At 71.0% G+C, this 57,671-nt stretch carries 48 protein-coding genes and 3 pseudogenes (1 of these 51 running past the window's edge); 20 read left to right on the forward strand and 31 right to left on the reverse strand.

All coding sequences use genetic code 11. From position 1 onward, the window contains the following. Window positions 1-577: pseudogene (locus QWU11_RS30025) on the forward strand (type VII secretion integral membrane protein EccD); the annotation flags it as partial. Window positions 578-582: 5 nt separating this feature from the next. On the opposite strand, the gene QWU11_RS30030 reads toward QWU11_RS30025, so the two are convergent. Next, complete coding sequence (locus tag QWU11_RS30030) at window positions 583-1,497, reverse strand: hypothetical protein (protein ID WP_290117822.1); 915 nt, start codon at window positions 1,495-1,497, stop codon at window positions 583-585. A gap of 83 nt (window positions 1,498-1,580) precedes the next feature. Between QWU11_RS30030 and eccCa the strand changes: the two genes are divergently transcribed. Genes eccCa through QWU11_RS30045 form a run of 3 tightly spaced genes read left to right on the forward strand, consistent with a single transcriptional unit; the run spans window position 1,581 to window position 6,973 of the window. Next, the gene (eccCa, locus tag QWU11_RS30035) at window positions 1,581-5,582 is read left to right on the forward strand and encodes a type VII secretion protein EccCa (protein ID WP_290117823.1); all 4,002 of its coding nucleotides are present in this window, start codon (window positions 1,581-1,583) and stop codon (window positions 5,580-5,582) included. Between the two features lie 9 nt (window positions 5,583-5,591). Next, entirely contained in the window at window positions 5,592-5,954 is a 363-nt protein-coding gene (locus QWU11_RS30040; protein WP_290117824.1) for a hypothetical protein, read from the forward strand. Next, window positions 5,951-6,973 carry a DUF6177 family protein gene (locus QWU11_RS30045; protein WP_290117825.1) on the forward strand — a complete coding sequence of 341 codons (1,023 nt, stop codon included), beginning with the start codon at window positions 5,951-5,953 and terminating at the stop codon, window positions 6,971-6,973. The genes QWU11_RS30040 and QWU11_RS30045 overlap by 4 nt, the downstream gene beginning before the upstream one ends. On the opposite strand, the gene QWU11_RS30050 is transcribed toward QWU11_RS30045, so the two are convergent. The 8 genes from QWU11_RS30050 to QWU11_RS30085 all read right to left on the reverse strand — a co-directional run bounded on the left by QWU11_RS30050 (window position 6,974) and on the right by QWU11_RS30085 (window position 11,959). After that, the gene (locus QWU11_RS30050; protein WP_290117826.1) at window positions 6,974-7,501 is read right to left on the reverse strand and encodes a YbaK/EbsC family protein; all 528 of its coding nucleotides are present in this window, start codon (window positions 7,499-7,501) and stop codon (window positions 6,974-6,976) included. Window positions 7,502-7,510: 9 nt separating this feature from the next. Further along, entirely contained in the window at window positions 7,511-7,690 is a 180-nt protein-coding gene (locus QWU11_RS30055) for a hypothetical protein (protein ID WP_290117827.1), read from the reverse strand. Further along, the gene (locus tag QWU11_RS30060; protein WP_290117828.1) at window positions 7,651-8,148 is read right to left on the reverse strand and encodes a maleylpyruvate isomerase N-terminal domain-containing protein; all 498 of its coding nucleotides are present in this window, start codon (window positions 8,146-8,148) and stop codon (window positions 7,651-7,653) included. Before QWU11_RS30060 ends, QWU11_RS30055 begins: the two co-directional genes overlap by 40 nt. 17 nt (window positions 8,149-8,165) lie before the next feature. Beyond that, on the reverse strand, window positions 8,166-9,011 hold the full coding sequence (locus QWU11_RS30065) for a M55 family metallopeptidase (RefSeq protein WP_290117829.1): 846 nt from the start codon (window positions 9,009-9,011) through the stop codon (window positions 8,166-8,168). Next, entirely contained in the window at window positions 9,008-9,397 is a 390-nt protein-coding gene (locus tag QWU11_RS30070; protein ID WP_290117830.1) for a hypothetical protein, read from the reverse strand. The genes QWU11_RS30065 and QWU11_RS30070 overlap by 4 nt, the downstream gene beginning before the upstream one ends. Window positions 9,398-9,410: 13 nt before the next feature. Beyond that, window positions 9,411-10,226, reverse strand: a complete 816-nt coding sequence (locus tag QWU11_RS30075) for a heavy metal-binding domain-containing protein (protein WP_290117831.1) — start codon at window positions 10,224-10,226, stop codon at window positions 9,411-9,413. A gap of 4 nt (window positions 10,227-10,230) precedes the next feature. After that, complete coding sequence (locus QWU11_RS30080) at window positions 10,231-11,109, reverse strand: heavy metal-binding domain-containing protein (protein WP_290117832.1); 879 nt, start codon at window positions 11,107-11,109, stop codon at window positions 10,231-10,233. A gap of 70 nt (window positions 11,110-11,179) precedes the next feature. Further along, window positions 11,180-11,959 (reverse strand): enoyl-CoA hydratase-related protein, encoded by a 780-nt coding sequence (locus QWU11_RS30085; RefSeq protein WP_290117833.1) that lies wholly within the window; start codon window positions 11,957-11,959, stop codon window positions 11,180-11,182. Window positions 11,960-12,066: 107 nt separating this feature from the next. Between QWU11_RS30085 and QWU11_RS30090 the strand changes: the two genes are divergently transcribed. Both QWU11_RS30090 and QWU11_RS30095 read left to right on the forward strand, forming a co-directional pair. After that, window positions 12,067-15,555, forward strand: a complete 3,489-nt coding sequence (locus tag QWU11_RS30090; protein WP_290117834.1) for an SNF2-related protein — start codon at window positions 12,067-12,069, stop codon at window positions 15,553-15,555. Then, on the forward strand, window positions 15,556-16,350 hold the full coding sequence (locus tag QWU11_RS30095) for an SWIM zinc finger family protein (RefSeq protein WP_290117835.1): 795 nt from the start codon (window positions 15,556-15,558) through the stop codon (window positions 16,348-16,350). It begins immediately after the preceding gene. Window positions 16,351-16,441: 91 nt separating this feature from the next. Here the strand turns inward: QWU11_RS30095 and glgP are convergent, their stop codons facing one another. Next, the gene (gene glgP / locus QWU11_RS30100; RefSeq protein ID WP_290117836.1) at window positions 16,442-19,039 is read right to left on the reverse strand and encodes an alpha-glucan family phosphorylase; all 2,598 of its coding nucleotides are present in this window, start codon (window positions 19,037-19,039) and stop codon (window positions 16,442-16,444) included. Window positions 19,040-19,567: 528 nt separating this feature from the next. On the opposite strand from glgP, the gene QWU11_RS30105 reads away from it, so the two are divergent. The 5 genes from QWU11_RS30105 to QWU11_RS30125 all read left to right on the forward strand — a co-directional run bounded on the left by QWU11_RS30105 (window position 19,568) and on the right by QWU11_RS30125 (window position 29,103). Then, on the forward strand, window positions 19,568-21,565 hold the full coding sequence (locus QWU11_RS30105) for an alpha-1,4-glucan--maltose-1-phosphate maltosyltransferase (RefSeq protein WP_290117837.1): 1,998 nt from the start codon (window positions 19,568-19,570) through the stop codon (window positions 21,563-21,565). Next, entirely contained in the window at window positions 21,562-23,295 is a 1,734-nt protein-coding gene (gene treS / locus QWU11_RS30110) for a maltose alpha-D-glucosyltransferase (RefSeq protein ID WP_290117838.1), read from the forward strand. Before QWU11_RS30105 ends, treS begins: the two co-directional genes overlap by 4 nt. 43 nt (window positions 23,296-23,338) lie before the next feature. Continuing rightward, window positions 23,339-24,724 (forward strand): phosphotransferase, encoded by a 1,386-nt coding sequence (locus tag QWU11_RS30115; protein WP_290117839.1) that lies wholly within the window; start codon window positions 23,339-23,341, stop codon window positions 24,722-24,724. Between the two features lie 145 nt (window positions 24,725-24,869). Beyond that, window positions 24,870-27,083: a 1,4-alpha-glucan branching protein GlgB gene (gene glgB, locus QWU11_RS30120; RefSeq protein ID WP_290117840.1), complete on the forward strand. Its 2,214-nt coding sequence runs from the start codon at window positions 24,870-24,872 to the stop codon at window positions 27,081-27,083. Between the two features lie 82 nt (window positions 27,084-27,165). Next, window positions 27,166-29,103: a Xaa-Pro dipeptidyl-peptidase gene (locus QWU11_RS30125; protein ID WP_290117841.1), complete on the forward strand. Its 1,938-nt coding sequence runs from the start codon at window positions 27,166-27,168 to the stop codon at window positions 29,101-29,103. 104 nt (window positions 29,104-29,207) lie between these two features. On the opposite strand, the gene QWU11_RS30130 is transcribed toward QWU11_RS30125, so the two are convergent. Continuing rightward, entirely contained in the window at window positions 29,208-29,432 is a 225-nt protein-coding gene (locus QWU11_RS30130; RefSeq protein ID WP_290117842.1) for a hypothetical protein, read from the reverse strand. A 127-nt stretch (window positions 29,433-29,559) separates the two neighbouring features. Here QWU11_RS30130 and QWU11_RS30135 point away from each other — a divergent pair, with 127 nt between their 5' ends. The 3 genes and pseudogenes from QWU11_RS30135 to QWU11_RS30145 form a co-directional block, all read left to right on the forward strand. Then, window positions 29,560-30,792 carry a helix-turn-helix transcriptional regulator gene (locus QWU11_RS30135; RefSeq protein WP_290117843.1) on the forward strand — a complete coding sequence of 411 codons (1,233 nt, stop codon included), beginning with the start codon at window positions 29,560-29,562 and terminating at the stop codon, window positions 30,790-30,792. A 53-nt stretch (window positions 30,793-30,845) separates the two neighbouring features. Next, a pseudogene (locus tag QWU11_RS30140) lies at window positions 30,846-31,328 on the forward strand (ATP-binding protein); the annotation flags it as partial. Between the two features lie 96 nt (window positions 31,329-31,424). Further along, a pseudogene (locus QWU11_RS30145) lies at window positions 31,425-31,598 on the forward strand (helix-turn-helix domain-containing protein); the annotation flags it as partial. 270 nt (window positions 31,599-31,868) lie between these two features. Here the strand turns inward: QWU11_RS30145 and QWU11_RS30150 are convergent. Beyond that, the gene (locus QWU11_RS30150; RefSeq protein WP_290117844.1) at window positions 31,869-33,389 is read right to left on the reverse strand and encodes an HNH endonuclease signature motif containing protein; all 1,521 of its coding nucleotides are present in this window, start codon (window positions 33,387-33,389) and stop codon (window positions 31,869-31,871) included. Between the two features lie 83 nt (window positions 33,390-33,472). On the opposite strand from QWU11_RS30150, the gene QWU11_RS30155 reads away from it, so the two are divergent. Both QWU11_RS30155 and QWU11_RS30160 read left to right on the forward strand, forming a co-directional pair. Beyond that, on the forward strand, window positions 33,473-34,405 hold the full coding sequence (locus QWU11_RS30155) for a ribonuclease Z (protein ID WP_290117845.1): 933 nt from the start codon (window positions 33,473-33,475) through the stop codon (window positions 34,403-34,405). Window positions 34,406-34,577: 172 nt separating this feature from the next. Continuing rightward, complete coding sequence (locus tag QWU11_RS30160) at window positions 34,578-35,636, forward strand: M48 family metallopeptidase (RefSeq protein ID WP_290117846.1); 1,059 nt, start codon at window positions 34,578-34,580, stop codon at window positions 35,634-35,636. A 1-nt stretch (window position 35,637) separates the two neighbouring features. On the opposite strand, the gene QWU11_RS30165 is transcribed toward QWU11_RS30160, so the two are convergent. Further along, window positions 35,638-36,492 (reverse strand): NUDIX domain-containing protein, encoded by an 855-nt coding sequence (locus QWU11_RS30165; RefSeq protein ID WP_290117847.1) that lies wholly within the window; start codon window positions 36,490-36,492, stop codon window positions 35,638-35,640. Between the two features lie 132 nt (window positions 36,493-36,624). Between QWU11_RS30165 and QWU11_RS30170 the strand changes: the two genes are divergently transcribed. Continuing rightward, a complete protein-coding gene (locus QWU11_RS30170) occupies window positions 36,625-38,604 on the forward strand; it encodes a glycosyl hydrolase family 18 protein (RefSeq protein WP_290117848.1) in 1,980 nt (659 codons plus the stop codon). Window positions 38,605-38,638: 34 nt separating this feature from the next. On the opposite strand, the gene QWU11_RS30175 is transcribed toward QWU11_RS30170, so the two are convergent. The 5 genes from QWU11_RS30175 to QWU11_RS30195 form a co-directional block, all read right to left on the reverse strand. Further along, window positions 38,639-39,778 carry an NlpC/P60 family protein gene (locus QWU11_RS30175; RefSeq protein ID WP_290117849.1) on the reverse strand — a complete coding sequence of 380 codons (1,140 nt, stop codon included), beginning with the start codon at window positions 39,776-39,778 and terminating at the stop codon, window positions 38,639-38,641. 118 nt (window positions 39,779-39,896) lie between these two features. Beyond that, a complete protein-coding gene (locus QWU11_RS30180; protein WP_290117850.1) occupies window positions 39,897-40,448 on the reverse strand; it encodes a hypothetical protein in 552 nt (183 codons plus the stop codon). A 21-nt stretch (window positions 40,449-40,469) separates the two neighbouring features. Continuing rightward, window positions 40,470-40,880, reverse strand: coding sequence for a hypothetical protein (locus QWU11_RS30185; protein WP_290117851.1), 411 nt, complete (start codon window positions 40,878-40,880; stop codon window positions 40,470-40,472). Then, entirely contained in the window at window positions 40,877-41,422 is a 546-nt protein-coding gene (locus QWU11_RS30190; protein ID WP_290117852.1) for a hypothetical protein, read from the reverse strand. The genes QWU11_RS30185 and QWU11_RS30190 overlap by 4 nt, the downstream gene beginning before the upstream one ends. Window positions 41,423-41,432: 10 nt before the next feature. Then, on the reverse strand, window positions 41,433-42,866 hold the full coding sequence (locus tag QWU11_RS30195; RefSeq protein WP_290117853.1) for a hypothetical protein: 1,434 nt from the start codon (window positions 42,864-42,866) through the stop codon (window positions 41,433-41,435). A gap of 142 nt (window positions 42,867-43,008) precedes the next feature. Between QWU11_RS30195 and QWU11_RS30200 the strand changes: the two genes are divergently transcribed. Beyond that, the gene (locus QWU11_RS30200) at window positions 43,009-43,425 is read left to right on the forward strand and encodes a DUF3592 domain-containing protein (RefSeq protein ID WP_290117854.1); all 417 of its coding nucleotides are present in this window, start codon (window positions 43,009-43,011) and stop codon (window positions 43,423-43,425) included. Window positions 43,426-43,451: 26 nt separating this feature from the next. Here QWU11_RS30200 and QWU11_RS30205 read toward each other — a convergent pair whose 3' ends face one another. From QWU11_RS30205 to QWU11_RS30265, 13 genes are all read right to left on the reverse strand, one after another. Beyond that, window positions 43,452-44,957 (reverse strand): OmpA family protein, encoded by a 1,506-nt coding sequence (locus tag QWU11_RS30205; RefSeq protein WP_290117855.1) that lies wholly within the window; start codon window positions 44,955-44,957, stop codon window positions 43,452-43,454. Between the two features lie 188 nt (window positions 44,958-45,145). After that, window positions 45,146-45,349 (reverse strand): hypothetical protein, encoded by a 204-nt coding sequence (locus QWU11_RS30210; protein WP_290117856.1) that lies wholly within the window; start codon window positions 45,347-45,349, stop codon window positions 45,146-45,148. 174 nt (window positions 45,350-45,523) lie between these two features. Continuing rightward, window positions 45,524-46,180, reverse strand: coding sequence for a response regulator transcription factor (locus tag QWU11_RS30215; protein ID WP_290117857.1), 657 nt, complete (start codon window positions 46,178-46,180; stop codon window positions 45,524-45,526). Further along, complete coding sequence (locus tag QWU11_RS30220; protein WP_290117858.1) at window positions 46,181-47,302, reverse strand: histidine kinase; 1,122 nt, start codon at window positions 47,300-47,302, stop codon at window positions 46,181-46,183. It lies immediately after the preceding gene. A 61-nt stretch (window positions 47,303-47,363) separates the two neighbouring features. Beyond that, window positions 47,364-48,251 (reverse strand): type II secretion system F family protein, encoded by an 888-nt coding sequence (locus QWU11_RS30225; RefSeq protein ID WP_290117859.1) that lies wholly within the window; start codon window positions 48,249-48,251, stop codon window positions 47,364-47,366. 7 nt (window positions 48,252-48,258) lie between these two features. After that, the gene (locus QWU11_RS30230; RefSeq protein WP_290117860.1) at window positions 48,259-49,191 is read right to left on the reverse strand and encodes a type II secretion system F family protein; all 933 of its coding nucleotides are present in this window, start codon (window positions 49,189-49,191) and stop codon (window positions 48,259-48,261) included. Beyond that, window positions 49,188-50,516 (reverse strand): CpaF family protein, encoded by a 1,329-nt coding sequence (locus tag QWU11_RS30235; RefSeq protein ID WP_290117861.1) that lies wholly within the window; start codon window positions 50,514-50,516, stop codon window positions 49,188-49,190. The genes QWU11_RS30230 and QWU11_RS30235 overlap by 4 nt, the downstream gene beginning before the upstream one ends. Window positions 50,517-50,519: 3 nt before the next feature. After that, window positions 50,520-50,912: a TadE family protein gene (locus QWU11_RS30240; protein ID WP_290117862.1), complete on the reverse strand. Its 393-nt coding sequence runs from the start codon at window positions 50,910-50,912 to the stop codon at window positions 50,520-50,522. Beyond that, a complete protein-coding gene (locus QWU11_RS30245) occupies window positions 50,909-52,450 on the reverse strand; it encodes an AAA family ATPase (RefSeq protein WP_290117863.1) in 1,542 nt (513 codons plus the stop codon). The genes QWU11_RS30240 and QWU11_RS30245 overlap by 4 nt, the downstream gene beginning before the upstream one ends. A 7-nt stretch (window positions 52,451-52,457) precedes the next feature. Then, window positions 52,458-53,162, reverse strand: a complete 705-nt coding sequence (gene cpaB, locus QWU11_RS30250) for a Flp pilus assembly protein CpaB (RefSeq protein ID WP_290117864.1) — start codon at window positions 53,160-53,162, stop codon at window positions 52,458-52,460. A gap of 497 nt (window positions 53,163-53,659) precedes the next feature. Next, entirely contained in the window at window positions 53,660-54,301 is a 642-nt protein-coding gene (locus tag QWU11_RS30255) for a hypothetical protein (protein WP_290117865.1), read from the reverse strand. Between the two features lie 261 nt (window positions 54,302-54,562). Next, on the reverse strand, window positions 54,563-55,186 hold the full coding sequence (locus tag QWU11_RS30260) for an A24 family peptidase (protein ID WP_290117866.1): 624 nt from the start codon (window positions 55,184-55,186) through the stop codon (window positions 54,563-54,565). Between the two features lie 47 nt (window positions 55,187-55,233). After that, complete coding sequence (locus tag QWU11_RS30265) at window positions 55,234-55,587, reverse strand: hypothetical protein (protein WP_290117867.1); 354 nt, start codon at window positions 55,585-55,587, stop codon at window positions 55,234-55,236. Window positions 55,588-55,689: 102 nt separating this feature from the next. Between QWU11_RS30265 and sppA the strand changes: the two genes are divergently transcribed. Together sppA and QWU11_RS30275 are read left to right on the forward strand one after the other, a co-directional pair. Further along, the gene (gene sppA, locus QWU11_RS30270) at window positions 55,690-57,393 is read left to right on the forward strand and encodes a signal peptide peptidase SppA (protein ID WP_290117868.1); all 1,704 of its coding nucleotides are present in this window, start codon (window positions 55,690-55,692) and stop codon (window positions 57,391-57,393) included. A gap of 44 nt (window positions 57,394-57,437) precedes the next feature. After that, window positions 57,438-57,671, forward strand: partial view of a flavin reductase family protein gene (locus QWU11_RS30275; RefSeq protein WP_290117869.1) — the 5' portion only. It continues 252 nt past the right edge of the window; the window shows 234 of its 486 coding nt (coding positions 1-234); it begins with the start codon at window positions 57,438-57,440; its stop codon lies beyond the right edge, outside the window.

The raw sequence follows: 57,671 nt of genomic DNA on the forward strand, positions 1-57,671 counted from the left end.
GGCATGCTCGGTCCTCTCCTTGCGTACGGGGCGCGTATTTGCCCGGATCGCGCTGACACTGTCCGGGCTCACCGCGCTGGACGACCGGCGCGGCGCGGGCGGCGAGGTGGCGCGTACGGACGTGACGACCGCGCTGGTGAACGCGCACCGCAGCATGGTCGTGGCGACCGTCGCGGTGGCGGTCGCGGTGGGCGTCGCCGGGTACGGCCCGGTCGCCTCCTTCGACGGCTGGACGGCCGCGCTGTCGCTGCTGCTGGCCACGGTGGTCGCCGGGCGGGCGCGCACGTTCCCCCTGACCGCCGAGAAGGTCGCGCTGTTCGGCGCGGCCCTGTGGACCCTCGTGTGCCTCGCGTGGGCCTGGGCGGCGCACGACTCGTGGGCCGTCGCGCCGGCGGCCGGCGTCCTGTTACTGGCGCTGGTGCCGCCCGTCGTGGTGCTGTCGGCCGAGCCGCCCGAGCACGTACGGGCCCGGCTGCGGCGCATCGTGAACCGCGTCGAGTCGATCGCCGTCGTCGCGCTGCTGCCCGTGGCGATCGGCGCCTTCGGCACCTTCGAGCGTCTGCTGAGCACGTTTTGACCGGCCTACGGCGTGCGCCTCACCGCGGCGCGGAGCGCGGCCGCGGCCCTGCGCCACAGACCCGCCGGCCGCACGGTCTCCTCCGGCAGCCGGCCCACGATCCCGCCGAGCTCGGCCGGTGGGACGCCCCGCTCGCGTACGGGCAGCAGGTGGCCGTCGGCCCACCAGAAGATCTCGCGCGAACACCGGTCGGCGCTCCCGTCGTGCATCTCGGCGACCACGTCGGCGAACACCGGCAGCACGCCGTACACCGCCGCCGAGGTGACGGGGTAGAGCAGCACCTTGTTGTGGTCGGGCACTCCGACCAGCGCGCCGTACGGACACCGCCGCGGGAGGTACTCCGCCAGGCCGGTCAGGGCCACGGAGACATAACGGCTGCCGGGCTTGGTGACGAGGCGTACGGACTCGGTCATGGTGAGCGGGCGCTCGGTGACGTTGAGGCCGATCAGCTCGTACTTCTGCGTGTTGTCGATCGCCCGCGTGCCGAGCCGGCTCAGGTGGAGCCGCGCGGCGCGTTCCCTGGTCAGCGGGCCGCCGTACTCCGGATGCTCGATCACCACCATGGCGTCGAAGAACGGCCCGAACTCCGTCACCACGAAACCCTCACGCGTCGCCTCGGAGGTCCGGGGCACGATCCGCAGCCGCAGCAGCCGGTTGACGTTGCCCAGGAGCTCGATCTCGCCGATGGCGAGCGCCGCGCGGTCGCCGACGTCGCGCAGCCACTCCTCGACCAGCCCCGGCCACTCGTGGCGCGGGGCCCGCGCGCACCGGCCGACGATCGTCGTCGTGACCGCGCGGGGCTCGGCCCGGCCGACCGGCAGGACGACCTCGGCCGCGACGTCGTCGAACCGCGCGCCGGGCACGAGGACGGGCAGCAGGTCCTGGATGAGAGCGTGGACGTCGGCCGCGACGTCGCTCATCGGCCCTCGCCTGACCGGATCCGGCCCACGGTTCCTCCCTCCCGGGACGTCCACCGTACGCCGGGCGCGGACGAGGAGGAGCGGTGACGACGCGGATCGTCCACCGGCCGGCGCGCACCGTCTTTCCGCCGGCCGGGCCCGGCACGCGCCAGGTGGAGGCGCCGCCCACCCTCCCCGACGGGCAGGGCGGCGGCAGCCAGCTCCTGAGCGTCCTGCCGATGGTCGGCATGATGGGCTCGCTGACGATGATGACCGTGCTGCGCAACCCGGCCTTCATGGGGCTGGGCGCGGTGATGCTCGTCGTCGCGGTGCTGGCCGGCGGCGGCATGCTGCTGTCCCGCCGCGGCCAGGTCGGACGGCAGCGCCGCGCACAGCGCGAGCGGTACCTCGACTACCTCGAGGAGCTCCGTGAGGAGCTCGCCCGGACCGAGCGGGAGACCCGGGTGCGCGCGCGGGTGCTCGACCCGCCCCCCGAGGCCCTGTACGACGTGGTGCGCGACCCGACCCGGCTGTGGGAGCGCCGGCGCCGGCACGACGACTTCCTCAAGGTGCGGATCGGCACCGGCTCGGTGCCCGGTGACCCGCTGACGCTCGGCGAGCACGGCAGCGCCCTCACGCCAACCGACCTCTTCATGGCCTCGGAGGCGCGGGCGGCCATCCGCCGGTACGAGACCATGCCCGACATGCCGCTCACGGTGCCGCTGGACATCGCCGGCAACGTGAGCGTCATCGGCGCGCGCGAGGACGTCCTGCGGCTGGTGCGGTCGCTGCTGGTGCAGCTCTCGGCGTTCCACTCGCCGACGGACGTGGCGGTCGCCGTGGCGTACGGCGGCGCGCGGTCCCCCGACTGGGAGTGGCTCAAGTGGCTGCCGCACGTCCTCGACCCGCTCCGGCACGACGGCGGCGTGAACGCCCGGCTGATCGCGCCGACGCCCCTGCGGCTCGGCGCGCTGCTGGCCGACGAGCTGCGCCGCCGCGGCGACTTCGCCACCGAGATCCGCCGCGGCATCGGGCAGCGTGAGTCCCTGCGGCTCGTACGCCGGCTGGTGGTCGTGCACGACACCCACGGCGAGGTGGCCGACGAGCTCGTCCGCCCCGACGAGACGCTGTCGCCGCAGGACCTGGCCGCGACCGTCATCCACCTGGTGGCCGACCAGGTCGCCGAGCCGGGCGAGGTCGCCGTACGCCTGAAGGTCACCGGCGACCGCGTCGAGGTGGAGGACCTGCGCGGGGAGACACCGGTCCGGCTGTCCGGAACGGTCGACGACGTGAGCGCCCCGATGATGGGCGGGCTGGCGCGGATGCTCGCCCCGGTCCGGCTGTCCCGCGAGTCGCTGAAGGAGGAGATCGACGCCGGTCCCGTCGACTTCACCGCGCTGATGAACGTCGAGGACCCGGGCGACCTGAACGTCGGGCGGCTGTGGGCGCCGCGCACCGAGCGCGCCTTCCTGCGCGTGCCGATCGGCGTCGATGACACCGGCGAGCCGGTCATCCTCGACCTGAAGGAGTCGGCCCAGCTCGGCATGGGGCCGCACGGCCTGTGCGTCGGGGCGACCGGCTCCGGCAAGAGCGAGATGCTCCGTACGCTGGTGCTCGCCCTCGCCGCCTCGCATCCGCCGGACCGGGTCAGCATGATGCTGGTCGACTACAAGGGCGGGGCCACCTTCGCGCCATTCGAGCGCCTGCCGCACGTCGCGGGCGTCATCACCAACCTGGAGGACGACGCCGGGCTGATCGAGCGGGTCTACTCCAGCCTCGCCGGCGAGGTCCAGCGGCGTCAGCAGGTGCTCAAGGACGCCGGCAACATCGCCAACATCGGCGACTACACCTACCGGCGCCGCCACGACCCGGACCTGCCGCCGCTGCCGCACCTCCTGGTGATCATCGACGAGTTCGGCGAGCTGCTCACCGCGCGGCCGGACTTCATCGAGCTGTTCCTGTCGATCGGCCGGATCGGGCGCAGCATCGGGGTGCACCTGCTGCTGTCGAGTCAGCGGATCGAGAGCGGCAAGCTGCGCGGCCTCGACAGCTACCTGTCCTACCGGGTCGGCCTGCGCACCTTCTCCGAGGAGGAGAGCCGGACCATTCTCGACACACCGGACGCCTTCCACCTCCCCACGCTGCCCGGGTTCGGCTACCTGAAGGTCGACACGACGATCTACCAGCGGTTCAAGGCCGGGTACGTCTCGGGGCCCTACCGCGGTCCGGTGGCGGTCGCGCCGGAGACCGAGGCGACGGCGCCGGTGCTGCCCTACCCCGCGTACAACACGGGCGGCGCCCGGCGCGAGGCCGACGCGGTGGAGGACGAGGGGTCCGTGCTGCCCGAGCGCGCCGTCGGGCCGACCCTGCTGGACGTGATGGTGGACCAGCTGCGCCGGCACGGCGACCGGGTCCGCCACATCTGGCTACCGCCGCTGCCCGTGGCGACCACGCTCGACGCGCTGACCGGCCCGGTCCGTGTCACCGGCGGCGGGATGTGGCTGCCGACGCGGGTGCCGTGGCTGAACGTCCCGGTCGGCGTGCTCGACGACCCGAGGCGGCAGTGGCAGGGGCTGTGGAGCCTCGACCTGACCGCGGCCGGCGGCCACCTCGCGCTGATCGGCGGCCCGCAGACCGGCAAGACGACGCTGCTGCGCACGCTCGTGCTCTCGCTGGCGCTCACCCACACGCCCGCCCAGGCGTCCGTCTACGCGGTCGACCTGATCGGCGGCGGGCTGCACGTGCTCGCCGGGCTGCCCAACGTCGGCGGCGTCGCCGGCCGCGCCGACCACGAGCGCGTCCGCCGTACGGTCGAGGAGGTCTCCGGGATGCTCGACCTCCGGCAGGAGGTCTTCCAGGTCCGCGGCATCGACTCGATCCAGCGGCTGCGCACCCTGCACGCCACCGGCGAGCTGCCCGAGCTGCCCTCCGCCGACGTCGTGCTGATCGTCGACGGTTTCGGCGCGATCCGGAACGACTTCGAGGAGATCGACGACATGATCAGCGATCTCCTGCAGCGCGGCGGCGGCTACGGCATCCACGTCGTGGCGGGCATGCTCCGCTGGAACGACGTACGGATGGCCATGCAGTCCAACTTCGGCCAGCGGGTCGAGCTGCGCCTCAACGACCCGTCCGACTCCTCCGTCGACCGCAAGCTCGCCGAGACCATCAGCGCGAAGGAACCGGGCCGGGCGCTCACCGACGGCAAGCTGTTCGCGCACGTGGCCCTGCCGCGGATCGACCGGCGGCCGGACGCGAACGACCTGGGCACGGTGGTCGAGACGACCGCCCGCGCCATCCGCGGCGCGTGGCAGGGCCCGGCCGCCGCGCCCGTACGCGTGCTGCCCTACGAACTGGCCACCCGTACGCTCCCGGCGACCGCCGACGAGCCCCTCCACGTCCCGATCGGCATCGACGAGCGGGACTTCGCGCCCGTGCTGCTGGACCTGTTCGACCAGGACCAGAACCTCCTCGTGCTCGGCGACGGCGAGTGCGGCAAGACCAACCTCCTGCGGCTCATCGCCCGGGGCCTGGTCGACCGCCGCTCTCCGGAGGAGGTCGTGTTCGCCGTCATGGACCCGCGGCGCAGGCTGCGCGACCTCGTGCCCGAGCCCTACCTCGGCGGTTACGCCAGCAACGCCCGCGTGTGCGCGGGGCTGGCCGCCGGAGTCGCCAAGGAGCTGGAGGGGCGCATGCCCGACGAGGGCGACCAGGCCGGGCTCGCCGAGGAGAACCACTTCGACGGGCCGCACGTGGTCGTGCTCGTGGACGACTACCACCTGCTCACCGCGGCCGGGCAGCAGCCGCTGGCCGCCTTCGTGCCGTTCGTGCCGGCCGGGCGCGACATCGGGCTGCACTTCGTGGTCACCCTTCCGGTGGCCGGCGCGAGCCGGGGCCTGTACGACCCCCTGCTCCAGGCGGTGCGCGAGATCGGCACGAGCGCGCTGCTGATGTCCGGCGACCGGTCCGAGGGGCAGCTCTTCCCACGGATCTACGCCGCCCGGCAGCCCGCCGGCCGCGGCAAGTGGATCCGCCGCGGCGAGCCGGCCCACCTGATCCAGACCGCGCTGCTCACGGCCCCGGCCGGGGCGGCGCACGCCAAGTGAGAGGTACGCGTGACACACGACGTCGTCGCCCTCGTACGCAACGCGCCCGAGGTGCGGACCCTGGTCGACAGCATGGCCGAGACCGACGAGGGCCTCCTCGTCCGCGGCGCCGGAGACGGCGCCGTCATCCAGCTCTGCGATGACGAGGGCCGGGCACTGGTGAGCATCGAGGCGCCCCAGTACGTCCGGGTGGACGGCGAGGTCGAACGGCTGCTCGGCGCCGAGGCCGCGGCGAAGGCGCCCGTACCGGTCTGGTGGGTGGAGGCGCGGGCGGCCTCCGCGGACCCGCGCTCCGCCGCGCTCGCCGGGAGGTTCGCCGAGGACCTGGTCCGCCGGCTCGGCGGCACGGTATGGGCCGGAGGCGCGCGGTGAGCGAACCGGCCTTCCTCCATCCGGCGGTCGACCTCGTCACCGACAAGGTCGCCGTGGTCATCCAGGAGCGCGCCGTCGTGCCGCTGAGCGCGTGGCTGGTGGACGCGGCCTCCGCGTGCGCCAAGGCCGGGCAGGGCCTGCAGATCCTCACCTCGGCGGACGCGCGGATCACACCGGCGCTGCGCGCCACCCTGGCCGGGCCGGGCTCGCGGTGGGTCGTACGGGAGCCGGACGACTCGGGCTTCTTCGACGGCCTGTCCGGCGTGCCGCTGGCCTGGGACGGCTCGGCGTTCGCGGTCGTGCCCGAGCGGGCCAAGGCCGGGCCGTCGCCGGCCTTCGCCCGCCCGGTGGACGGGCTGGGCGACCACCTGCTGCTCGACGTCAAGGTCCTGCACGAGGCGGCCCTCGACCTGACGCTCGGCGAGACCGTCGAGACGCTGGCCCGGGTCCTGTGCGGCGGCGCGCCGGCCGGGTGGGGCGTCGCCGAGCCGGCCGTGAACCCCTGGGAGCGCCCCGCGCTGACCGAGCTGTGCCACCGGCGGTCCCCCAAGTCGACCTGGCTGATGTTCACCGGCTCCGGCGAGCGGCGATTCATCGGCGGCGCGCTGGTGTCCCGGGTGACCTCAGGCGTCAAGGAGGAGATCACGTTCCTGGCCGGTTTCGGGCCGGGCGAGGAGCCGCCGCTCGACCGCCTCGCCGGGCTGGCGTCCGGGTTCGCGGACGCGGGCGTCCTGCTGTCGATGACCGCCCAGCGCACGCGCGGGCGCATGGACCTGACCCATCCGGCCCGCTGGTGCGGCGCGCCGGTCCCGGTCGGCCTCGCGATCGGCGCCGAGGGCGTACGGGAGATCGGCCTGGAGCACGCCCTGGCCGCCCCCGCCGAGGGCCGTCCCATCGGGCCGGAGGGCGCGCCGGCCGTGTGGTACGGGCTCGGCGACGGGCGGGACTCCGGGGCGTGGTCGTGCTTCAGCGACCTGCTGAAACACCTGAGGCCCGAGGGCGTGGCCCCGACCGCGTGATCAGCGGGCGAGGCCCGCCAGGACCTCGGCCGTCTCGATCGCGGCGAGCGCCGTGCCGGGGACCACCAGCTTGGAGCGGCGCAGGCCGCTGCCGACCACGACGTAGGACTGCTCGGTCACGGCCGCGTCGACGAGGACGGGCCAGGAGGCCGGGACGCCGAACGGGGTGATCCCGCCGTACTCCATCGCGGTCTCGGCGACGGCCTGGTCCTGCGGGGCGAACGAGGCCTTGCGCGCGTCGAGGTGCTTGCGGACCACGCCGTTCACGTCGGCCCGGGTGGTGGCCAGCACCACACAGGCCGCGACCCGTACGTCACCGCCCCGCCTGCCCGCGACGATCACGCAGTTGGCGGAGGCCTCCAGCGGCACCGCGTAGTGCGCGCAGAACGCGGCGGTGTCGGCCAGGCCCGGATCGATCTCCGCCACCTGGAAGGAGTCCTCGCCCTTCCAGCCGCGCACCGCCTCGGCGACGGGCCCGGCGAGCAGGTCGGTACGGTCGAGAGCGGCTTCGAGTGTCAGTCCCCACATACCCGCAGCCTAGAACGCGGAGATCGATGCGGGGGCACGCTCGGCGCGGCTGAGGGCACGGAGGACGTTCGTGGCGCCGTGGCGGCGCAGGGCGACGCGGGACAGCAGGTCGACCACGGTCTCGACCGCCTCGGCGGGCAGCTCCGGCGTCAGTACGCCCACGCTGTGCGCCAGGTCGTCGCTGTGCACCGCGATCTCCAGCAGCCGGGTGGTGAGGAAGCCGTCCAGGGTGAGCGCGTAGGCCCCCAGCTCGAACGGCGTACCGGCCGTGACGGCGCGGACGGCAGCGCCGAGCGCAGCTCCTCCACGGTGGCGGCGACCCGCGCCGCCAGCGCCTCCGGGCCCTGCGCCGCGTCCTTCTCGCCCAGGGCGCGCATCCCGGTGTTGAACTCGTCGTCGAGGTCGGAGCCGATCCAGGCCGCCCGCGCGTAGTAGTCGTGGACCGAGATGACCTCCTCGGTGGCCTCCGGGCCGTCGAGCATGGGCGGCACGAAGAGGACCTGCCCGGCCAGGTGCCCGGCGAGCCCCCGCACACTGAGCTTGGCCAGCGCGCTCGGCTCGTGCCACGCGGCGGCGACCTCCGGCGCGGCGAGAAGGTCCGCCGCGGCCGTGGCCGCCGCGAGGAAGAGGCCCCTGATCTCAGTCATTCCCGTGCCCTTCACGCTCAGCCGTACTGCGCGCCCGTGCAGCCGACGCTGCCGCCGATCGTGGCGAGGATGCCCAGCACCGACATGATCTCGGTGTAGTCGTCGCTCGTGAACTCCACCGAGCGGGCGCCGGCGCGCTCGACCCCGGGGATCATCGCACACGACTCGGCCATCGACGTGGACGCCCAGTCGATGCCCAGGGTGTACGGGGCCGGCACCTCGTACGGCCGCAGGCGGTCCAGTCCGCGCAGCGCGCGGGCGGCGGCCTCGCCGATCAGGCTCTGCGCGCGGGCCGGCGGCAGGACCTCGGCGGAGTAGCGGTCGATGCCCTTCTTGACCGCGACCGTCTCCAGCCCGTCGCCGAGCAGCTCACGGGCCTCGGCGCAGGCGGCCTCGTCGCCGGTGACGAGCGCGACCGGCACTCCCATCGAGCCGGCCAGGCCGGCGATCAGCCGGATCTCGCCGCAGATCTCCCCGTTGAGGTAGAGGTTCTGGATCTCGTACCCCATCCACGTGTGGTTGAGCACGCCGTGCGGCACGCCCGCGCGGGCGTGGTAGCCGACGAACATCGCGGCGTCGTGCGAGGGGCCGATGCCCTGACCCATGCGCAGCGGGCGGTACGGCCCGCGGATCAGGGAGCAGCGCTCGTCGATGAGGTCGGCCCGGAGGTTCTTGGTGCTGCCGTGCGCGTCGGTGACCACGACCTCGCTCGCGCCGGCCGTGAACGCCCCGTGCACCGCCGCGTTGGCATCGCTGGTCATCAGCTCGCAGCCGCGGTCGTACCCGCGGCCGCCCGCGCGCATCTCCTCCGGGTCGGTGAGCCCGGAGACGCCCTCCATGTCGACGGAGACGAACACTCTCATGAGGTACCCGCGACCAGACGGCGCAGGGCCTCGGCGGCGCGGGCGCTGGCGTCGGCCTGCGCGACGAGCTCACGGGCCAGGGCCTGCACCCACACGTCGAGGCTGACCTGGTCGCGGGAGAGCACCACCCCGCGTACCTCGTGGTGGATCTCGGCGACCGGCCGGCCGCCGCCGGCCAGCGACAGCGTGCGCTCGCCCAGCCGGACCACGATCCGGGTGGGATGCCCCTGGCGGCCCTTGAGCCGGTCCGACAGGCTGCGCTCGTACTCGACGTCCACGCTGCCCGGCGGCAGCACGTCGGCCAGCGTCACCGTGAGCACCCGTGCGTAGGTGGCGACGTCGGCCGCGTCCTGCCGGAGCGCGGCGGCCACCATGTCGAAGTCCATGGTCACAAGTCAATCAGCGGTCGAGGCCGAGCACCATCTGCGGCTTGGCGATCACATGGTCGGCGCGCAGGGGGCGTACGGCGGTGCCGATGGCGAAGAACTCCATCGTGTGACCGCCCCACTGGTGGTGGAACTGGTCCAGGAAGACCCCGACGATGCCCTCGGCGTGCAGCTGCTGGCCCTCGGCCTGCATGCGGCTCATCGCCAGCTCGCGCGCGTCGTACAGGGCCTGGGTGAACTCCGGGATCTCGACGTTCTGCCCCATGTTGCCGAGCACGGACCCGAGCCGCCGGTGGGCGATGTGGTAGACGCAGGTGCCCATGACCATGCCGACCGGCGCGTAGCCGGCCTGGATGAGCGTCCAGAAGTCCTGGCCGTTGAGGTCGGAGGTGAACGGCTGGTTCTTGTTGTTGCGCCAGTTCTGGGACGTGTCGTCGGCCTTGACCGCGGTGCCGATCGCGATGAACTCGGCGATGTCGCTGCCGAACTCGCGGAACTCCACGCGCAGCCGTACGCCCACGATGCCGTCGGCGCCGAGCTGGTCGGCCTCGGCCTCCATGCGGGTCATCGCCAGCTCACGGGCGTGGTACATCGCCGCGGACATCTGGTCGAGCTCCATGTTCTTGCTCCACCGGCCGACCTGGATGCCGAGGTGGTAGATCGAGCTGCCGAGGACCAGCCCGAGCGGCCGGAAGCCGGCCTCGCGGACGAGCAGGAACTCGTTGACGGACAGGTCGCTGGTGAACAGGGACCCGGGAGCGCCCGGCCGGAGTTCGGCGAGGCGTGCCATCGCGTCGGCGGGGACTCCCTGGGCAACGGGATCGGTCATCTGTCTACAACCTCATGATCGTCAGCGAGCCGGTCGGTTTGTGTGTCGTGCGGAACTCGGCGACCGCGGTGCCGATGAGCGTCGTCTCGACGACGTGGTCGTGCTGTTCGTCGTTGTAGGAGCACTCGCGCTCGCGTACGCGCAGGTCGACGTCTGAGACGACGACGCCGTCGGCGCCGGTCCGCGCGGTGTCGGCGAAGAAGTGCGCGCGCGCCTCGTGCCGGGTGACCGAGACCAGTTCGGTCCAGCCCGCCACCTCCTGCGCGGGCGCGAACGCGCCGATGGACCAGGACGTGCGCCAGTCGTCGTGGCGTACACCGATCGAGGCGCCCATCACGAGGTCGACCGGGACCCAGCCGCTCTCGATCAGCTTGGAGAAGTCCTGGCCGCTCAGGTGGGACAGGAAGACGCGGCCGGGCCGGACGTTCCCGACGGCGCGTACGGCGGTGCCGATCGCCTGGAACTCCAGGTGGTTCGAGGCGCCCTGGAACGGGGCGATCGTGAGCTCGACCGCGACGACGCCGTCTCCGCCGAGCGCCGCGCATTCCGCGGCCATCCGGCCCATCGCGGTGTGCCGCGCGCGGTAGAGCGTGTCGATGTACGTGCCGTAGCCGCCCCACGCGCCCTGCATGCCGGACGTGATGGTGATCGCGTTGCCGGAGCCGAACAGGCCGCCGCGGTAGCCGCAGTCGATCGACGCGCCGTACCACCAGCCGAGGTTGTGGACCGTGCTGCCCATCACCTGGCCGACCGGCTCGAACCCGCATGAGCGCAGCCCGGCGAACTCACCGACGCTCAGGCTCGAGGTCCAGGTGCCCCCCTGCCGGGCCTGGCCCAGCCTGGCCAGTGCGCCGGGCGGCAGTTGTGGCTGGCCCACGCTCATCCCCCGATCTCCGGTCACTCTTGCACCGGATTCACTCTTGTGACGCGCGAGACGTCAGGGAGGTTCCCGCCTAACGCCCGATGAACTTGGCTTTTCCAGGACCTTCCTCTACAAAACTCCGCATCCCGATCTTCTGGTCCTCGGTGGCGAACAGGCCGGCGAAGTGCAGCCGCTCGATCTCCAGGCCCGTGTCGAGGTCGACCTCCAGACCGGCGTCGACCGCCTCCTTGGCCGCTCGCAGCGCGACGGCCGGGCCCTCGGCGTACTGGGCGGCCATCTCCCTGGCGGCATCGTAGACCTGGTCGTCCGGTACGACCTTGTCGACGAGCCCGATGGCGAGGGCCTCGTCCGCCTTGACGTGCCGTCCGGTGAAGATCAGGTCCTTGGCGCGAGACGGGCCGATCAGCCTCGGCAGCCGCTGGGTGCCCCCGGCACCGGGGATGATGCCGAGCTGGATCTCCGGCTGCCCGACCTTGGCCGACTCGCCCGCGACCCGGAAGTCGGCGCACAGCGCGAGTTCGAGGCCGCCGCCGAGTGCGTACCCGGTGATCGCGGCCACGACGGGCGCGCCGATGTGCGCGACGGTGGTCAGGGAGTCCTGCAGCGCCCGGCAGTGCTCGGTCATGTCGGCGTACGACATGTCGGCCATTTCCTTGATGTCGGCGCCAGCCGCGAAGACCCGCTCACCGCCGTAGAGCACGACGGCGCGTACGGCCGGGTCGGCGTCGGCGGCGCGGGCGGCCTCCGCGAGTTCGTCGCGCAGCTGGGCGTTGACGGCGTTCATCTTCGGCCGGTCCAGGCGGATCGTCGCCACCGCGTCCGCGACCTCGAGACGCACGAACTCTCCCACTGCCCCTCCAGAATGATCGACTGCACTGCGTCCCGCGAGCCTAACCCGACGGACTGTCGGCAGAGGCTGGTAGCTTCGCCTGGTCCGAGGGTCGTGGGGGGATGGGCATGCTGGTCGCACACGCCATCTGGCACGGCGGTGCGCTGTGCCTGTGGGCGGAGGACCCGGCGCTGCCCGCCACCACGCGTGTCCGCACAACACCCAGGCCCCACCCGTTCGCCGCGCCCGACCTCACCGGCACCTCCTACGCGGCGCCGACCGCCGGGGCCATGCGCGTCCAGCTCACCCTGCTCCTGCCCGGCACGGCCGGCGGGCCCTTCCCCTCGCCCGAGCTCGCCCGCGAGCCCTCATCCCGGCAGCCGGAGGCCTGCCCCTGGCTGGTGCCCGCTCTGGCGCTCGACCCGTTCGCGGCGATGGCGCTGCTGGCCTCGGCCGACGACACCGACGACGTCGTACGCGGCGCGGACCTGCGGTTCTTCGCGCTCGTGGCCGACGAGGCGATGCACCTCGCCGGGCGCGGCCGCGTCCTGCCCGCGCTGGTGCGCGAGGACGGCGACCTGACCGCCCGCTGGCGGCCCGTGATCACCGGCGCCGACACGGACAGATTCGGCGACCTGGCCCGCGCCATGCCGCCCGCCTGCCGCGCGGCGGACGGGGGCCGGCCCGCCGCCGAGGTGCTGCTGGAGGCGCTCACCGGCCTGACCGACGCCGCCGTACGCGGCATCGTCCCGCACCCCCTGCTCGCCGAGCGGACCGGCCGGGTGCCGGAACGCCTGCCGCTCGCCGAGCGCTGGGCCGCCGCGCTGACCGGCCCCGACCCGGCCGTCGCACGCGAGCCCGGCGACGACCCGGACACCCTCGCCGCCGCGCTCGACGACTGGGCCGCGGCCGCGCGGCGCCCGTCGGGCCCGCTGCGCGTCTGCTTCCGGCTCGCCGAGCCGCCCGAGAACGACCCGGGCGGGCCCTGGACGGTGCAGTTCGCGCTACAGGGCACCGACGACCCGAGCCTCTACGTCCCGGCCGCCGCGATCTGGACCGGCGAGGTCACCTCGGTCGCCGACGCGGAGGAGACGCTCCTCGCCGGCCTCGGCCGGGCACTGCGGCTCTATCCGGAGATCGCCGAGGCGCTGCGCGTCGCGACGCCGACCAGCGTCACCACCGACTCGGCGGGCGCGTTCCGCTTCCTGCGGGAGGCCGCGCCGCTGCTGTCCGCCGCCGGGTTCGGCGTCCAGCTCCCGCAGTGGGCTGGCCGGGCCAAGCTGGGCATGAAGCTGACGACCCGCACCGCCACGGCCGAGTCCGGCGCCACGGTCTCCTCCGGCTTCGGCCTGGACGACCTCGTCGACTTCCGCTGGGACCTGGCGGTCGAGGGCGAGGACATCACCGAGGAGGAGCTGGCCGAGCTGGCCCGGCTCAAGGCGCCGCTGGTCCGGCTGCGCGGCATGTGGGTCGAGCTGGACGACGCCCAGCTGCGGGCGGCGCTGGAGTTCCTGAGCCGGGGCCGTACGGGCGAGATGACCGCCGCCCAGGCCGTACGCGCGGCGATCCACGCGGGCGACGACACCCTGCCGCTCCTTCAGATCGACGCCGACGGGGCGCTGGGCGACCTGCTGTCCGGTGAGGCCGACCGGCGTCTGGAGCCGATCCCGACCCCCGAGGGGTTCGAGGGCACCCTGCGGCCCTACCAGGAGCGCGGCCTCGCCTGGCTGTCCTTCCTCGACGGCCTCGGCCTGGGCGCGGTGCTGGCCGACGACATGGGGCTCGGCAAGTGCGTCGCCCCGGAGACACCCGTTCTGGTCAACGGCGCGCACGCGGCGGCCGAGGACGTCTGGGCGCGCTACGCGGGAGCGCCCGAGTCCGACGGGGAGGGCGAGTGGGCGAGCCCGGCCGCGACGCTGACCACCGACTCCCTCGACGCGACCGGCCGCGTCGTGCCGGCGCGGATCTCACGGCTCTACCGCCAGCACGTGAGCGAGCCGCTGCGCAGGATCACCCTGTCCGACGGCGCATCCGTCACGGTGAGCCGGCGACACCGGCTGCTGGGGCCGGACGGCTGGACGAACCGCGTCCTGCCCGGCGACCGCGTCCGCGTTCCCGGGCGCGCCGGCGTCGGCCAACCGGCGAAACACATGCGGTTGGACACTCCGGCCGACGACCGGCAGGAGCCCTACGCCACGGTCGTGTCGGTCGAGGACGTCGGCCACACGGGCTGGATCTATGACTTCGAGGTCCCCGAGCACCACAACTACGTCGCGGCGGGGATGTTCTGCCACAACACGGCGCAGACGCTCGCGCTGCTGGCGACGCGGCGCGAGGGCGGGCCGACGCTGCTGATCGGGCCGATGTCACTCGTCGGCAACTGGCAGCGGGAGGCGGCGCGGTTCACGCCGAAGCTGCGGGTGTACGTCCACCACGGCGGGGGCCGGCACCGGGGCGAGGAGCTCGAACGCGCCGTACGCGCCGCCGACCTGGTCCTCACGACCTACGGCACGGCCTCCCGCGACGTCGAGGCGCTGTCGGCCATCGCCTGGGACCGCGTGGTCTGCGACGAGGCGCAGGCGCTGAAGAACAGCGGCACCCGGCAGGCCCAGGCGGTGCGGAGCATCCCGGCGCGCGGCCGGATCGCGCTCACCGGCACCCCGGTGGAGAACCACCTGACCGAGCTGTGGTCGATCATGGAGTTCGCCAACCCGGGCCTGCTCGGACCCCGGCAGGCGTTCCGCGAGCGGTTCGCCACGCCCATCGAGGCGCACGGCGACGAGGAGGCCGCGGCGACGCTCGGCCGGGCCACCGGCCCGTTCATCCTGCGGCGGCTGAAGACCGACAAGACGATCATCACGGACCTGCCGGAGAAGCAGGAGATCAAGGTCTGGTGCAACCTCACCCCGGAGCAGGCCTCGCTCTACCAGGCGACCGTCGAGGACATGCTCGACCGCATCTCCGCCAGCTCGGGCATGGAGCGGCGCGGCCTGGTCCTGGCCACCATGGCCAAGCTCAAGCAGGTCTGCAACCACCCCGCCCACCTGCTCAAGGACGGCTCGCGGCTGCCAGGCCGCTCGGGCAAGCTGGAACGCCTGGAGGAGATCTGCGCCGAGGTGGTCGAGCAGGGCGAGAAGGCCCTCGTCTTCACCCAGTACTCCGAGTTCGGCACGATGCTGCAGCCCCACCTGGAGGCGCGGCTCGCCCGGCCGGTGCTGTGGCTGCACGGCGGCACCACCAAGCGGCGCCGCGACGAGCTGGTCCGCCGCTTCCAGGAGGATTCCGAGCCGGCCGTCTTCCTGCTGTCGCTGAAGGCCGCCGGCACCGGCCTGACGCTCACCGCCGCCAACCACGTCGTCCACGTCGACCGCTGGTGGAACCCCGCGGTCGAGGACCAGGCCACCGACCGGGCGTTCCGCATCGGCCAGACCAAGAACGTCCAGGTCCGTAAGTTCATCTGTGTGGGCACGATGGAGGAGCGCGTCGACGAGATGATCGAACGCAAGAAGTCCCTGGCCGAGCGCGTCGTCGGCACCGGGGAGGGCTGGCTCACCGAGCTGTCCGTCGCCGAGCTGCGCGACGTCGTCCGGCTGGGCTCGGAGGCGGTGAGCGCGTAGATGTACGGTCCCCCGCGCGCGGTCGAGGGCGGCCTGCGGGCACGCAGCGAACGCGGCACGATCGGCGAGGAGTGGTGGTCCCGCCGCTTCATCGACGTCCTGGAGTCCTTCGCCGACGAGGGCCGCCTGAGCCGCGGCCGCTCGTACGCCCGCAAGGGCCAGGTGATCGGCCTGAAGGTCGAGGCGTACGAGGTGACCGCGCGGGTGCAGGGCTCGGCGGCCGAGCCGTACGACGTGGCGATCGGCATCGACGCGATCGACGAGCCGACCTGGACGGCGATCGAGGAGGCCCTGGCCTCCCAGGCGGTCTTCCGCGCCCGCCTGCTGGCCGGGGAGATGCCACCGGAGATCGAGGACGTCTTCGGAGCGTTCGGCATCCCGCTGTTCCCTGGTGCCTCCGGCGACATGCACGTGATGTGCAGCTGCCCCGACTGGGGCGAGCCGTGCAAGCACTCGGCCGCCGTGCTCTACCTCCTGGCCGAGGCGTTCGACGACGACCCGTTCTTGATTCTCGCCTGGAACGGCCGCACGAAGGAGCGGTTGCTGGCCGGTCTGCGCCGCCTGGACTCGGCCGAGGCGGCGGCGTCCGCCGACCCGCTGGAGATCGAGGAGACGCCGCTGACGGAGCGCTTGGAGGACTTCTGGACCCCGGCGGCGCTCCGCGACCGCCCGACCGCTCCCCCGATGCCACCGGGTCTCCTGCTGCGCCTGCTCGACCCGCCGAAGGTGAAGGTCCGCCGCAGAGACCTCACCGAGGTCCTCCGGCCCGCCTACGAGGCCCTCGGCGACCTCTGACGCTTGTCCGGCAGGCGGCCGTCCAGCGGTGAGCGGTCAGACAGTGGCCCCGGCCCGGTAAGGGGTCGGAGCCACTCTCAGGCGAAGAGCGTCAGCGCAGGTCGCCGTTGGTCATTCCGGTCGGGGCCGGGGGAAGCGCCACCAGGCCCATCTCCGCGCGCGACGCGAACAGCTCGTGCTTGGGCACGACCCGGACGCTGTAGCCGAACGCGCCCGGCCGGTCCAGCGGCACCTCGCCCGCGTAGCGGAGCTTGCCGCCGTCGATGTTCTCGACCTGCGTGAGCTCGAGGTAGGACGGGTCGACCAGCGTGTCGGTCTCGCCCACCCGGCCGTACACGACCTCGACCGCGACATCGGAGGGCTCCAGGCCGCCGAGCGCCACCGTCGCGCGTACCGCCAGCCGGGCGCCCAGCTGCGGGCTCTGGCCCACGCCGCTGGACTCCACGTGCTCGACCGTCACGCCCTCCCACAGCTTGGCGACCCGCAGCTTCCACGCCGCGAGGGACTTCGCCGTCGTGTGCTCGTCGGCCGCCAGCCGCCGCCCGGACAGAGCCGCGGGGGCGTACAGGTCACGGACGTAGTCGCGCAGCATGCGGCCGGCCAGCACCTTCGGGCCGAGGGAGCCCAGCGTGTGCTTGACCATCTCCAGCCAGCGGCGCGGCAGGCCGTCGGCGGCGCGGTCGTAGAACAGCGCCGCGACGTGGTCCTCGATCAGCTCGTACAGGGCGTTCGCCTCGACGTCGTCGCGGCGGTCCGGGTCGGCGGCGCGGTCGGCGGAGGGGATCGACCAGCCGTTGTTGCCGTCGAACCACTCGTCCCACCAGCCGTCGCGGATGGAGAGGTTCAGGCCGCCGTTCAGCGCGGCCTTCATGCCGGACGTGCCGCAGGCCTCGAGCGGGCGCAGCGGGTTGTTCATCCACACGTCGCAGCCCTGGACCAGCGACTGGCCGAGCGCCATGTCGTAGTCGGGCAGGAAGACGATGCGGTGGCGGACCTCCGGGTCGTCGGTGAACCGGACGATGTCCTGGATCAGCCGCTTGCCGCCCTCGTCGGCCGGGTGCGCCTTGCCGGCGATGATGATCTGTACCGGGCGCTCGGGGTCGAGCAGGATCGACTTGAGCCGCTCGACGTCGCGCAGCATCAGCGTGAGCCGCTTGTACGACGGCACGCGGCGGGCGAAGCCGAAGGTCAGCACGTCGGGGTCGAGGACGTCGTCGATCCAGGTCAGCTCGGCGTCGCTCGCGCCGCGCTGCTGCCAGGACTCGCGCAGGCGCCGGCGGGCGTCGAGCACGAGCCGCTCGCGCAGCGTACGGCGGATGCGCCAGATCTCCGGCTCGGCGACCTTGGCGACCGCGTCCCAGCCCTTGCCGTCCTCGATGACGGTGGGCAGCTCGCGGCGGGCGAGCTCGATGACCTCGGGGGCCACCCAGGTCTCGGCGTGCACGCCGTTGGTGATCGAGCCGATCGGCACCTCTTCGGTGTCGAAGCCCGGCCACAGGCCGCCGAACATCTCCCGGCTGACCGCGCCGTGCAGGACCGAGACGCCGTTCACGCGCTGTGCGAGGCGCATGCCCATGACGGCCATGTTGAAGACGTCGGGGTCGCCCTCATCGTAGGTCTCGGCACCGAGCGCCAGGATCCGGTCGGTCGAGACGCTGGCGGCCTCGTTGTCCGTGCCGAAGTACTTCTTGATCAGTTCGCGGGGGAACCGGTCGATGCCGGCGGGGACGGGCGTGTGGGTGGTGAACACCGTGCCGCCGCGGGCCGCCTCGACCGCCTCGTCGAAGGTCAGGCCCTGGCCGTCGATGTACTCCCGGATCCGCTCCAGGCCCAGGAAGCCGGCGTGACCCTCGTTGGTGTGGAACACCTCGGGCGCGGCGTGCCCGGTGACGCGGCAGAACTCACGGATCGCACGCACCCCGCCGATGCCGAGCAGCATCTCCTGCAGCAGCCGGTGGTCCGTTCCGCCGCCGTACAGGCGGTCGGTGACGTCGCGCTGGGTCGGGGCGTTCTCCTCCACGTTGGAGTCCAGGAGCAGCAGCGGCACCCGGCCGACGCTCGCCACCCAGACCTGCGCGTGCAGGCGGTCGCCGTCCGGCAGCCCGACCGCGACGCGTACGGCCGAGCCGTCCTCCTCGCGCAGCAGGCTCAGCGGCAGGCCGTCGGGGTCGACCGGCGGGTAGTGCTCCTGCTGCCAGCCCTCTGGCGACAGCGACTGGGAAAAGTATCCGTGGCGATACAGCAGGCCGACGCCGATGATCGGCACGCCCAGGTCGCTCGCGGTCTTCAAGTGGTCGCCGGCCAGGATGCCGAGCCCACCGGAGTACTGCGGAAGCGCCGACGCGATGCCGTACTCCGGGGAGAAGTAGGCGATGGCCGCCGGGACGTCGGACAGACCCTGGTACCAGCGCGGGGCGGTGACGTAGTCCCGAAGCTCGTCGACCGCGTCGCCCAGGGCGCGCAGGAAACGGCGGTCGCCGGTCAGCGCGCTCAGGCGCTCGGCCGAGACCTCGCCGAGGAGCCGCATCGGATCATGTCGAGTCGCTTCCCACAGCTCCGGATCGACCGACTCGAAAAGGTCGAGCGTCTCAGGGTGCCACGACCAGCGCAGGTTGAGGACGAGCTCCTCGAGCGGCTGGAGCGGCTCGGGCAGTACCGTGCGAACGGTGAATCTCCGGATGGCCTTCACGTGGCGCGACACTAATCGGTAGCAGGCCATGCTCGCGACCCAAACCCGCACAGCGACCCACATCCTTGACCGGTGTTTGCCGCCACAGGGTGACCGTTCGCTCCCTGAAACGCCAGGGAGTGCGAAGTTCGCCCATGAGTGCGAGCATGGGGCGAGTGCCGCCGGGCCGATCCTCGGCGGCCCATGACGCGCTCACGGCCCACCGGCCCGCGCGTCCGGACCAGAAGTTGCGGGGTACTCACGCTCCGGCCCTACCATCGTCGCAGGCGACGATCCGGCGACCGGCCCCCGCGTACGGCACTCCGGAATCCGTCGGGATCCCCGGCACCCCCGACCTGCCGAGATCCCCACCGATCATGGAAAGCGACAATTCTCCCGTTTCGTACGCGGGAGATTGGCAACGGAGACCATATGCGCGAGCCCTCGCCGAGCACCCCCGCTCCCCCCACCGCCACCCGCGGTCAAGAAAGATCATTTATTTCGGAAGACGAGGTTGATCCCTCTCCGGCATCGGTACGCTCGCCTGCGATGATCGGACGTATTCCCATTCTCGACGTGCAGCCGGTGGTCGACTGTGGCCGCTGGCCTGCCAAGGCCGTCCCCGACGAGACGTTCGAGGTCGGCGCCACCGTGTTCCGCGAGGGGCACGAGATGCTCGGCGCGGGCGTCGTGCTCCGGGACCCCGAGGGCCGTAGCGGCCCGCTCGCGCGCATGCGCGACGTGGTCCCCGGCACCGACCGCTACCTCGCCGAGGTCACCCCCACCTCCACCGGCATGTGGCACTTCCGGGTCGAGGCCTGGGGCGACCCGCTGGCGCACTGGCGTCACGACGCGGCGATCAAGATCCCCCGCGGGCAGGACACCGAGCTGATGCTCGAGGAGGGCGCACTGCTGTTCGAGCGCGCCGCCAAGGGCGTGCCCGCGTCCGCCCGCTCGGTGATCAAGGGCGTCGTCCGAGCGCTGCGTGAGAAGGCGATCCCGCCGATCATGCGGTTCGAGGCGGCGGACACCCCCGAGATCCAGGAGCTGCTCGACCGCCACCCGCTCCGCGAGCACGTGACGGTGACCGAGTGGCAGCCGCTGCTCGTCCAGCGCGAACGTGCGCTGTACGGCTCCTGGTACGAGCTGTTCCCCCGTTCGGAGGGCGCGGCCTACGACCCGATGGGCCGGCGCGCACCCCAGTCGGGAACGTTCCGAAGTGCGATGAAGCGTCTCCCGGCCATCGCCGAGATGGGCTTCGACGTCGTCTACCTGCCCCCGATCCATCCCATCGGCAGCCAGTTCCGCAAGGGCCCGAACAACACGCTGCACGCCGAGGCGCACGACCCCGGCTCGCCGTGGGCGATCGGCTCGGAGGACGGCGGCCACGACGCGATCCACAAGGCGCTCGGCGGGTTCGCCGACTTCGACGCCTTCGTGGACTACGCCAAGAACCTCGGCATGGAAGTGGCGCTCGACCTGGCGCTGCAGTGCTCGCCGGACCACCCGTGGGTCAAGGAGCACCCCGAGTGGTTCACCACGCGGGCCGACGGGTCGATCGCCTACGCCGAGAACCCGCCCAAGAAGTACCAGGACATCTATCCGCTCAACTTCGACAACGACCCCGAGGGCATCTACCACGAGGTCGAGCGGGTCGTACGGCTGTGGATGGACCACGGCGTACGGATCTTCCGGGTGGACAACCCGCACACCAAGCCGGTGGCGTTCTGGGAGCGCCTCCTGAAGAGTGTCGCCGAGACCGACCCGGACGTGCTGTTCCTCGCCGAGGCGTTCACCAAGCCGGCGATGATGCACACCCTGGGCAAGATCGGCTTCCACCAGTCCTACACGTACTTCACCTGGCGCAACAGCAAGGACGAGCTGGAGGAATACCTCCGCGAGCTGTCCGGGCCGGCCTCGCCGTACATGCGCCCGAACTTCTTCGTCAACACGCCCGACATCCTGCATGAGTACCTCCAGCACGGCGGCCCACCCGCGTTCGCGGTCCGCGCCGTGCTCGCGTCGATGCTCTCGCCCTCCTGGGGCGTCTACTCCGGCTACGAGCTGTTCGAGAACACCGCGGTGCGCCCGGGCAGCGAGGAGTACCGCGACTCGGAGAAGTACCAGTACCGGCCGCGCGACTGGGAGGCGGCCGAGCGCGAGGGCCGCAGCCTCACTCCGCTCATCTCCGCCCTCAACTCTTTGCGAAGAGCACACCCCGCATTGCGCAGGCTGCGTAACCTTGCCTTTCACAACGTCGACCAGCCTGAGCTGATCTGTTTCTCCAAACGCGTGGCCCCCAATGGCGGGGACGCCACGGACGTCGGGGACGTCGTGCTGGTTGTCGTCAATCTGAATCCACATCAGGTTCGCGAGGCGACCGTCCATCTCGACATGCCGGCGCTCGGTCTCGACTGGGCGGACGAGCTCGTCGTCACCGACGAGCTGTCCGGTGAGTCGTACACCTGGCGGCAGGCGAATTACGTGCGCCTCGACCCGCACACCCAGTCTGCACACATCTTCACGGTTTCGAGAGGCGAGAGTTGACCCAGATCGATCCCCTGCTCGGAGGCGGCGCCATAGAGCCGGTTCCGGACACCTTCACGCGCGACACGCCGAACGCGCCTCACTGGTACAAGAACGCGGTCTTCTACGAGGTGCTCATCCGCGGCTTCTATGATTCCACCGGCGATGGCACCGGGGACATCAAGGGCCTCACCGAGAAGCTGGACTATCTGGTCTGGCTCGGCATCGACTGCATCTGGCTTCTGCCGATCTACGAGTCGCCGCTGCGCGACGGCGGCTATGACATCAGCGACTTCATGAAGGTCCTGCCGGAGTTCGGCGACCTCGGTGACTTCGTCGAACTGGTGGACGAGGCGCACAAGCGCGGCCTTCGCGTCATCGCCGACCTGGTGATGAACCACACCAGCGACCAGCACCCGTGGTTCAAGGCCTCCCAGGAGGACCCGGACGGCCCGTTCGGCGACTTCTACGTCTGGTCCGACGAGAACACCGGGTACCCCGAGGCCCGGATCATCTTCGTCGACACCGAGACCTCCAACTGGACCTGGGACCCGGTGCGCGGCCAGTACTACTGGCACCGGTTCTTCAGCCACCAGCCGGACCTCAACTTCGACAACCCGGCCGTGCAGGAGGCCATGCTGGAGGTCCTGCGGTTCTGGCTGGACCTCGGCATCGACGGGTTCCGCCTCGACGCGGTGCCCTACCTCTTCGAGCGCGAGGGCACCAACTGCGAGAACCTGAAAGAGACCCACGACTACCTCAAGTCGGTCCGCAAGGAGATCGACCGGCTCTACCCCGACCGGGTGATGCTGGCCGAGGCCAACCAGTGGCCGGCGGACGTCGTGGAGTACTTCGGGGACCCCGCGACCGGCGGTGACGAGTGCCACATGGCGTTCCACTTCCCGGTCATGCCGCGCATCTTCATGGCCGTACGCCGGGAGCAGCGGTACCCGATCTCGGAGATCATGTCCCAGACTCCGAAGATCCCCGAGAACGCGCAATGGGGCATCTTCCTCCGCAACCACGACGAGCTGACGCTCGAGATGGTCACGGACGAGGAGCGCGACTACATGTACTCCGAATACGCCAAGGACCCGAGGATGAAGGCCAACATCGGCATCCGCCGGCGGCTGGCCCCGCTCCTCGACAACGATCGCAACCAGCTGGAGCTGTTCACCGCTCTCCTACTGTCGCTGCCGGGGTCTCCGGTGCTGTACTACGGCGATGAGATCGGGATGGGCGACAACATCTGGCTCGGAGACCGCGACGGGGTCCGTACGCCGATGCAGTGGACCCCGGACCGCAACGCCGGGTTCTCCAACTGCGACCCCGGCCGGCTCTACCTGCCGACGATCATGGACCCGATCTACGGCTACCAGGCGATCAACGTCGAGTCGCAGCAGAACAACCCCGGTTCGCTGCTGCACTGGACGCGCAAGATGATCGAGATCCGCAAGCGTCATCCGGTGTTCGGGGTGGGCGACTACACGGAACTGTCCGCCTCCAACCCGAGCGTGCTGGCCTTCGTTAGGGAGTTCGGCGCGGATCGCGTACTTTGTGTGAACAACTTGTCACGTTTTCCGCAACCCGTGGAGCTTGACCTGCGCCGCTTCGAAGGGGTGAACCCGGTCGAGTGCATGGGTGGTGTTCAATTCCCTCCAATCGGGGAATTGCCTTATCTCCTGACACTTCCAGGACACGGTTTCTACTGGTTCCTACTGCCCACGAACCACGGAGGTGGTGGCGAGTAGCCATGTGGACCAGGCAGGTGGAACAGGCGAGGTGACGTAGCCAGTGCGGCTGTCCGAACGACTCGACGATCTGATCGCGGATTGGCTTCCGCGCCAGCGGTGGTTCGCGGGCAAGGACCGGGACATCGACGGAGTCTCGGTACTGATCGACACGAAGCTGGTCGAGGGCGATCCGGCGCTGCATCATGTCGTCCTCGAGGTTCGCCAGGGCGAGCAGGCCGACCGCTATCAGGTGCCGGTCGGCCTCCGCCGTGAGCTCCCCGGGCGGCTGGAGTACGCCGAGATCGGCCAGATCGACGGCGTCCACGTCTATGACGCGGTGCACGACCCCGACCTGACCCGCGTGCTGCTGGAGCACATGGCCGACGGCGCCGACATCGGGCCGCTGGCGTTCCGATCCATCGCGGGGCTGGAGACCGACCTCGACAGTCTCGCCAGCCCCGCCGAGCAGAGCAACACCTCCCTCATCTACGGCGACGTCTACATCTGCAAGCTGTTCCGGCGCCTGACCCCGGGCATCAACCCCGACCTCGAGCTGAGCCGCGGGCTCGTGGGCGCCGGCAGCAAGCACGTGCCGTCCCTGTACGGCTGGATCTCGTGTGAGCTCGACGGCACGGTGTCCACGCTGGCCATGCTGACGGAGTTCCTGCGGTCCGGCACCGACGGCTGGCAGCTCGCCGGCACGAGCGTGCGCGACCTGTACGCCGAGGCCGACCTGCACGCCGACGAGGTCGGCGGTGACTTCGCGAGCGAGTCCGAACGCCTGGGGGCCGCCACCGCCGAGGTGCACCGCGACCTCGCCACGGCGTTCGGCACCGGCGTGATGTCACCGGCGGACGTACGCGGGCTGGCCCGGCAGATGAAGGCCCGGTTGACCGAGGCGTGCTCCAGCGTGCCGCAGCTCGTGCCGTACGCGGGGCAGCTGAACGACGCGTTCGAGGCGTTCGCCGAGCTCGACGAGCCCCTGATGGTCCAGCGCGTGCACGGCGACTACCACCTCGGCCAGGTGATGCGGACCGAGACCGGCTGGATGCTGCTGGACTTCGAGGGTGAGCCGGCCAAGTCGCTGGAGGAGCGCCGCCAGCCGGCGCACCCGCTGCGCGACGTCGCCGGCATGCTGCGCTCCTTCGACTACGCGGCCCGGCACCTGCTGGTCAACGGCAAGGCCGTGTCCGGTAACCCGGACCAGCTGGAGTTTCGCGCGCACGAGTGGGCCGACCGCAACCGCACGGCGTTCTGCCGGGGCTACGCGGACGCGGGCGGCGTCGACCCCGCGGCGCACCCGCAGATCATCCGCGCCTTCGAGTTCGACAAGGCCGTCTACGAGGTCATGTACGAGGCGCGCAACCGCCCGTCGTGGCTGCACATCCCGCTCAGCTCGATCGCCGCGCTCAGCGCCTCTCCGGCGCCGGGATCGGCCGCCCGCTGAGCGTCAGCCGCCCGGCCGGCCGGTTCTCTCGGCCGGCTCGGCGCGGTCGGCCCGAGTGTGACCCATGGCCTGACCGGGGAACGGTTACGCGCCCCTGATCGGGTACGCAGGTAGTTGAGAAACCCCCGAGCATGCGAGGAGCCCCATGGCGCGGGTCACCCAAGACGAGATCGACCGGTTGATCAGCGGAGACCACCACGATCCCCACAGCATTCTCGGCGCGCACCCGGAACGCGACGGAGTCAGCATCCGCGCGCTGCGGCCGCTCGCCGGCACCGTGGAGGTCGTGCTCGCCGACGGTGAGCGGCGGCCGATGCGCCACCTGCACGAGGGCGTCTTCGCGACCACCCTGACCCCTGAGAGCCCGCTGTCGGGCGACGAGCCGATGGCGGTCCCCGACTACCGGCTCGCCGTGACGTACGCCCCTGCCGGTTCGGAGGGTCCCGAGGTGGTGCAGGACGACCCGTACCGACACGCCCCGACGCTGGGCGAGCTGGACCTGCACCTGATCGGCGAGGGGCGCCATGAGGAGCTCTGGAAGGTCCTCGGCGCGCACACCCGCGCCTACACCTCGGTCTTCGGCCCGGTCGACGGCACGGCGTTCGCGGTGTGGGCGCCGAGCGCCAAGGGCGTACGGGTCATCGGCGACTTCAACCACTGGGACGGCCGGGCGTACCCCATGCGCTCGCTCGGGTCGTCCGGCGTGTGGGAGCTGTTCGTGCCCGGCGTCGGCGACGGCACCAACTACAAGTTCGAGATCCTCGGCGCCGACCAGGTCTGGCGGCGCAAGGCCGACCCGATGGCGCAGTACGCCGAGCGGCCGCCGGCCACCGCCTCGAAGGTGTTCACCTCGGACTACACGTGGGAGGACTCCGACTGGCTGACGCGGCGCAAGTCCTACGACGCGCTGCGCTCGCCGATGAGCGTGTACGAGGTGCACCTCGGCTCGTGGCGCTCCCACCTGGGCTATCGCGAGCTCGCCGAGGAGCTGGTCGGCTACGTCGCCGACATGGGCTTCACGCACGTGGAGTTCCTGCCGGTCGCCGAGCACCCCTTCGGGGGCTCGTGGGGCTACCAGGTCACGTCCTACTACGCGCCGACGGCGCGGTTCGGCGACCCCGATGAGTTCCGCCACCTCGTGGACCGGCTGCACCAGGCCGGCATCGGCGTGATCGTCGACTGGGTGCCGGGCCACTTCCCCAAGGACGAGTGGGCGCTGGCCCGCTTCGACGGCACGGCGCTGTACGAGCACGGCGACCCCCGGCGCGGCGAGCAGAAGGACTGGGGCACGTTCATCTTCGACTTCGGCCGCTCGGAGGTGCGCAACTTCCTGGTGGCCAACGCCACGTACTGGCTGGAGGAGTTCCACATCGACGGCCTGCGGGTCGACGCCGTCGCCTCGATGATCTACCTGGACTACTCCCGCGAAGAGGGCGAGTGGACGCCGAACATCTACGGCGGGCGCGAGAACCTCGAGGCGATCGACTTCCTCAAGGAGATGAACGCCACCTGCTACAAGCGCTCCCCCGGCATCGTGACGATCGCCGAGGAGTCGACCGCGTGGCCGGGCGTGTCCCGGCCGACGCACCTGGGCGGGCTGGGCTTCGGCTTCAAGTGGAACATGGGCTGGATGCACGACACGCTCAACTACCTGAAGCACGAGCCGATCTTCCGTGGCTACCACCACCACGAGATCACGTTCTCGATGGTGTACGCGTACTCGGAGAACTACGTGCTGCCGCTGTCCCACGACGAGGTCGTGCACGGCAAGGGCTCACTGCTGGGCAAGATGCCGGGCGACGAGTGGCAGCGGTTCGCCGGGCTGCGGGCGCTGCTCGCGTACATGTGGGCGCACCCGGGCAAGCAGCTGCTGTTCATGGGCCAGGAGTTCGGCCAGGGCGCGGAGTGGGCCGAGCAGCGTTCGCTCGACTGGTGGCTGCTGGACGAGGCCGAGGACAACTACCACGTCGGCCTGCAGCGGCTGGTCCGCGACCTCAACCGGTCCTACTCCTCGCTCGACGCCCTGTGGACGCGGGACGCCGAGCCGGAGGGGTTCGGTTGGATCGACGCGGACGACGTGGCGGGCAACGTGGTCTCCTTCCTCCGGTACGCCGCGGACGGCACGCCGATGGCCTGTGTGGTCAACTTCTCCGGCGTCCCGCACGAGGACTACCGGCTGGGCCTGCCCCGTACGGGCCGCTGGCGGGAGGTCGTGAACACCGACGCGTACGACTACGGCGGCAGCGGTGTCGGCAACATGGGGCACGTCGAGGCCTCTGGGGAGCCGTGCCACGGCCAGCCGGCCTCCGCGCTGCTGCGGGTCCCGCCTCTCGGCGCGGTCTGGCTCGCCCCTGAGTGAGCTTGGGCCAGATGTGGCTAGGGATCTTGTGTCGGAGTGTTCCCTTGTGTGAGATTTCGCGCGCAACCCCTGGAGGTATCGCGTGCCGATCTCATCACGGCGGGGCATCCTCGCCTCCGCGATCGCCGTCGCGGCCGCACTCGCGGTCGCGGGGGCGCCTGCCGCCCAAGCGGCTCACAGACCCGCGATCGAGGTGTCCGGTGGGGTGACCCAGCCGGTCTTCTCCTACGCCGACGCGATCCGGGAGTACGTCCGAGTCGAGTCCTCGGTGGACGCGGACAACGACGGCAAGAAGGACCTGATCCGGGTGGACATCATCCGCCCGAAGGAGAGCGGCACGGGGTTCAAGGTCCCCGTGATCATGGATGAGAGCCCGTACTACGACAACCTCGGGCGCGGGAACGAGTCGGAGCGCAAGACCTACGACGCGGCCGGGAACCCGGTGAAGTTCCCGCTCTTCTATGACAACTACTTCGTGCCGCGCGGGTACGCGGTGCTCGACGTCGACATGGACGGCACCACCAAGTCCGACGGCTGCCCCACCTCGGGCGGACGGTCCGACGTGCTCGGCGGCAAGGCCGTCGTGGACTGGCTGAACGGCCGCGCGACCGCGTACGACGCCGCGGGCAAGAAGGTCAAGGCGACGTGGAGCAACGGCCGTACAGGGATGATCGGCAAGTCCTACGACGGCACGCTGGCCAACGGCGTGGCGGCGACCGGCGTCGAGGGCCTCGACACGATCGTGCCGATCTCGGCGATCAGCTCCTGGTACGACTACAGCCGGATGAACGGCACGGTCTGGTGGAAGGGCGAGGAGGACGGGCTGGCCGACACGGTCGACACCGACCCGCCCGCCAAGTGCGCCGCCGTGAACGCCGCTCTCGGCGTCGGCCAGGATGACGTCACCGGGAACTACAACTCCTTCTGGGACTCGCGGAACTACCGTTCCGCGCCGGCGCCGTCGGTGTCGCGCGTGCACGCGTCGGTGTTCGCGGTCCACGGCACGAACGACCTGAACGTGAAGCCGAACCAGTTCTCGTCGTGGTGGGCGGGGCTTTCCGCGCGCGGCGTGCCGCGCAAGGTGTGGCTGTCGCAGTACGGCCACGTGGACCCGTTCGACTTCCGCCGCGACGCGTGGGTCTCCACGCTGCACCAGTGGTTCGACTACTGGCTGTGGCACGTGCCGAACGGCGTGATGAAGCAGCCGCGCGCGTCGATCGAGACGGCGCCGGACGTGTGGTCCTCCCAGTCGGACTGGCCCGCTCCGTCGGCCCGGCCGCTCGCCTTGTCTCCGCAGGCGGACGGGTCGCTGGGCATCGCGCGTTCGTCGGGTTCCGCGTCGTTCACCGACGCTCGGGTCGACGAGGGCACGCTGGTCTCGGACCCGACGGTCCCTCAGCCGTACCGGCTGGCGTACACGACTCCACCGTTGAAGCAGAACGTACGGCTGTCGGGCACGCCGACGGTGTCGCTTCGTCTCAAGTCCGACCGGCCCGCCGCCGACCTGGGCGCCCTGCTGGTCGACTACGGCACGGACACCCGGGTGAATTATGAGGGCTCCGGGTCGGGCGTACGGACGCTGACGACGGAGGACTGCCACGGTTCGAGCACGGCCACGGACGACGCGTGCTACCGGCAGGTGGTGACGGACACGGTGACCTCGGATGTGAACGTGGTGACGCGCGGCTTCCTGGACGCCCAGAACCGTACGTCGCCGAGCCACTCGTCGCCGCTCGTACCGGGCCGTACGTACTCGGTGAAGTGGCAGACGTTGCCGCAGGATTATTCGTTCAAGGCGGGCCACCGGCTGGGCCTGATCCTGTTCGGCGTGGACTCGGACGTGCAGTACGAGGAGGACGCGACAGGCGCCGGAGTGACGGTCGACCTGGCGGGCAGTGCCGTGACGCTGCCGGCCGTGGTCAGCGGCGTGTCGCCGACGGCGAAGCCGTTCTCCGCCGACCAGCCCTGGCGAGGCCCGGCGAACGTGGTCCTGCCCAGGCAGCCGTTGCTGTTCAAGTGATCCGCTGACGTCCAACGGGCCCCGGGACAACGATCCCGGGGCCCGTTCGACGTTGAAGCAAGTGCTTACCCCGGATGGAAGTGTTCCTGCCCTGGGCAAGTCCGCTACACCGCACCGATCACGTCCTCGATCGAGTCCGCAGTGGCGGCTCGACGGACCCAGGACTCCAGCTCTCTGAGGTCACCGCAGCCGGCGATACGCGTGTCCGCCCGATCCGGCAACTCGATCTCCCGCGCGATGAGCACTGCCAGGAGCATCCTCCTCGTGCCGTTGATCTCGCCGTCCGCCTCGCCCTGGCGGTAGCACCGAGCCGTGCGGCCCTGCTCCATGCATCCACGCCGACATGCCCATCAGCTCCGGCACGCCGGGGCTACGGCCGGGCAGGACGCGCCTTGCGGCGAACATCTGCGCCGTACGCTGGTGGTGTCGACACCTCAGAAGATCGGTGCAGGGATAATGCCTGGATCTCGCGCAGATTCGTCCGGCCCGGAGCTGACAACCGGACAGCGGATCAAATCGCTGCGGAAACGCCGCGGCATGACCCGTGAGGTCCTCGGCGCCCTTGTCGGTAAATCCGGAAGCTGGGTGAAAGCAGTCGAGACCGGTCGGCTACAGCAGCCGAAGTTACCGATGCTTCTGCGCGTGGCCGAAGCTCTGCGTGTCAAGGACCTCGCCGAGCTGACCGGCGATCAGTCCTTGCCGGTTCACCTGTTCGCCGGCCCAGGCCATCCGGCACTCCCCGCCGTACGGGACGCGGTCAATGATCTCGTCCTGCCCGACGGGCCGCCGCCGCCCCTGGATCACCTGCGGGCACGGATCAGCGCGGCGTGGAGAGCACGTCACGCGGCCCCGGACCACCGCACCGTCCTCGGCGGCCTGCTGCCGGGGCTGATCCGCGACGCTCAGAAGGCCGTCCGCGTCTACCAGGGCGACGACCAGCGCAGCGCCCAGGCGATGCTGACGAGCGTCTACAACCTCGCCCAGTTCTTTCTCGCCTACCAGCCTGCCGCCGACCTGCTGTGGCGCGTCGCCGAACGCGCGATGACCGCCGCACTGGAGGCCGACGACCCCCAGGCGGTCGGAGGAGCGGTGTGGCTGTTGGCCCAGGCACACCGCGACGCGGGCGACTTCGACGCCGCCGAGGTCGTCAATCGCCAGGGCCTCGACCTCCTCAGGCCTCACATGCACGAGGCCGGCACCGGCCTGCGCGCGATGTGGGGAGCGCTGCTCTTCGAGGCCGCGTACACCGCCGCACGCGCCGGGGAGAGCGGCACCGCCTGGCGGCTGTGGGACCGCGCGAACGACGTCGCGGAGCGCCTGCCTCACGACTACTACGACCCGATGACGTCGTTCAGCGGTGTCATCATGGGCGCGCACGCCGTCACCACGGCCGTTGAGCTCCGGCAGGGAGCCGAGAGCGAGCGCCAGGCCCGGCGGACCGCGTCGCTCGCCATCCCCTCGCAGCCACGACGCGGTCGCCATCTCATCGAGGTGGCCCGAGCGCATCATCTGAACAACGAGGTCCAGGCGACGCTCGGCACGTTGGACGCCGCGTACACCGCCGCGCCCGAGACGATTCGCTACAACGGGTACGCCCGCGGCATCCTCACCGAGCTCACCGGAAAAGGTCCGGCGCAGCAGCGCCGCCGAGCGCAAGACCTCGCCGACAGAGCCGGTCTCATGGTGTGAGCAAGCGGGCACAAACTGTGCCCGTTCCGATCCGGCGGCGGCCTTACGGTCCCATGCACACATCCATACATGGGAGGAACGTCAAGGTGCATGCAGCCGCCGATGGACAGACGCGCGACAGTTGCCAGGCTCCCGGTACCGGGCCGTTCACCGCCGCCTCGGCCCAGGGCGTGCCCGGTCCACGGTGGCTGTCGCTGCGAGCCACGCCCGAGTCCGTACGCCAGGCCCGGGGATTCGCTCTGGACGTGCTCGAAGAAGTGGCGGAGGCGGATCCGGATCATGTCGATGACGTGGTCCTGGTGGTCTCCGAACTCACCACCAACGCCATCCGCGAGGTCGCTCGCATAGGCGGAGAGTCAGTCCGGCTGGGGGTCACGGCAGGTCCTCGGTGGACCCACCTGTACGCGGTCGACAGTGCCCCCACCCTGCCCGAACACGCCGATCTCGGGCTGCTGGCGGGCTCCGGACGCGGCGTTCCCATCATCAACGCCCTCGCCGCGATGACCTGGATCGACCAAGGCGAACACGGCAAGACGATCCACGTCGTGCTGACCCGCACCGGCGTGACGCTGACATCCCAGGAGCGTCAGAGCCTCAACTCCCAAGTCACCTCCGGCGAGAACGGCCTCGTGGTGTCCTCCCGGCCCGAGCACGACGACGCACTGCTACGGCCCCGTGAGGTCGCCGAGATGTTCGGCGTCCGTACGACCACGATCGCCCGCTGGGCACGTGAAGGGAGACTCGCTCCCATGCTCACCCCCGGCGGTCATCGTCGCTACCGCGTCGCCGACATCCGCACCCTGCTCGCCACCGCCGAAACCGGGGTGGACCCGGTCATGGTCGCCGACGCCGTACGCCTCTACGAACAAGGCTTGACCGTCCGCCAGGTCGCCGCCCGATTCGAACGCGGCTACGGCACCATGCGCCGCCTCCTGCAGGGCCACACCACCCTCCGCCACCGAGGTGGCCGGGAACCGGTCCTCGACCAATCGCGGTCAACGACGCCGCAGCACACCCCGTGATCTGCGGCATACCCCGTGATCTGGAGAGTGGCTACGAGCCATTCGCCGGCAACGCTATTCGCGGTCGGCGGGGGCGGTTATTCGCCAGTGCCCGGTGGGGCCGGTCCACAGGAGTACGCCGGGCCATAACTGCTGGAGTCGCCAGCCGGGTGTTTGTTTCAGTGAATGGTGGTGGCGGCACAGCATCGCGATGTTGCACGGACAGGTCGGGCCGTCTCGGTGATAGGGAATCGTGTGGTCGGCGTCGCAGTGCCGAACCGGCCGCCGGCAACCTGGGAACCCACACCGCCGGTCGCGTTTCTCGATCAGGCGGCGCATCCCGGCGGGCACACGATAACCCCGGTGGCCATGCGCCAGGCCATCCGCAAGGTCTGCCGCCAGGCCACGCGCCCGGTATGGTGCCGGGTCTGCCGCCTGGCCTGGCACCGAGCTGAGCGCGAGGTCTGCCGCCGGGTCTGGCGCCTGGCCTGGCACCGGGCCGTGCGCGAGGTCTGCCGCCAGGTCTGGCGCCGGGCCTAGCACCGAGCCCGCCGCTGGGTCTGGCGCCGGGGCCGGTACGCACCAGCGGGTCTTCAGCCCGGTGAGGGACCCCGCGATGCACTCGCCCGCCTGCGTGATGAGTCGGGCGAGCCGCTGATGCCGTTCCGGCACCGCATGCTCAGAGAGAGCGCCGAGTTGCGTACGGGCCGCGCGGGCGATGGCGTCGGCGACCGCGTCATCCACCCCCGTCCAGCCCTCCTCACCACCAGAAGGTGTCACGGCGGCCGGGCGGCGGGTGCCGTCCGAGGAGGGTTCGCCCGTATGCAGCGTGCCGGACAGCAGGCCGAGGAACACATCGGCGCGCAACTGCCCGATAGCGCGCCGATCACCATCACTCCTGAGCCCGGCGGCGATCGCGTTCACCCGATTGCGAGCCGCGGTGGCGGCATCGGCGGGCAGATCCAGGCCGGTCAGGTGCGCGGTGCCATCATCGGTGGCCACCAGCTGCACATCACGCCGAAGCTCCGCGTGTTCGCGCCGCCGCGCCAGCGCACCGGGATCCAAACGCCTGACAAGCCGGCGGACCTTCGCACGGATCTCGCCGGTGGTCTGCCCCGCCACCCGCGCCAGCACCCGCGCCTCGATCTCCGCCGCGACCTCATCACCGACCTGCGCCAAGCCCTGCCACAGAGCACGAGCCCTGGCATAGTCCAAATCCCCGACCGCCAAAGCGGTGAAGGTGGCGGGCAGACGGCCGGTCAGCCCGGCGGCGAACCGGATCAGCTCATCGGCCGAGGTCGCGGTCAAGGTCAACGCCGCGGCGACCTCGTCATTGACGTACTCGCCCGCGGAGATCACCCCGGCACCGGAGACCTGTTCCTCGGCGTCCCGGCGGCGCGCCAGCTCCGCCACCGCCGCCAGCTCCACCGCCTGCAACCGCGAGACCGCCCGCCGCGCCTCCACCATCATCTCGATAAGGCCGCCATCACTCGCATCAACCCCGACAAACCCATCGAGAGGAATCAGAGAATCGACGGACGAACCATTCACGACGAATCCCTCCCCCCGGAAAAACCACCCCAACTCTTCGAACATACTAGCTAATGCAATCGCCATTCGACATAGACATAACGGGCATCAAAATAATCGCCTGTCGTTCGGCAGGCATAATTGGGGACATGTCGACGTGGGAGCTCGTCGTGCTCGGAACGGCCAGCGCGGTACCGACCAAGGCACGGAACCACAACGGCTACCTACTGCGGTGGGACGGGCGCGGCGTCCTGTTCGACCCCGGAGAGGGCACGCAGCGGCAGATGGCCCACGCCGGGCTGAGCGCGCACGACATCGACTGGATCTGCCTCACCCACTTCCACGGCGACCACTGCCTCGGCGTGCCCGGCATCGTGCAGCGAATCGCGCGGGACGAGGTCGGGCATCCCGTCACGGCGGTCTTTCCCGCGAGCGGCATCACCTACTGGCAAAGGCTGCGGCACGCGGCGGTGTTCGGGGACACCGAGGTCATCACCGAGCGGCCGATCGACGGCGACGCGGTCACGGTCGAGACCGTGCCCTTCCGGCTGACCGCGCGTCGGCTCTCCCACCGCGTCGAGGCCTACGGCTACCGAATCGAAGAGCCCGACGGGCTGACGATGTTGCCCGAGCGACTCGCCGCGTACGGCATCGGCGGCCCGCTCGTCGGCACGCTCCAGCGCGATGGACAGGTCAAAGCCCCCGACGGGCGTACGGTCACGCTGGCCGAGTGCAGCGTACGGCGGAAGGGGCAGAAGGCCGCCTTCGTCATGGACACCCGCCTCTGCGACGCGATCGCCCCGCTCGCCGAAGGCGTCGAGCTGCTCGTCATCGAGTCGACGTTCCTGGAGGCGGACGCGCGGCTGGCCGAGGAGTACGGTCACCTCACCGCCGCTCAGGCCGGGCGCATCGCGGCCGAGGCGGGCGTACGGCGCCTGGTGCTCACCCACTTCTCCGAGCGGTACCCCGCCGAGGACGAGAGACGGTTCACCGACGAGGCGGCGAGGGCGTACGACGGCGACATCGTCCTCGCGCACGACCTCGACCGCGTTCCACTGCCGTCACGGCGAAGACGAATCTAAGATCATCCGCTATGAGCGCCGAAAGACTTCAGAATTGCCCGGATTGCACGGGCGGCCTCGAAGCCGTCGACGGGTACCCCTCTGGTGTCCCGACTGCGAGTGGGGACTCGGCGACACCGAGGCACGGCGCGGCGGGTTCCTCCAGACCAGGCTCGACCGGCGATCGGCGCGCATGGTCGACGCCCTCTACGAGGAGGTCTCCGGATCAGAGGTCACCCGCCCCGGCTGGGACCTGGCCCGGGTGACCTCCTACGCCCTCGCCCTGCTCATGCACGCCGGCACTCTGGCACTCGTCGTCGCCGCCGGGCTCCTGCTGTGGACGGACGTGAACGTCGTCACGGTCATCGCCGCGGCGGTCCTCCTGACCACGGCCTTCCTCGTCGCGCCCCGCTTCGGGCGGCTTCGCGGGCAGGTCCGGCTTCGTACGGACGCCCCGGCGCTGTTCAGGCTGATCGACCGGATCGGGGCGGAGATCGGCGCCCGGCCGGTCCACGCCGTCGTGGTCACCGGCGCCTTCAACGCCGCGTACGGCACGGTCGGACTCCGGCGTCGGCGCGTCCTGGAGCTGGGCCTGCCCCTGTGGGACACGCTCACCGAGCAGCAGCGCGTCGCGGTCCTCGGTCACGAACTCGCCCACGGTGTGAACGGCGACTCCCGCCACGGGCTGGTCGCCGGCACCTCGCTGTCGACGCTCGCCCGGCTCCACCACGCCCTCCGGCCGGGCGGCCGGGACCGCCGGATGAACTATCTCGTCGACCTGTCGGCCCGGCTCCTCCAGGCGGTGGCCGGCTCGGTGGTCTCCCTGGTCTACCGGATCCAGCGGGCGACCACCCTGCGGGCCGGGCAGCGAGCCGAATACCTCGCGGCCCGGGTCGCCTCGCCGGTCGCCGCCGTGGACGCGCTGGACGCCGTGGTCACCACCGCGGACTCCCACGCCACGGCCGTACGTCGCCACGCGCTCACCCAGCGGAAGACCGACTTCTGGGCGGACCGACGGCAGGCCCTGACCGATCTCCCCGAACACGAGCGGGAGCGCCGGCGGCTGCGGGTGGACGAGAGCCACCCGCCCACACACCTGCGGATCGCCGTCCTGCGGAGCCGTCCCGACGCCGAGGCGCGAGTCCGGCTGGAGGCCGGCGAGTCAGGCAGGATCCAGGCCGAGCTCACGCCCGACTACGCACGCGTCGCCGGAGAGCTGCGCGAGTGCGCCCGCGCCGCGCTCTACCGCTGACTCACGCGGGGCGGGCCTGCCTGAGCGTGTCGAGGAGCCAGCGGGGGCCGATGACCGTCGCGCCGGCGGCCTCGCAGCGGGCGCGTAGCTCGCGGTCGGCGGTGACGACGAGGCGGCGTTCGTCCACGGCCTGAGAGGCGGCCAGTTCGACGATCGTGTCGTCGCCGCTGCCCGGGGCCGCGACGACCTCCACGCCGTCCGCCGAGGACACGCCGCGCGCGGCGCCCTCGGTGACCATGACGATCGACGGATAGCAGACGTCGGCGATCGCGTCCGGCAACCCCGTAAAGCCGGAAACGGCGGCGATCTCGTCACGCAGGCGCTCGGCCGCGCCGTGGCGGTCGCGCCACCAGCCGTCCGCGCGTGAGCCCATGGCGTTCGCCGTGTCGACCACGAGCACCACGCGGTACAGCGACTCCCGAAGGCGCTTCCACGACTCGGCGAACGGCGGGAACAGCTTCTTGCGGTCGACCTCACGAGCCGAAACCCAGGCGACCGCGGCGCTCTCGAACGACTGCGGCCGTACGCCGACCCGCGAAGGCACCGAGCCGATCACCGTCTCGTACGACCAGCCGCCGTGGTCCTCGGCCGAGCGCCAGTGGACGCGGACCGTGGACGGGTCGAGCGTGCTCTCCTCCGACGCCTCGCGCAGCGCCCCCTCGATGGGGCCCTCGTGGCTGTGCCGCGCGCCGCCGAGCACGCCCCACGTGCCACCGCCGATCGACAGGCGTGAACGTTTCTGCAGCAGGACGTACGGCTCGGAGTCCATGCAATAGAGCAGGACGCCCGCCGCGCCGTACCGGCCCCAGTGCCGATGTCCCGCGTCGCAGTCCGCCCAGCCGTCACCGTCACCCATGACAAGGGAGCCTAGCCAACCGGGCATTGACGCCGGGCACGCCGGAGGTTACCGTCCAAACTTACAGGAAAGTTTCCTTTTTGTAAGTGCGGCGCCGCGCTCCTCCTTCCCGCCAGACCGAGGAGCACCACCTTGAGACGACCGATCCTCCGACTCGCCGTCGCGTTCGCCGCGGCGGCCTCCCTCACGCTGCCACAGCTCACCGCCCACGCGGCCGGCGCTCCCACCGCCACGTTCAACAAGGACTCCGGCTGGGGCACCGGCTACCAGGGCAAGTACACGATCACCAACGGCGGCTCGACCACGATGACCAGTTGGAAGGTCGAGGTCGACGTGCCCGCGGGCGGGTCCATCGGCTCCGCCTGGGACACCGCGATGACGCACAGCGGCCAGCACTACACCTTCACCAACCAGTCCTACAACGGCACGATCGCACCAGGTGCCTCGACGAGCTTCGGATTCAACGGCGCCCCCGAGTCGGCCACGCCTGCCAACTGCACACTCAACGGTCAGCCCTGCGCGGGCGGAGGCGGCGGGGGCACCGACACCACCCCGCCGTCCGTACCCGGCGGCCTCCACGTCACCGGCACCACGTCCTCCTCGATCACGCTCGCCTGGACCGCCTCCACCGACAACGTGGGCGTCACCGGCTACCGCGTGTACGAGGGCGGCACGGCCGTCGCGGACGTGGCCGGGACCAGCGCCACCGTCGGCGGGCTGGCCGCGAGCAGCAGCCACACCTACACGGTCGCCGCCCGCGACGCGGCGGGCAACGAGTCGGCCAAGAGCGCCGCCGCCACCGGTACGACCCAGGCCGGCGGAGGAGGCGGCGGGACGTACCAGAAGGTCGGCTACTACCCGCAGTGGGGCATCTATGGCCGCAACTTCTGGATGAAGGACCTGGACACGAACGGCGCGGCCGGCAAGCTGACCGTGCTCAACTACTCCTTCGAGAACATCGACCCGAACAACCTGACCTGCTTCGAGACGACGAAGGCGACCACGACGAACCCGTCGGACCCGGACCAGGGCACCGGCGCCGGTGACCAGTACGCCGACTACGGCGCCTCGGTGGGCGCCGACCACAGCGTCGACGGCGTCGCCGACACCTGGGATCAAAAGCTCAAGGGTAACTTCAACCAGATCAAGAAGCTGAAGGCCAAGCACCCGAACCTCAAGGTGCTCGTCTCCCTCGGCGGCTGGACGTATTCGAAGTTCTTCTCCGACGTGGCCAAGACGGACGCGTCGCGCAAGAAGTTCGTCGGCTCCTGCATCGACATGTTCATCAGGGGAAACCTCCCGGTCTCTTCTGACGGTACGGGCGGCGCGGGCACCGGTGCGGGCGTCTTCGACGGCTTCGACATCGACTGGGAGTGGCCCGGCAGCCCCGACGGCCACCCGGGCAACCACTACGCGGCGGCGGACAAGGCCAACCTGACCGCGCTGCTCGCGGAGTTCCGTACCGAGCTGGACGCCCTGGGCCCGGGCCACCTGCTCACCGCGTTCACCCCGGCCGACCAGGCCAAGATCAGCGCCGGCTGGGACTTCTCCAAGATCTTCAGCTCCCTCGACTACGCCAACGTCCAGGGCTATGACTTCCACGGCTCCGGCAGCGACAACTCGTGGGAGCCGAACCGTACGGGCGACCAGGCCAACCTCTACACCGACCCGAACGACCCGTACCCCACCAAGTTCAGCGTCGACTCCACCGTCAAGCTCTACACCGGCGCCGGGGTGAACCCGAAGAAGGTGCTCGTCGGCATCCCGTTCTACGGCCGCGGCTGGCAGCAGGTCGCCGACGGCGGCAAGAGCGGCGAGTGGCAGACGGCGAACGGCGCGGCGCCGGGCGACTTCCCCGAGGAGGCCGGTACGCGCGGCTACAAGAACCTCGCCGCCAACGTGCCGGGCTGCACCGTCCACCACAACGAGCAGACCGTCGCGACGTACTGCTACACGGGCGCGAACGGCCAGTGGTGGACCTTCGACGACCCGTGGTCCATCGGCAAGAAGACCGACTACATCAAGGCGAACGGCCTGGGCGGCGCGATGATCTGGGAGATGTCCGGTGACACCGGCACCCTGATGTCCGCCCTGGACGGCGGCCTGAGGTAAGGGCGAGAGGGGCGGCCGTCCCGGCCGCCCCTCGCTACGCCTGACGGCCCGCCGCCGGACGGGTGAACCCCACAGGGGGATAACCGGGGCCATAGTGCGCGAACTTCACCACATCGCCGGTATGCGGCGCCTCAATGAAGATCTTCTTCTCGGGGTCGACGACGATGCCGACGTGGCCGGGACCGCTCATGCCCGGGTGGTAGTCGAAGAACACGAGGTCGCCGGGCTGTTCCTGGCCGGGCACGACCCGCGGGCCGTGCCAGTACTGCGTGTCGGCCGTCCTCGGCAGCGGGATCCCGGCGTGCAGGTACGCCTGCTGGGCCAGGCTCGAGCAGTCACAGTTCGTCGGCGCGGGGTACATCTTCGGCGCGGTGCACGAGCCGCCGTAGACATAGGGCGTGCCGAGCTGCGCGTACGCGTAGGCGAGAACCTTCTTGATCAGGTCCGGTGTGTTGGGCGGCAGGTTCGAGATCGGCCCGTCATAGCCCGGGGAGTAGATCCCTCCGCTGTACGGCGTCGGGTCCTCCTTGTCGACGAGCCGGACGTGCACCAGCCGGCTCACCCTGCCGCGGTCGCCTCCGGGCCATACCTGGACGCCGTCGCAGCGGAGCCGCATGAGTGCCGGGGACCCCGCCGGATCGCCGGTCCCGGGCAGGAAGTCGTAGGCGCACAGGGGCAGGTCGAGCCGCGCGATCGCGGTGGCCCGGCCCCGGGCGCCCTTGCCCTTCACCTTCGTCCCGGTACGGCCGGTGCACTCAGGCGCCTTCGGGTCGTCGCTCTTCTCGACGAACTGGCATTCCCTCGTGGCGACGTCCGCCTTGGCGGTGTGACCGAGCAAGCCGGTCAGGTGCACCTTCGCGGTGAGCTCGCCGTCGTTGAGGCCGGCGTACTTCCTGGCCTCCCGCGTCGGTGTGTCCTCGGTGCCCCCGAGGATCCAGTAGCCGACCCCGCCCGGGTCGATGCCGCTGAGCATGAAGTCGACGGCCTGCCTGCGCAACGGCGTCTCCGCGCTGAGCGCGGCCGAGTCGGCCGCGGTCTGAGCCTTCGTCCGCAGGTCATTGGCGTGGGCGAGCCGGTTCACGATGAACGTGGCGGCGACGAGCACCAGCGCCATGCCGATGACGAGAATCGTCGTGGCGGCCCCCCGGTCATCGCCACGGCTGCTCGGTTGCATGAACGCGACCTCATATCCGTACGAGTGCGACTGCCGTCCTCAGAGAACGACCGTAGGGAGATCAGCGGGCGGGTGACAGGGTCCGGGGACCCAATTGGGGGCCCGGTAAGCGCTTCGCTCAGCGCACCGACAGCGAGCGGGCGATCGCGGCGACGAGCGAGGCGTCGTAACGCTCGCGTGCGAACCCGATGCGTACGTCGATGACGGTTCCGTCCTTGAGCTGCGCGAACCAGTCCACGGTGCGGAGCCGTCTCGGCGCGGCGCCGTACTCCTCGCGCACCTGGTAACCCGTGTGGCCGTTCGTCTCGATGCGCTCCTGACCGATGAGCTCGAAGCCGCGCTGCGACCGGCTGACGCGCATGAAGTCCGACACCACGCTGTCGAGCAGCCCGGTACCGCCCCAGTGCGTCAAGATGTCGAACGTGCCGGCCGGCTCGCCCGCCGCGGCCGTGGTCACCTCGAACAACGATCCCGGGACGACGCGCCGGTCCGCGGCCGGCCTCGACCACGCCTTCGGATATCCGACCGTGAATCCCTTTCCGGTGTACCTCCGGAGCCCGGAGGCCAACGGGGGCTCGTCCGTGAGCCCGAGGCAGCCGGACGCCATGAGGACGGCCGGCGCGAGCGCGGCGGCAGCGAGCGCGCGGCGCCCCCCTGTGATCCTGCGCATGAGACGGCCGATCGGTCCCGGTCAGCCCGGGTAGGGATACGCCAGCGCCTCCTCGCGCCGGGCGAACAGGCCGATGACCAGCAGGCCGGCCGCGATCCCGAGCACGCCGTCGCCGAGGTAGAGCAGCGCGGGGAGCGCCGAGGTGGCGCCGGCCACGCCGATCAGCGTGCCCGTGAGGACCGCCAGACCGGGTACGGGCAGCGTGGCCAGAAGGCTCCGTCGCGCCGGCGACGACCGCCCGCGCAGCGCGCCCGCGGCCACGACCATGACCGCGCTGGTGACGAACCACGGAAGATGGATGCGGAGCGCCTGGTCGGTCATTGGCATCGACGCGCCGGCCACGACGCGGGGCGTCAGCCGGATCATCACCGCGATCCCGGCGAGAAGCACGAGAAGGGCGCCGCCCCAGGCACGCAGCAGACCCGGCATCATCCGTTCACCTCGATCGAACCGACGATGTGGTCGACCGTCCTCTTGTCCAGACCTCCGCGCCGCCAGATCACCCGTACGGCGTGGATCTGCGCGTCCGGCGCGAGGATGGCGACGTCGACGGCCTGGCACGGCCCCTTCTTCACATCGGTGAAGGTGTAGTCGACGCGGGTGGCCGCCTTCGCGCCCTTGACGTCGACCGGCCCGGTGTGGGTCCGGTGGTAGCCGGTGGTGTTCATCTGAGGCCCGGCCTCGACCGTGTCGACCAGGATGTCCTTGCTTCCCTTGCTGGCCCCGGCGAGGAGGTTCTCCAGGACGTCCACCTCGGCGCCCTGGTCCGGCGACGACGCCGTCGCGGTCATGGTCTTCGACGGCGCGGAACCGGCCGTCCAGTTCGCCGGGCGGGCGACCGAGACGTTCGTGCCCTTCGCCCTGGCGAAGCCCGGCGGCGTGCCGCCCGTCGGGTCTGCCGACGAGCACGAGGAGCACGCCGCCGCGAGCAGCGTTCCGGCGAGGAAAGCCTGGCACAGTTCGATCCGGCGCATGATGCCTCCTTCAGCTCGCACCGGCGCATTCCGGCCACTGGACGAAATTGCGCTGACCGTTCTGGGGCCCCTCGAGATATTCGGAGGCCACCAAGTGCGTCCTGTCGTGCTCGTACCCGGCATCGATCCCGAAGGTGAAACCCTCGCCGGCCTCCAGGCCGATCCCGTACTCGTCGACGTCGCCCGCATAGGTGTTGCGGGTGACCACACCCTGCTCGTAGATCAGTTTGTCGAAGGGGCTCGCCCCCGGCCCGGGATCCCGGGTGGAGTAGCCTCCGCTCGGATCGAACGCGTTCCGCACCGTCTGCAGGGGCATCAGGAAGGCGTTGTCGAGAATCCACTGGTCGCCGATGGCCCGAGTGGAATCGTCGAAGCCGACCGTCGTGGTCGTGGTGGTCACCTTCTTTTCCGAGTTCTTTTCCGAGCCCTTCTTCTTACCCGGCACCTTGTAGCCCTCGCTGCCGGACTCCTCGTGCGTCGTGACCCAGGTGATGCTCACCAGCTTGCCGTCCTTGTCGCGGGTCACCTTCGTCTGACCGACATAGGACACGGAGCCGGACGGGCCGTACCCGAGCGCCTTCCCGCCTCCCTTCACGCTCCCCTGGACGGTGAAGACGACCGATGTACGGGGATAGGACGGGTCCGACGGATTGGTGGGATTGTGATCATCCTTGATGATCGAAACCCCGTCTCCGATCTTGCCTTCCACCTCGACGCCGGTCCCGATGTCCGTGACGGACTTCTCGCCGTTCTCACCCGTCTGGAACTTGCCGAACTTGGCCCCGAAGCTGGCGAGGCCCTCGACGTTCACGTCCCACTGCCGGCTGTCCGGATCACGTGTGCTCGGCTTCCATCCGGTGATCTTGTCAACGCCCCACACGAGCGGGCTCAGACGCTCGGCCTCGCGCCGTCCCCAGTCCAGCTTCATCTTGCCGACGAAGTCGTCGGCGTCCTTCGCATTCGCGAACGACCAGGTGTCGCCGTACTTGAGCCCGACCGCGCCTTCGACGTTGCCACCCGCGTGCAGGCCGTAGTCCTTTCCCCCGACGTTGAACTTCAGGCCCTCCTTGCCCACCACACCGAGCCGGTAGTCGACCGGAACGACCATGACCTTCACGCGGCCGTCCGCGGTCGTGATGCGCAGCAGCTGGAAGTTCTCCCCGACCTTGACACTGAAGACGGTGACGGACCCGCCGATCTTGCTGGAGTCCTGTCCGGTCACGCAGGCGGCCGTCGGGGGTTTGTAGGTGAACGGCTTACGCTCACAATCTCCGGTGCCGCCGCTGACCGCGTTGAAGATCTTGCAGAGGGCGACCTTCGCCTCGTCTCCCACCGGATTGGGGATGACCAGGGTGGCCGCGGCGACGATCAATGCCACGATCAGCAGCAGCGCCACGTACTCGATCGTCGAGGCGCCGCGGTCCGTCCTCCGCCGCTCACACATGACAGGCGACGCTACGAAAACACGAGCCGGGCTCCCAGGGCCCCGGGACCCATTGTCGGGCCCATGTTCACCGGGCCTGGGACCGGTGCTTGCAAATGCGGGCCACCGGTGGTGAATATGAAGGCCGGCGGAGGTGATCAGGATGGTGCTGCCCTTAATCCTCTTGGGCGCTCTCGGCGCGCTCTCCCTCTTCGGCGGGGCGCGAACCCTGCGGGAGGCCCGCGGTTTCCGTTCCCGGGCCCGGCGCACATCCGGAATAATCCTTGGAATCCACACGGACCGGCACAATGATCAGCAGACGACCTATCCGGTCCTTCGCTTTCACACGATCGAGGGCGCCGAAGTCGAGACGACCTCCAACGTCAACGAGGGACCGTTCTACCTGACGCGAATGCGCGGGCGTCAGGTGCCGGTGTTGTACGACCCGGCCGATCCGCGAAAGGCGTGCATCGACGGCCGCTCGGGACGGGGTCAGGTACGCAGCGGATACGGCATCATCGGGCTGGGGGTCGTCTTCCTGCTGGCCGCGACCGGTTATGTCGTGTTCACGTTCTTGTGATCCGGCGCACCGGCGGACACGGCGGCCTATCCGACGGTGACGTTCCCGGCGGGAAGGGTCAGCGTGTCCCAGGAGAACTGGACGTCGACCGCGCGCACGCTCGCCGGCACCTTGTAGACGTCGACGAAGGTCGCGCCGGCGCCCGGCGCGACGGCCTGGGTGCCGTGCAGGTCCTGCCGCAGTGAACTGCACACGCACGCGCCCGCGCCGTCGCGTGAGGGCCAGTAACGCGTCCTGCCGGCCCGGTCGAGCAAGCTGACCCCGGAGGTGTTGATGCCGTCGGTGTACTCCAGGGAGGCCCACTTGTCGAGCCGCGACTGGATGGGCTGTTCGGCGCCGCCGACGCCCGTGGCGGTCCAGACGAGCGTCACCAGGCCGCTCGGATCGCGGTGCAGTTCGTTGATGTCGAAGCGGATGTTGCCGGCCTCCTCCTCGACGTCGATGCCGGTGTGGACGCGCGGTCGCAGTGTCGCGAGGACGGGGAGTCTCGCGCCGGGTGTCCAGGGCGCCGGCGGGCCGGCGGTCGCCGCGGGCGGCCGGGCCTGCGGCACGGGCTTGGCGAAGGTGATGGTGACGCGCCGGTTCCGCTTGCGGCCGGCCTCGTCGTCGTTCTTGGCGATGGGGTGCTGTGAGCCGTGCCCGGCCGACCGGTAGGTGATCCCCCTACGGGTGACCATGGCGGTGAACGCGGTCTGGACGGCCTGGGCCCGCCGTTCCGACAGCGGCTGGTTGACCGCGTCGTCACCGCTGTCGTCGGTGTAGCCGTCGATCCTGACCAGGTCGCCCTTTGACGCGTCGATCTGGCGGGCGACATTCCCCAGCACCGCCCGGGCCTTGGACGTCAGGTCGGCCTTGTCGTAGGCGAACAGCACGTCGGCCGACAGGCGTACGGTCCGGTTGTCGCCGTCCTCGTCGACGGCCTCGTCCGCGGACTCACTCGAGTCGATGAGCGGGCGGATCGTCGGCCGCCCTAACGCCGCCTTGGCGGGGTCGAGGCTCTGGTCCGGCGCCGGTGGCGCCTGTCCCTTCCTGATCTCCGCGTCCGCGAACGGGAGGGCCCGGGGCACCCACACGGTGACGCGGTTCGTCTGGGGAGGCGGCGCCGGGAACACCGCGTAGACGTCCAGGGCCTGGCCGGCGGCCAGGTCGCCGGTGCTGTCGCTGCACAGGCAGACGCCGGTGCCGGTCGTGAGCGGGTAGTAGGCCTTGTCGGCCGCGCCGTCCAGCAGGGCGATACCGCCGGCTCCGCGCTCCTCCGCGCCCTTCTTCGGAGCCGAATCACTCAGCACCCCGGCCATCCCGATCGACTCCCGGCCGTCGTTGACGACCCGCAGCCGTGCCGTGACGGTGTTGTTCGCGGTGCGTCTCAGCGCGATCAGGTCGACGTGCGCCGGCCCCTCGTCCAGCGCCATGGGCTCGGCCGCGATCGCCTTCTCGTTCGCGGCCTTCCCGCCGCCTGCCGTAGTGCTCTTTCCGCCGTCCGGCTTCTTGCCGCCGCTGCAACCGGCCAGCGCCAGCACAGACGCCAGCATGGCCGCGCAGAGGCGCGTGAGAGGTGTGTCGGCCGAGAACCGCACCCTGCCGGGGACGGGTCCTTCTGCATGCGTCTGCATCATTGCCTTTCGTCACTGGCCCACCGGCGGACAGCGGACAGAAAAGCGCGATGGTGGAGACAGCCGGACTCGGCTCTCTCCACCATCGCGCCGGTGGTCTCTTGCCTTTACTTCCCGAAGATCTTGTTGAGGGCGTCTCCCGCCTTGTTCTTGACGCGCTCGTCGATTTTCGCCGCGTGGATGGCGGCGACGATCAGGGCGACAACGAACAGCAGCGCGACGTACTCGATGATGCTGGCACCGCGGTCCTCGCCGGCGTAACGCCTGCGCACGCTCTCGGCCTTGCCCTGGACGAAGGTGGCGAGTGTCACATAAAGCGGAATCATGCGGTTCATTTCCTTGGCCTTCCGTCCCCGTTTTCCGTACCGCCTTTTCAATAAGGAAGGTACGGATCGGCCGACGTCGTTCCCAGGGCCCGGTGACCCACTTTCCACCAGGGCGGGGGCCCATCCCCGGCTGGGCCCTGAGTCCCAGGAGGCTCCCGGTCACTGCCAATCCTCCTGCCGTGTTCCCGAGCCGAGCCACAGCGCGATCGCGGCCGCGCGAGTGGTCACTCCGAGCTTGGCGTAGATGTGATTGACGTGATTCTTGATCGTCTTTTCGGCGAGGAAAAGGCGTGCGGCGATGGTGCCGTTCGAACACCCCCGCGCGACGAGTTCCATGACCTCCGTCTCCCGGGCCGAGAGGCCGAAGCGGGCGCCCGACGGCTGTGGCGGCGCGGTCGCCTGGTCCCGTACCGCGCCGACGAGCACGGCCGCCGCGGCCGGGGAGAGCGGGTTGGCTCCGCGCGCGACCTCGTGCACGGCCTCGAGCAGTTCTTCGGGGGTGAAGGTGCCGTGCACCAGATAGCCGGCGGCGCCGTTCCCGATGGCGGCGCGGATGGTCTCCGGCGTGTCCGTGTAGGTCAGCATGAGCACCCGTGTCGTCCTCGCGATCTCCCGCGCCGCCGTCACACCGTCCATCAACGGCATCCGCACGTCAAGCAGCACGAGGTGGGGGCGCAGCCGTTCGGCGAGTACGACGGCCCTCTCCCCGTCGCGCGCCTCTCCGACCACCTCGACTCCCCCGGCCTCCAGCAACGAGACCAGGCCGGAGCGTACGACCGCGTTGTCGTCGGCGACCACCACCCGGAGGGTCTCCACTCACGCCACCCCCGCCGCGGTGAGGTCGTCCGGTGCCACCCGGCCGGCCGGCAGCCGGACGGTCACCGTGGTGCCCTCTCCGGGCCTGGAGACCACCGAGACCACTCCGCCGGCGCGCTCGCCACGCTCCTTGAGGCCGAGGAGCCCGTAGTGCCCTTCTCTCGCCAGGTCCTCCAGGCTCTTCAGCCGGAAGCCCCGGCCGTCGTCGCTGATGGTGAGCACGATCGCGTCGCGCTCGCCGCCGAGCCGGACCAGGACCGACATCGCCTCCGCGTGCCGGGCCACGTTCGCCAGTGCCTCCGAGCAGATGGCCACCACCTCGTAGCACTCACGCGGCGGGAGGGCGACCGCGGGATCGATGTCACAGCGAAGGCCGACGCCGTGTTCCTCGCGCCAGCGGTTCGCGACCGCGCGGACGGCCAGCGGCAGGGGCAGCGTGGCGCTGTCGTCCCGCAGCCCGGTGATGAGGTCGCGCATCTCGCGTGAGGCGATCTCGACGCCCGCCGCGATCCGGCACGCCTCGGCGGCGGCCCGGTCGGGGTCGCGCCTGGTCCACATCGGAAGCGCCCCTGCGGCCAGGGCGATGCCGCGCAGCGTCTTGGCGAGCGAGTCGTGCATCTCGCGGGCCAGCCGCGCGCGCTCCTCGGCGGTGGCCGCCGCCGCCTGCGCCTCGGCCTGGTCGTCGATGAGCTTGCGGAGCGCCGTGCCGGCGAAGCCGATCAGCGGATAGAAGAGGGGCTGGCCGATGACCGCCTGGAACGTCATGTCCGCCGCCGGCATCGAGACCGCGGCGAGCGTCAGGTAGTACCAGAGCACCTGCACCACCGAGATGGCCACCATGCCCGGCCAGCGGAAGAGCAGCCCGGCGACGGCGGCGGTGATCACCGTGGACAGGAAGTACGGCCCGGTGACCCCGCCGACCTCCAGCACCGTGAACGAGGCGGCGACGTCCACCGCGACCAGGACCGGGTGCGCCAGCAGGTCCGACACGATCCGCTGCCAGTACCGCGCGGCGATCCAGGAGAGCGCGGCGAGGCAGACCAGCAGCACGAGCGACGCGACCTCATGTGTGGGCAGGAGCGCCAGCAACGCCACCGCTGCCGTGAGGGTTCGCAGTTGCATGAGCATCCGGAACGCCGCCCCGACGCGGGCGGGCACGGCCGGTGCCGCCCGGCCGCGGTGTTCAGCCGAAGAAACCACCGAGATCAGCCCCCGAGGAGTAGAACATTCCGCCCACGACGATCGCCATGATCGACGGAAGGGTGAGAGCCGCCGAGACGGCCGTGATGCGGGGCGTGGTGCGCTGCGCCTTGCGTTTGGCCCACTGAGCCGACTCCCGTCGCATGTCGACGCCGATGTCGATGAGCGCCGTCGACAGCGGGGCACCGAGCTCCTCCGCCTGCAGGATGGCGGTGACGAACTGGCTGAGCGCCTCCGCGCTGTTGCGCCGGCGTAGATCCTCGAACGCCTCACGGCGCGGTGTGCCGAGCTCCATCTGCCGCAGCGCGACGGTGAACTCGTCCGCGAGGGAGCCGGGCATGCTCTCGGCGACCCGGGCCAGCGCGTGCCGGAAGCCGAGTCCGGCCGACACCGTCACCGCGAGGACGTCGAGGAAGTCCGGGAGGGTGCGCTGGATCGCGTCCTGGCGCTGCCGCATGCGCACCGCGAGCAGCAGTTCGTTCTGACCCGCGCCACAGACCACGACGAGTCCGAGGAAGCGCTGGCCGCCGAGGATGAACAGGACGCCCGGTACGAGGAACATGACGAGCAGGCCGGCGGTCTGCCGGGCATAGGACTCGACCGTCATGTTGCCCGGCCGGCCCGCCGCGTCGATCCGCCGCCGGATCTTCAGCCGCCACGGTCCTAGCAGTTCCAGCATCGGCCGGGTGAACGGCCGGCCGGCCACGTCGGCGACCCGGTTCAAGATCGTGCCCTCGGGCCGCCGCCTGCTCTTCTTCGCGGCCGGCAGGAGGTCCGGCGCGATGCGCTCCCCCGAGCGCATCAACGCGAACCCCTGGACCGCCAGGACGACGCAGAGAGCCGCGCCCCCGGCCATCAACAGCACCGCCATGACAACCTCACACGTCCACTCGGGTGATGCGCCGGATGATGATCAGACTGACGGTGAAGAGCGCGGCGCCGACCCCGAGAATGATCTGGCCGGGGAGGTGTTCGCTCATGGTGCGCAGCACGCCCGGCGAGACGAGGTTCACCAGGAACAGGATCCCGACGCCCATCGCGCCGATCGCCCAGTTGGTCACGACCGCCTCGCCCATGATCGTCTTGACCTCGCGCCGGATCTCCTTCCGGTCCTCCAGCGTGCCGGCGATGCTGCGCAGCGCGGTGACCAGCGAACCACCGGAGCGCGAGGACACGATCAGCGTGCTGACCAGCACGGCCAGCTCACGCGACGGCAGCCGGTCGCCGAGGTCGCGCAGCGCCTGGTCCATGGGCTGGCCCAGCCGCAGGGCGTCGGCCGTACGCCCCAGCTCCGCGCCGGCCGGATCGTCGAGCTCATCGGCCGCCATCTCGATCGCCGTACGCAGCACCAGGCCCGCCGAGGAGGCGTTCGACAGCACGCGGGCCAGCTCCGGCAGCTGGCCGATGAACTCCTCCCGCCGCCGGGTCTCCTGGCGGCGCAGGTACGCGAAGAACAGGAAAACGGTGCCCACGCCCGCCGCGACGCCGAACACCGGGGCCAGGTACGTACCGATGAGGTACAGCGCGACGACGAAACCCATCGCCATCAGCAGCAGGAAGGTGGAGACACGGGTGCGCATGCCGGCCGCGGTGAGACGCCGGCCGACGAGGCGGCCGAAGTCGGTGCGGCGCAGCCAGGTGTCGAGCCGGCCGAGGAGGCTGTCGGCACGCCGTTCGACCTCGTCGAGCGACGTCCGCCCGCGGAGCCTGCGCCGCTGCTGCCAGCCCATCGCCATGTCGAGCACCCCCCACGCCGCGGCGACGAGGGTCACGGCCAGGACCACCAGGATGGCCGGATAGGGCAGTGTCATGTGATCTCCCGCAGCAGTGACTCGTCGTCGCCCACGCCGAACGCCGGAGGGATGCTCTCGCCCGCCTCGAAGAGCCGGGCGGCGAGGACTCTCGGGACCGGGTGATGGTGGTAGGCGCCGCGCAGCACGCGGTCCGGTCCGATCGGCTCGGGGACGAACCGCATCACGCTCTGGAGCCGGAAGGTCTCCCGGCGGCGCGACGCCACCGCGGCGATCTCCCAGACCCGCCGCGACCCGTCGGAGCCGCGACCGAGGTGGACCACGACGTCGACCGCGCTGTTGATCTGGTCTCGTACGGTCTCGAAGGGCAGCCGTACGTCGCTCATGCTGGCCATCGTCTGCAGGCGGTAGATCGCGTCATCGGCCGAGTTGGAGTGCACGGTCACCATCGAGCCTTCGTGCCCGGTGTTCATGGCCTGGAGCATGTCCAGCGTCTCCGGGCCGCGGACCTCTCCGACGATGATGCGGTCGGGCCGCATGCGCAGGGAGTTGCGGACCAGGTCGCGGACGGTCACCTGGCCCTTGCCCTCGATGTTCGGCGGACGGCTCTCCAGCCGGATGATGTGCTCCTGCGCGAGCTGGAGCTCGGCGGAGTCCTCGATCGTCACGATGCGCTCGCCGTTCGGCACGAACGCGGACAGGGCGTTGAGCATCGTCGTCTTGCCGGTGCCGGTGCCGCCGGAGACCACGATGTTCATCCGTGCCCGGATGAACGAGGCCAGCAGGACCGCGCTGTGCGGGTCCATGCTGCCGGCCTCCACGAGCTCCTCGATCGTGTACGCGCGGGGGAACCGCCGGATGGTCAGCACGGGCCCGACCAGCGAGAGCGGCGGGATGATGACGTTGACGCGCTCTCCGGTCGGCAGCCGCGCGTCCACCATCGGGCTGGACTCGTCCACGCGGCGGTTCACCTGGGCGACGATGCGGTCGATCGTCTGGAGGAGCTGATCCTCGTTGGCGAACGTCGTCTCGATGCGCTGCAGCCGCCCGGCCCGCTCCACGTAGACGTCGTCCGGCCCGTTGACCATGATCTCGGTGACCGACGGATCGGCGAGCAGCGGTTCGAGCACACCGAGCCCGAGAGCCTCGTCCACCACCCGGCGGACCAGCGCGCCGCGCTCGCTCGCCGACAGGACCGGTCCCTCGCGGCTGACGATGTGCCCGGCGACCTTCTCCAGCCGGGCGCGCCGCTGGGCGAGGTCGAGGTCGGCCAGCTCGTCGAGGTTGATCTCTTCGAGGAGCCGCTGACGCCACAGCGCCACGCCCCCGGCGCTCGCCTTCTCCCCGGCGGACCGGCTGTCCTCGATGCGGTCTTTCAACGCCATCGCTCACCCCACCGGCATGTGGACCGTACGGTCGATCGTGAAGTCGAGCGGTGCCCCCGGCCAGAGCACCGGGATGTCGGCCCGGACGTGGCAGTAGACACCGTCGTCCCGCCAGCCGCCGACGACCTTCCTGCGGTTGATCCAGCCCGGCATCACCCCGAGTGCCGAACCGCGACAGGCGCCGGCGTCCTGGCGCTGGCTCGCGACACGAGCGCCGGTACGAGCGGCGTTCTCCACGCGCTCGACCGTCATGCCCGACATCAGACCCTCGAAGGCGAACAGGATGACGGCCAGGGCGACGGGGAAGACCGCGATGTACTCGGTGATGGCCGCCCCGCGGTCGCGGTGACCCTCGCACCCGGGCCCGCGGCGGAGGCGGCGCCCGCTCGCGTTCACCGGGCGCCCTCCTCGTAGACGATCCGGGACCTGGTACTGACGCCCCACGAGGTGTGCCAGCCGGGCAGCATCGCCGGGGTGTCGATGGTGACCTTCACGTACCCCTGGTCCACGGCGACGTGGAAGTGGTCCTTGTCTCCCCAGGGCCCGGACACTCGCGCGACCGCCCGGCGATCGACCTCCGCGCGCGCCTGGGGCGTGTCGTAACCGAGGACTGCCACCGCGCGCGCGGCCTCGTTGGCCGCGTGACTCGAGTACATCGAGGTGAGGCCGATGAGAATGAACTGCCAGACCAGCAGCAGGAGCAGGCCGAGGAACGGCAGGAGCGCGGTGAACTCGGTGAGGGCCACGCCACGGTCGCCGCGCATGCGCCGGCCTTCTCCGTCGCCTGCGAAGAGACCGATCTCGCGGGCCACGCCGCCGATCGCCCTGCGGTAGTCGCCTCCCTCGACCGCCTTCGGCGAGCCGGTGTTGGCCGCCTCCTCCAGCGCGCGGTACGACGCCGGAACGGTCGTTCTCAGCATCGGCAGGCCGAGCACCTTGCGCGCGAAGTCCGGCTGCACCTCGTTGCGCCGGTCGGTCCGTACGAGCACGACCGACAGTTCCTCGTCCTTGCGGACCTGCAGCCGTCCCCACATCCTGGTCAGCCGCTGCACCGCGCGCAGGCACGGCAGGTCGGGCGTGGCGGTCACCAGGACGGTGTCGGCCAGCTCGATCGCCACGGCACTCGCCTCGGTCATGTACGCGCCGCAGTCGGCGATCACGTAGTCGTACCGGCCGCGCAGGCCGCCGAGGATCTGCCGGGTGGCGCGCGCGGGCACGTCCTCTGCCTGCTCGCCCTCGGCCGGCGCCATGAGGACGTGCGGGCCATCGCGGTGCACGTAGATCGCCTCGGCCAGAGTGGTGCCGTCCAGGTCGGCCGCCGCGGCGACCAGGTCGGCGATGCTGCGCCGGGGGGTGATGTCGAGGTAGCTGGGGATGTCGCCCTTCTGCAGGTCCATGTCGACGATGCAGACCCGCTTGCCCGCGGCCACCACCGCCAGCGCTAGCTGGACCGTGAGCGTGGTGGTGCCCGTGCCGCCCTTGGCTCCGCACAGCGCCACGACCGTCCCCGCCCGTGCCGCCACCGTGCCGGCGTGGGCCGGGTCCAGGTGGCGCCGCATCGTACGGGACCACTCCGACGCCGATCCGATGCGGCTCTGCAGCTCGGCCTGGGTCGGCCGGCTCGACACGACACCGCGCGCGCCCGCCTCCATGGCCGCGCTGTAGGTCTCCGCGCTGGCGTCCTCGGCGATGAGGACCACGGCCAGCTGGGGATGGCGCATCGCGAGCTCGCGGATGAGGTCCATCGCGGGCAGGCCGTCGATCTCCTGGTGGACCAGCACGACGTCGAGGGCCGGGTCCTGGCCCGCGGCGCCGACCACGTCGGCGGAGGTCCCCTCGACGGCGACGATCGCGATGTCGGCCAGCTCGGCGATCTGGGCGCGCAGTGAGGCGGCGAGACCGCCGTCGGCGCCGAGCAGGACGCGTACGCTCATCCCGGCCTCACCTCGCGACCGGCGCGGCGCACACGGGAGCCAGGACCTGGCCCGCCCCGTCGCCGCGTCCGCCGATCAGGGCGAGCCGTACCTTCGCCGCGAAGCTCTCCGCGTATGTGAGCTTGATGCTGTCCTGTGCGGCCAGGGCGAAGGTGATCGGCACGACCTGACTGATGTCGTTGGGGTTCTGCCCGCGCTCGCTCTGCATGCGGCCGACGTTGATGACCCGCGCGCCGCTGATCACCCGCACGGCGCACGACTTCTGCACCGTGCCGTTCTGCTGCTGGAAGGACGCGTAGATGTCGACGAGCATCCCCGGCTGGACCTTGCCCGCGACGCCGGTCTCCGCGTCGATCATGATCGCGATCTCGCGCTGCCCGGACTGGAGTGTGGGGGCGTTGACGAACATGCCCTTCTCCAGGAGCGCGCCCTGCGGGACGTCCGTCGCGGCGACCTTCCCGGCGAGTTCTTGCAGGTCGGTGAGCATCACCTCTTTCGGCATTCCCTCCGCCGCGACCTGGATCCTTCGCACGGCGCTCTCATCGACCGGGTCGTACGCGGCGACGGGCCGGGTCAGCTGGAGTACCGAGACCTTGTCGCGTACCTCGGCGCGTACCGAGCCCACATAGCCGACGATGCTCACGAACACGACGATCGCGCCGACGGCCGCCAGGATCAGCAGCACGGCTCCGCGGCGCTGGCGGGGATTCATCCGGCTTCCTTTCAGGAGTCTCCATGGCACCGGGTGCCCGGTCAGGGGTGGTGGGAGTTCTGCCGTGACGGGTACGCGGCGCCCTCCGGGCGCGCGACGGCACTGGGTGGGCCGGCCATGAGCCGCTCTCCGGAGGAACGGTCGCCCTCCGGGGCCGCCGGGGGTCTCGGCGCCGGAGCGGGCCGGGGTGACGTCTGTGGTCGTGGTGGTACGGGAGGCGGGACGGGCGGGGGTTCCGGACGCGGAGCCGCCGGAGGCCGCGGGCCTGCGGCGGGCCCGGGGCCGTTTCGCGCCGGCATGTCGTTCTGGAGCATGCCGCAGACGGCGCAGACCTCCAGCGACGTGGGTTCTCCGCACCAGCGGCAGAGCCAATAGCGTGTGGAGCGGACGAAGTGCGGAAGCGCCTGGGGGTGCCCGCTGAATGCGACGAACTCCATGCATTTTCGGGTGCCCCAAAAAGCATTTCCGAGCGGTTGATAGGCGACCGTCTTAATCACCTACGGCCGCAGTGCCGACATCAACTCGCGGTCAAAGCCGGCGAAATTCGAGTCCTGTGAAGCGATGAGGAGATGGACCGGGTCGGCGGGCCGGAAGTCGACCGCCGAGAGGCGATCACGCCCCGAGATCCGCTCCACTCCGGGCTTCGGCGCCGCCCAGGCGACAAAGCCCGAGCCCGGCGAGTAGGAGGCCACGTGGTCGGCGAGACGGGTTTCGATGTGCTCGAGCCTGGCCACGCTCGCGAGGCGGGCGCCGGACAGGATCTCGGTCTCCAGGCGCCGGCCGAGCCCGGCGAGATGCCCGAGCCGCAGGTACGGGGTCGAGCACGATAACAGGTCCGCCACCAGTGAGAACGCCAGTGGCGGGAGGTTCAGGCCGACGCTCGCGACCCGGTCGGAGTCCAGCACTCCCCGGGTCAGCCGGAGCAGACGCCGGGCCGGGTCCGCCTGCCAGCGGGGATAGACGGCGAGGATGCCGCCGGGCGCGACGGATAAGGATCGGTCGACGAGGTCGAGGAAGCCGGGAGCGGCGTCGTCGGGCGTGGCGAGCCCCGGTCCCCGCAGGGCCGCCATTTTCGCGAAGTGGCCCGTGGCCGGGATGTCCCCGAGAACAATAATGATCTTCGCCGGTGCCCCCGCCATGGCGCCCCTTTCTGCGATCGATCATCTAACGATCTTTGATGGTCGTTAGATGTCAAGTTTCGGCGTCTGGTTCCAACTAGCGCAGATTGGCCGTCGCGCCCCCCGCTCCCCTAAGCGCACAGATGGTGGCACGATGTCGTGTCCGGCACAAGCATTTTGTGTTAGGAAGCAGCATTTGTCGGCATTTGCTCTGTCGTGCTGCTCTTCTCGCTCGCGCCCAGCGACGGCGGCCTCACGGGGCGGCCGGTACGGGCCGCCTCCTCAGCTCGCCAGGATGCCGACGAGCGCCCCGGCCAGCATGAACGGCCCGAACGGTATCTCGGTCTCGCGCGAGCCCCGGCGCGTGGCGAGCAGGACGGCGGCGTACAGGCCGCCGAGGACGAACCCGCCCAGCACTCCCAGCCACCAGGCGGGTGCGCCGAGCCAGCCGAGGTAGAGCCCCAGCACGCCGGACAGTTTCACGTCGCCCCAGCCGATCGCCCCGGGCGCGAACAGGTGCTGCACGGCGTACAGCGCCCACAGCACGGCGAGCCCGATCAGCGCGTGCCCGAGCCGTGCGTAACGGCCGCCGGCGAGCGCCGCGACGCCCAGCAGCGCCGGGCCGATGAGATAGGAGGGCAGGGTGTACGGGTCGGGCAGGCGCTTGACCGCGACGTCGACGAAGGCCAGCAGCGAGCCGACGGCCGCGAGGTAGAGGTAGGCGGGCAGTTCGGCGTGGCCGCCCAGCCGCCAGGCCAGCGCGCCGGACGCGGCGGCCATGGTCACCGCGATGCCGGGCCGGGCCCAGCTTGAGGGCCGCTCGAAGTAGCGCTCCGCCAGGGGCGCGGCGAGCCAGCCGGCGACCGCGCCGCCGAGGGTGCACAGCGGCACCAGCCAGTCGACCACAGATCCTCCCGATAGCCCGATCGGAGGATAGCGGTCCCCTGTGACGGTCAGACGAAGACCAGGGCGACGAAAATCAACAGCGCGGGGACGACCGGGAGCAGGCCCTGGACGATCGCGGGCAGGTCGCGGAAGCCCGCGCGGCGGCGCAGCAGGGCCAGCCCGATCACGGCCACGACCGCCCACAGCGCCATCACGGGCAGGACGAACAGCAGGAAGAGCCGCGCCGTCTCGGCCGGCGAGAGCGCGCAGCCGAACCCCAGGCCCTCGCACTGCCCCGGCGGCACGCTCTTGTCGCCGAAGAGGCCGTACAGCTCGAGCGCGACGGGGGGCAGTGCCGCGAACGCGAGCACCATCACGTACGGGAGCGCCCCACGACCGCTCGCCCGCTCAGTACCGCCCATAGCAGGCATTATCCCCACCTGACCTCGCCCCGGCCGTACATCGGCCTGCCCGTTATCCACAGAGAGGTCCGCAGCCCGCGCGAGGCACCATAGAGTTGGCTCATGGTGGATGCCGGATCAGTCGTTGACCTGCTGAAAGACGCTCGCGATCGGCGCAGTGCCGCGTTGATCCTCGAACTCGACCTGACCGACGGGATCGTGGAGGGGCAGCCCGCCGACCCGGTGTCGACGCTGCTCAGCATGCGCCGCACCCATCTGCGCGACGTGCTGGGCGGCCTGCGCCGGGCGCGTACGGACCCGCGGGTCAAGGCGCTCATCGTCAAGATCGGCGGGCAGCGCGTCGGCCTGGCGATGGCCCAGGAACTGCGCGACGCGGTTCGCGCGTTCCGCGACTCCGGAAAGCTCACGGTCGCCTGGGCCGAGTCGTTCGGCGAGGTCAGCCGCGGCACCGTTCCCTACTACCTGGCGACCGTCTTCGAGCGGATCTACATGCAGCCCTCCGGCGACCTGGCGCTGACCGGCGTCGCGCTGGAGGAGCCCTTCTTCAACGAGGCCCTCGGCAAGATCGGGGTCACGCCGCGCTTCGCCAAGCGGCACGAGTACAAGACGGCCGCGAACACCTTCATGGAGCGCGCCTACACCCCTGAGCACGAGGAGATGTCGGGCCGCCTGGTCGCCTCGGCCGGCGAGCAGGTCGTCGCGGGCGTCGCCGAAGGCCGCGGGCTGCCGGAGGAGCGCGTGCGCGAGCTGATCGACCGGGCCCCGCTCCTCGGCGCCGAGGCGCTGGAGGCCGGCCTGGTCGACCGGCTGGCCTACCGCGACGAGGTGTACGCCGAGGTGCGCGCCGCGGTCGCCGACGAGAACGCCCGGCTGCGCTACGTCGCCCGCTACAACCGTACGCAGGGGCTGGCCAAGCGCCTGCCGCGCCCGCAACAGGACGCCCTCGCGCTCATCCAGGGGCAGGGCCCGATCCGGCTGGGCCGCAGCGGGCGCAGCGCCATGCCCGGCCAGGGCTCCTCGATCGGCTCGGAGACGATCGCGGCGGCCTTCCGCGCCGCGGTCAAGGACGACCGGGTCAAGGCGATCGTGTTCCGCGTGGACAGCCCCGGCGGCTCGTACGTCGCCTCCGACACGATCTGGCGCGAGGTCGTGCTCGCCCGCGAGGCCGGCAAGCCCGTGGTGGTCTCGATGGGCAACGTCGCGGCGTCGGGCGGCTACTTCGTCGCCGCGCCCGCCACCGTGATCGTCGCCCAGCCCGGCACGCTGACCGGCTCGATCGGCGTCGTGGTCGGCAAGCCCGTCATCGGCGACCTGCTGGAGCGCCTCGGCATCGGCCTGGGCAGCGTCGAGCAGGGCGCGCACGCCCGGATGTTCGCCCCGACGCGCGACTTCACCGAGGACGAGTGGACGCGGGTGAACCACTTCCTGGACCGGGTCTACGACGACTTCGTCGGCAAGGTCGCCGAGGGCCGCGACCTGCCTCGCGACCGCGTCGACACGCTGGCGCGGGGCCGCGTGTGGACCGGCGCGGACGCGCACGAGCGGGGCCTGGTGGACGAGCTCGGCGGGCTCACCCGCGCGCTGGAGCTGGCACGGAAGAAGTCCGGCCTGGCCGCCGACTCCCCCGTACGCGTGTACCCGCACGTCTCCCCCCTCGACCGGCTGCGCCCGGCCGACTCGAGCGAGGACCGTACTGCCGCCACGGCACGTCTGGACGCCTGGGGCCCGATGACCACGCTCGCGTCCCGCATCGGCCTCCCGTCCGGCGGCCCGCTCCTGCTCCCGGGCACCTGGGACCTCGCCTGACGGGGCGTGCGATAGTGGCCCGGTGATCGAAAAGGTTGCCGGGCGTGGGTGAGGTCGGCCCGCAGGACTTCACCGACGCGGTGGCGACGTTCGGGACCGGTGTCGTCGTCGTGACCGTGCGCGATGGGCGGGACGACATCGGGACCACGCTCACGGCGTTCTCCTCCGTCTCGCTCGAACCCCCGCTGGTGCTCGTCGCGGTGGCCGCCGAGTCCTACCTCACCGAGGTGCTGCGGCGCTGTGAGCGGTTCGCGGTGACCGTGCTCTCCGCCGAGCAG

The sequence above is a fragment of the Actinomadura sp. DC4 genome, assembly GCF_030406325.1.
Taxonomy (GTDB): Bacteria; Actinomycetota; Actinomycetes; order Streptosporangiales; family Streptosporangiaceae; genus Actinoallomurus.

What these genes read in the sequence shown, in the direction of transcription:
- QWU11_RS30030 (WP_290117822.1), bottom strand. Translation starts at nt 1,497, where the DNA reads ATGAGCGACGTCGCGGCCGACGTCCACGCTCTCATCCAGGACCTGCTG.
- QWU11_RS30185 (WP_290117851.1), bottom strand. Translation starts at nt 40,880, where the DNA reads ATGATGCCGGGTCTGCTGCGTGCCTGGGGCGGCGCCCTTCTCGTGCTT.
- QWU11_RS30205 (WP_290117855.1), bottom strand. Translation starts at nt 44,957, where the DNA reads ATGCTGGCGTCTGTGCTGGCGCTGGCCGGTTGCAGCGGCGGCAAGAAG.
- QWU11_RS30070 (WP_290117830.1), bottom strand. Translation starts at nt 9,397, where the DNA reads ATGGACTTCGACATGGTGGCCGCCGCGCTCCGGCAGGACGCGGCCGAC.
- QWU11_RS30135 (WP_290117843.1), top strand. Translation starts at nt 29,560, where the DNA reads ATGCCTGGATCTCGCGCAGATTCGTCCGGCCCGGAGCTGACAACCGGA.
- QWU11_RS30165 (WP_290117847.1), bottom strand. Translation starts at nt 36,492, where the DNA reads ATGGGTGACGGTGACGGCTGGGCGGACTGCGACGCGGGACATCGGCAC.
- sppA (WP_290117868.1), top strand. Translation starts at nt 55,690, where the DNA reads ATGGTGGATGCCGGATCAGTCGTTGACCTGCTGAAAGACGCTCGCGAT.
- QWU11_RS30255 (WP_290117865.1), bottom strand. Translation starts at nt 54,301, where the DNA reads ATGGCGGGGGCACCGGCGAAGATCATTATTGTTCTCGGGGACATCCCG.
- QWU11_RS30225 (WP_290117859.1), bottom strand. Translation starts at nt 48,251, where the DNA reads ATGGCGGTGCTGTTGATGGCCGGGGGCGCGGCTCTCTGCGTCGTCCTG.
- QWU11_RS30175 (WP_290117849.1), bottom strand. Translation starts at nt 39,778, where the DNA reads ATGCAACCGAGCAGCCGTGGCGATGACCGGGGGGCCGCCACGACGATT.
- QWU11_RS30080 (WP_290117832.1), bottom strand. Translation starts at nt 11,109, where the DNA reads ATGAGCGTGGGCCAGCCACAACTGCCGCCCGGCGCACTGGCCAGGCTG.
- QWU11_RS30065 (WP_290117829.1), bottom strand. Translation starts at nt 9,011, where the DNA reads ATGAGAGTGTTCGTCTCCGTCGACATGGAGGGCGTCTCCGGGCTCACC.
- QWU11_RS30150 (WP_290117844.1), bottom strand. Translation starts at nt 33,389, where the DNA reads ATGTTCGAAGAGTTGGGGTGGTTTTTCCGGGGGGAGGGATTCGTCGTG.
- QWU11_RS30235 (WP_290117861.1), bottom strand. Translation starts at nt 50,516, where the DNA reads ATGGCGTTGAAAGACCGCATCGAGGACAGCCGGTCCGCCGGGGAGAAG.
- QWU11_RS30060 (WP_290117828.1), bottom strand. Translation starts at nt 8,148, where the DNA reads ATGACTGAGATCAGGGGCCTCTTCCTCGCGGCGGCCACGGCCGCGGCG.
- QWU11_RS30230 (WP_290117860.1), bottom strand. Translation starts at nt 49,191, where the DNA reads ATGACACTGCCCTATCCGGCCATCCTGGTGGTCCTGGCCGTGACCCTC.
- glgB (WP_290117840.1), top strand. Translation starts at nt 24,870, where the DNA reads ATGGCGCGGGTCACCCAAGACGAGATCGACCGGTTGATCAGCGGAGAC.
- QWU11_RS30220 (WP_290117858.1), bottom strand. Translation starts at nt 47,302, where the DNA reads ATGCAACTGCGAACCCTCACGGCAGCGGTGGCGTTGCTGGCGCTCCTG.
- QWU11_RS30095 (WP_290117835.1), top strand. Translation starts at nt 15,556, where the DNA reads ATGTACGGTCCCCCGCGCGCGGTCGAGGGCGGCCTGCGGGCACGCAGC.
- QWU11_RS30130 (WP_290117842.1), bottom strand. Translation starts at nt 29,432, where the DNA reads ATGGAGCAGGGCCGCACGGCTCGGTGCTACCGCCAGGGCGAGGCGGAC.
- QWU11_RS30105 (WP_290117837.1), top strand. Translation starts at nt 19,568, where the DNA reads ATGATCGGACGTATTCCCATTCTCGACGTGCAGCCGGTGGTCGACTGT.
- QWU11_RS30190 (WP_290117852.1), bottom strand. Translation starts at nt 41,422, where the DNA reads ATGCGCCGGATCGAACTGTGCCAGGCTTTCCTCGCCGGAACGCTGCTC.
- QWU11_RS30265 (WP_290117867.1), bottom strand. Translation starts at nt 55,587, where the DNA reads ATGGGCGGTACTGAGCGGGCGAGCGGTCGTGGGGCGCTCCCGTACGTG.
- QWU11_RS30195 (WP_290117853.1), bottom strand. Translation starts at nt 42,866, where the DNA reads ATGTGTGAGCGGCGGAGGACGGACCGCGGCGCCTCGACGATCGAGTAC.
- QWU11_RS30180 (WP_290117850.1), bottom strand. Translation starts at nt 40,448, where the DNA reads ATGCGCAGGATCACAGGGGGGCGCCGCGCGCTCGCTGCCGCCGCGCTC.
- cpaB (WP_290117864.1), bottom strand. Translation starts at nt 53,162, where the DNA reads ATGAATCCCCGCCAGCGCCGCGGAGCCGTGCTGCTGATCCTGGCGGCC.
- QWU11_RS30160 (WP_290117846.1), top strand. Translation starts at nt 34,578, where the DNA reads ATGGTCGACGCCCTCTACGAGGAGGTCTCCGGATCAGAGGTCACCCGC.
- QWU11_RS30245 (WP_290117863.1), bottom strand. Translation starts at nt 52,450, where the DNA reads ATGAGCGTACGCGTCCTGCTCGGCGCCGACGGCGGTCTCGCCGCCTCA.
- QWU11_RS30200 (WP_290117854.1), top strand. Translation starts at nt 43,009, where the DNA reads ATGGTGCTGCCCTTAATCCTCTTGGGCGCTCTCGGCGCGCTCTCCCTC.
- QWU11_RS30075 (WP_290117831.1), bottom strand. Translation starts at nt 10,226, where the DNA reads ATGACCGATCCCGTTGCCCAGGGAGTCCCCGCCGACGCGATGGCACGC.
- QWU11_RS30155 (WP_290117845.1), top strand. Translation starts at nt 33,473, where the DNA reads ATGTCGACGTGGGAGCTCGTCGTGCTCGGAACGGCCAGCGCGGTACCG.
- QWU11_RS30090 (WP_290117834.1), top strand. Translation starts at nt 12,067, where the DNA reads ATGCTGGTCGCACACGCCATCTGGCACGGCGGTGCGCTGTGCCTGTGG.
- QWU11_RS30050 (WP_290117826.1), bottom strand. Translation starts at nt 7,501, where the DNA reads ATGTGGGGACTGACACTCGAAGCCGCTCTCGACCGTACCGACCTGCTC.